Consider the following 41,938-nt stretch of genomic DNA (forward strand, 5'->3'; position numbering starts at 1 on the left):
AGCTACCAACCCCTCGGAGCGCCTTCGCCGCGATCAGCGAAGCCCTCGATTATGACACAGCTTTTAAAAACCAGTCAAACACTTTTTTCTACCCCGCCCACCAGCGCCAGACAACCCCAGCACCAGCATCAGAGCCCCCCCTCCAACACCCAAACGATTTCAAACCACACAGCGCAACCGTGCCGAACAGTCCAGGCCAAAAGAAGCGGAGCCCGCCAGTCTAGCACAACCTTTCGGCTCCTGACAATTGGGGAACGATGTGGCCAGCTCAGTTGGTGATCGCCTCATCGAGAGGGGACCATCCGGGAGTGAGCCACTCGTGCGCCATACCCGGAAGCGGACCGACAGTTACTCTTGACGCAACTTGGCCCAACGCATGAATCCCTGGCTTCAGTTGGCGCCCCTTGAGCAATCCCCATCACTAACCGGACTCATAAAGCACAGGTTCGGAACCCCGTGAATGCCTCATCTCGGTCCGGGAGTGCAAAGCGTCTAGACCGTTTGTGCTTCATACGACCTCTGGTCGAGATGGACCCGCCTCGGAGCACACGCGCCATTTCCCAATGGGGCTGCGGGTCTAAAGCGGTACCAACAGCCCAGTTGTCTCGCTCATATCCGTCCCAAGGACGCAATCGTGTAGACGTCCATTCCAAAACATCTCCCCAACGCATCGAGCGCCCTTGCCGCTGGTGTACAGCCACTTCCCACTCCATCTCCAAGGGCAAACGCCGCCCAGCCCAACGTGCCCATGCATCAGCCTCCCACCAGGTGATATGCGTCACCGGTTGGGAACCAGAAACACGCACAGAACGTCCCGACCAATTGATGACAACGCCGCCAGCGGCAGCGCGGATTTGCTCAACATGGCGAGGACCTCGCCGACCGTCTGGAATTGAAGCCTGCCGCAACCACTCCCAACCCTGTGGATGCCACCAGTCCGAGCGGTCGTAGCCGCCATCGTCGACAAACTCAACAAACTGCGACCAGTTCACAGGCTGAGCGTCAATCTCAAATGGCAGGATATTGACTTGCCATTGCGGCCTCTCGATAGCAAGAGCGAAGCCGTTTGCCGGTGCACCGAGCAGCCACCGCGTCGCCGGTAAGTTCAGGGGCTCGGCTGCCGCATATTCAGCTGCGGAACCCACGGGCAACGATAAGCCCAGTGCCCGAGCCTGCGCAACAAGCTGCTCAGCAATGAAGTCCTCGTAGTGAAGCATCGCGCGAAACAGGTACAGGCCATCGTCTGTTTCTTCGGCACGCTCAAGAATTTCCAGAGTGGACTCCAACTGCACAAGCATGTACCCACGGACTTCGCCCAGTTCCGGCCAATGCTCCGCTCCGACGTGACGGAACCAGGAGTCGGCCTGCCGGTGGAGTGACGGAAGGCGAGGGCCATCGGCAGGTGATCGAAAACCAAGGCCACGCTGCGGATTACGGCCTAGCCACCACTCAGCCAGCCAAGCAATGTGGCCAGCGACACGTTCAGGCGGATCAAAGTGATCCACGCGGGGAATCGAAAGGCCGGCGCCAACAGCCTCTTCAAAGCGGGCTAGGAGTTGCAGCGTACAGTTACGCGCGTCCATGAGGGCCAGCGAAAGAAGACTGCGCCCAGCTTGGCGGATTGCAGGCGAGTCGGTCAGGACATCAATCGATGATGGGTTGGTGGGCACGGTTCTCTGCGGGCTGATTAAGCCAACAGCATACCGGCCCCTCTCAACTGCTCACGCACCAGGACAGAGAACGCAAAGCAACAGATTCGGTCAGAGCTTTTGAGCCTGCATGAAGCGCTCATATGTCGATTCGGCAAATCGGAACCAGAGATTTTGGTCCGCCCGAAAGCGCGAATAGTCGGCGTATACCTTCCGCCAATTTTCGTTCCGGGCCGAGAGCTCCTGATAAAGCGCCATCGATTGCTTGAATGCCTCAGCCATCACGTCATTCGGGAAGGGACGCAACTTCGCACCGGCGGCAACGAGTTGCTTGAGGGCATGCGGGTTCTTGACGTCGTACTTGGCCTGCATCTCGATGTGTGCATAAGCACTGGCGGATTCCACAATGGCCTTCAGCTCCGCCGACAGGGAGTCCCACGCTTTTTGGTGGATGTAAAGATCGAGCTGCAAGCCGCCCTCCCACCAACCCGGGTAGTAGTAGAACGGTGCCACTTTATTGAAGCCCAGCTTCTGGTCGTCGTAAGGACCGATCCACTCTGCAGCATCGATGGTGCCCTTCTCGAGAGCCTGGTAGATCTCGCCTCCAGGGATGTTCTGCGGAACACCCCCCATGCGTTCGATGACCCGTCCGGCGAACCCGCCAATGCGGAACTTGAGGCCTTTCAGGTCAGCAACCGACCGGATTTCCTTGCGCATCCAGCCGCCCATCTGGGCCCCGGTATTGCCGCAGGGGAAATGAACGATGTTGTACTTCGCGTAGAACTCGCGCATGAGGGACAGGCCATTGCCCTGGAATGTCCAAGCCGTCATCTGGCGGCTGTTGAGACCAAAAGGGATGGCGCCCCCGATGGCAAAAGTCTCGTCCTTGCCGAAAAAGTAGTAGGGAGCCGTGTGGGCCGCTTCGACAGTGCCGTTTTGTACGCCGTCCACCACGCCGAAGGCGGGCATCAATTCCCCAGCGGCGTGGACGGAGACGTCGAAGCGACCGCCAGACAGTTGCTTGACCCGGTGGGCAAACGTTTCAGCACCACCGAAGATTGTGTCCAGGGACTTGGGAAAGCTGGAGGCCAATCGCCAGCGCAAAGCCGGCTGGGCGTGGACGGCGGGAGCCGTGGCAGCGACAAGCACGCCAGCAAGGCCGGTATGGCGCAAAAGGGAACGACGGTCCATGGGCAATCTCCGCTGAAGGTTCGGGAATGCCTTGGATGATTGAGTGCGGCGCGGGGATAAACTTTCAGCGCTCTGACCACGGGCGTGCCTGCAGGTCACAACTGCTCAGCGCACCAAGCGGGACCAGCAATCGCCCTGCGGGTCAAGCGTGAGCGCCTTCAGGCCGGCAAGCGGCGCGACAACGCTCGACCGACCGACGATTTGAAGACCAGCCGCGGTGGTGGCTACAGGAGCGAACCGAAACGCTCACGGACCGAGCGTTCGATACCGGCTGCGTCCAGGCCTAGCGCCGCAAGAAGGCGAGCCGGATCACCGTGTTCAATGAAGCGGTCGGGGATGCCCAGTTGGAGGAGAGGCTTGGCCAATCCGGCGGCGGCGATTGCCTCGGCCACCGCGCTGCCAGCGCCGCCCATGATGGCGCCCTCCTCCACGGTGACAAGCGCATCGTGGCGCTGCGCCACTTCGATGAGAAGGTCGACGTCAAGAGGCTTGACCCAACGCATATTGACCACGGTGGCGCCCAACCGTTCGGCCGCTTGGATAGCCGGGTGAAGAAGCGTGCCAAACGCGAGAATGGCCACCGCTCGACCCTCCCGGCGAATCTCGCCTTTGCCAAAAGGCAATGGCTCAAGCGACGTATGAGTCGGCACGCCAACACCAGAACCACGGGGGTAGCGCACTGCTACAGGATGGTCTTGCTGGAAGGCTGTGCTGAGCAACGCGCGTGTCTCTGCCTCGTCCGCGGGACAAGCCAGGCTCATGTTGGGAATGCAGCGTACGAAGGGAATGTCGTAGACGCCGGCGTGGGTTGGTCCGTCGGCGCCGACGATGCCGGCGCGATCCAATGCGAACACCACGGGTAGCCGTTGCAAAGCGACATCGTGGATCAACTGATCGTAGGCCCGCTGGAGGAAGGTCGAATAGATCGCGACGACGGGCTTGAGTCCCTCGCAGGCCATGCCAGCCGCGAACGTGACGGCGTGTTGTTCCGCGATGCCAACATCAAAATAGCGTTCAGGGAAACGCTTCTCGAATTCGACCAGGCCAGAGCCCTCGCGCATGGCAGGCGTGATTCCGACCAGCCGGCTGTCCTGCGCGCCCATGTCGCACAACCACTGACCGAAGACCTGCGTGAAGGTGGGTTTGGCCGGCGTGGCAGAGGGCGTCAAACCCACCTGGGGGTCGAACTTGCCAGGGCCATGGTAGGCCACAGGGTCGGCCTCGGCCAGCTTGTAGCCCTGCCCCTTGCGGGTGACCACGTGGAGGAATTGGGGGCCCTTAAGTTGGCGGATGTTCTCCAGCGTCGGGATGAGGGATTCGAGGTCGTGACCGTCGATCGGGCCGATGTAGTTGAAGCCGAACTTTTCGAACAGAGTGGCGGGCACCACCATACCCTTCGCGTGCTCTTCTAGCCTTTTGGCCAGTTCGAACAGCGGCGGAGCCACCTTGAGCACGTTTTTTCCAACGCTCTTGGCGGCAGCGTAAAACTGACCGGACATGAGCTGCGCCAGGTACCGATTGAGTGCGCCAACCGGCGGGCTGATCGACATGTCGTTGTCATTGAGAACGACCAGCAAGTCGCTATCAGCAACTCCTGCGTTATTGAGCGCCTCGAAGGCCATGCCGGCTGTCATGGCGCCATCACCGATGATCGCGACAGCCTTGCGATCTTCGCCCTTGCGCTTGGCCGCCAGGGCCATGCCGAGCGCCGCCGAGATGCTCGTGGAGGAGTGCGCGGTTCCGAAGGCGTCGAACTCGCTCTCGGAGCGGGTGGGAAAGCCCGAGAGCCCACCTAACTGCCGCAGAGAGGACATCCGCTCACGACGACCGGTCAGGATCTTATGGGGGTAAGTTTGGTGACCCACGTCCCACACCAACCGATCTCGAGGGGTGTTGAACACATAGTGGAGGGCAATCGTCAACTCAACCGTTCCAAGGTTGGAGCTGAGGTGACCGCCGGTACGCGAGACGCTGTCGAGGACATAAGCACGCAATTCATCTGCCACCTGCGGCAATTGCCGACGGGAAAGGCGGCGCAGGTCAGACGGCGACACGATCGATTCGAGCAAAGAGGCCATGGGATTCCTAGTTATTGCGTTCGACCACCATGCGGGCCAAAGCTTCGAGCGCACGGGTGTTGGCCAAGCCGCTCACTGCCAATGCGCCTAAAGCTTCGTCCAGCAAGGCCTGGGCATAGGCACGGGATGGGTCCAGCCCAAGCAGGGAGACGTATGTGGGCTTGTCATGGGCCGCGTCCTTCCCGGCCGTCTTCCCGAGCGTCGCTGAATCCGCAGTGACGTCCAGAATGTCATCGACGACCTGGAAGGCCAGCCCCAAGGCGGCGCCGTAGCGATCCAGCGCGGAAGCGGGCTCAGATCCCGCACTTCCGCAGGCAGCCCCCATGGCCACAGAGGCCTGCAGGAGGGCGCCAGTTTTGAGCCGATGCATTTGCCGAAGCTGCGTCTCAGAAAGGCTTCCACCAACACTGGCCAAATCGATGGCCTGGCCGCCAGCCATGCCGCCATGTCCGGCGGCACGCGCAAGGATCCTGCACAGGCGAGCCTGCACATCGCCAGAGATACCCGACTCGTGCGGATCGGGCGCGATCACCTCGAAGGCAAGGGCTTGAAGGGCGTCGCCGGCCAGCAAGGCTAAGGCCTCGCCGAACTTCACGTGTACGGTCGGTTTGCCCCGACGGAGAACATCGTTGTCCATGCAAGGCATGTCGTCATGGACCAGCGAATACGCGTGAATCAGCTCGACGCCGCAGGCGCTGCGCAAGGCCGCCTCACGATGACCATTGATCGCCTCCGCTGCAGCCAGCACCAGCAGGGGCCGGAGCCGCTTGCCACCATCGAGCACCGCATAGCGCATGGCCTCACCCAACCCACCCGGGGCGGAGCCGGGAACCCAGGCTTGGAGCGCCTGCTCCACGTCAGCCAGCTGGCCCTGTATCCAGGCAGGAAAGTCGAACGTGGTTTTCATTCCTGCGTCCAGGGCTTGAGGGTGCCCTCGTCGAGCACCTTGATCTGATTTTCAACCGCCTCGAGGCGGCTACGGCAGAAGGCAAGCAGCTGTGCGCCACGCTCGTAGCCCACGAGCATCTGCTCCAGAGGCATCTGACCCGACTCAATACGGCCAATGAGCTGCTCCAGCTCCTCGAGAGCGGCTTCGTAGCTGGCAGGTAATGCGGTGGAGGCCTTGGGCATATGCGGACAGCGCTTAAACCCTGGATTCTAGGTCCGCGGCCGGGCCTTCCCCTGGGGTACACTCGACTCTCTTTGCCCCGCGCCACTCTCGGATCGGGCGCTTACCCTGCCCCTTCATAGGGGGAGCCTCTAGGTCAGGTGAAATGTCTGATTTAAGTCTTCAACTGCAGCAGGCCGCAAGCCAACTCCCGGTTTCCAGCTATTTTGATGAGGCGCTGTTCCAACGCGAGCGGGAACTCCTTTTCGCTAGAGGCCCGCGCTATGTCGGTCATGCTCTTTCCGTCCCCGAGGTGGGGAGCTACTTTGCCCTGCCCCAAGAGGGGGAAGGCCGGGCCTTGATCCGCACGCCGCGGGGCGTAGACCTCGTGAGCAATGTGTGCCGCCACCGGCAGGCGGTGATCCTGCGTGGCCGAGGGCGTCTGGACGAAAAACCCTCCACGGGAGGCAACATCGTCTGCCCCCTGCATAGATGGACTTACAGCGGAGGCCGGGGCGAGCCGGCGGGCACACTCATTGGCGCACCCCACTTCGCTGAAGACCCCTGTCTGAGCCTGCGTAACTGGAAGCTGCGGGAGTGGAACGGACTTCTGTTCGAGGACAACGGCCGCGACGTCGAAGCCGACCTGGCCGGCATGGGACCGAGGTCCCAACTGGATTTCTCTGGCATGGTTCTAGACCATGTCGAGTTGCACGAGTGCAATTACAACTGGAAGACCTTCATCGAGGTCTACCTCGAGGACTACCACGTCGGCCCCTTCCACCCTGGCCTCGGGCAGTTTGTGACCTGTGAGGACCTGCGCTGGGAGTTCAAACCGAGCTATTCGGTGCAAACCGTGGGGATCGCCAACCGCCTGGGGCGGCCCGGGAGCCCCGTTTACGAGCGCTGGCACAAGGCATTGCTGGACTTCCGAGGTGGGCAGCCGCCTGCCCATGGGGCTATCTGGCTCACCTACTACCCGCACATCATGGTCGAGTGGTACCCGCACGTACTGACGGTTTCCACCGTCCATCCCGTCGGCCCCCAGAAGACGCTCAATACCGTCGAGTTCTACTACCCCGAGGAGATTGCTGCCTTTGAGCGCGAGTTCATCGAGGCCCAGAAGGCCGCGTACATGGAAACCTGCGCTGAAGACGACGAGATAGCCGAGCGCATGGATGCAGGCCGGCACGCACTGCTCGCCCGTGGCGACGACGAGTTCGGCCCCTACCAGAGCCCCATGGAAGACGGCATGCAGCACTTCCACGAGTGGTATCGGCAGCGCATGGGCGCCGCCGGTCCCGGCGTGCCGCGCTGATACAGCGATACGGAGACCTGAGCAAGCCAACGCATGAAAGCCCTCTGGATGGTCCTGGGGGCCTTTTTTTTCGCCACCATGGCGGTATGCATCAAGGTTGCGTCCGCCTGGTTCAATACCTCTGAAATCCTGTTCTGGCGGGGCCTGATCGGTGTCCTGATGATTAGCGTGCTGGCGCAGTATCAAGGCGTCAGCCTGGCTTCGCGCTACCCAGGCATGCACCTGCGGCGCAGCCTCGCGGGGGTGATCTCCCTGTGGGCCTGGTTCTTCGCCATTGCCTACCTCCCCGTCGCCACGGCGATGACTCTCAACTACATGAGCGGCATCTGGCTTGCTGCATTCGTGATTGGGAGCGGTTTGTTGGCCTGGAAACCGGAGCATGGGCCGCAGTTTCTGCGTCAACAGGGCCCATTGGCGCTGGCCGTTCTGACCGGCTTCGGTGGGGTGGTCCTGATCCTCCAGCCCTCGATGGCGACCGACCAATCGCTCGGCGCGATCCTCGGTCTGATATCCGGTGTGTCAGCAGCTTGGGCCTATGTGCAGGTCGGGGCCATGACAAAGCTTGGCGAACCCGAAACGCGCATCGTGCTTTATTTCGGTTTGGGGTCGACCGTGGCAGGCCTGATCGGCATGGCCATCGAGGGCGTCTCCGCGTGGCAATGGCAGCAAGCGGCCTGGCTGCTTCCCATCGGGCTGTTCGCCACTTTGGGACAACTGTGCATGACCTACGCCTATGGCAGTGGGGCCGCGCTGGTGGTGGCCTGCCTGCAGTACTTCGGCATCATTTTCGGCGCGATATTCAGCCTGATCCTGTTTGGAGACGCCATACCGACCGCGGGATGGGTCGGGATGGGGCTCATTCTGGTCAGCGGGGTCGCCGCCACAGTCCTGCGGGCACGGCCGGCGTCAGGCGCGCCAGCGGAAAAAACCTGATCTGGGCCCCGGACGCCAGTTCAGCGAACCAGATAAAGCGTGCGCAGTTGCCTGCGCTCTGCTTCGCCAACGCCAAGGCCGCGGTCAAGGAAGCGATCGATCGATCCGTGGTCGGTGTTGATCGCATCGTAGGCGGCCTGCAGGAAGTCGGACTCGACGCCACGCAGGACCTGCGCCACCACCGGATCGAGTGTGCCGCCGGAGACCGCAGGTGGGCGCAAGCGCTGGTTGGTCAGAAGGTAGTCGTCCAGGATTTGCTCACGCGACGCGCCCAGGGCGTGGAGAAACAGGGCCGCTGCCAAGCCGGTCCGGTCTTTTCCTGCGGTGCAGTGAAACACCGTGGGCTCGGCCGATTCGAGCAGATGGCCAAAAAACTCGGCAAAGCGGTAACTGGCCCCGCGGACAAAACCGCGATAGGTGTCCTGCATATGGTGCTGGACCTCAGCGGCCGTAGGGCGATGGCCGGAGGCGATCAAGTCAGACAGCACCTGCACGATGCTCGGCTCAATGGTGAGCGCATGGACCTTTGCTTCCGGAAGTGCGCAGGCGGCAGATTGACGCTCCTGCACTCCCCGAAAATCGATGACCCGTCGCAGGCCGATTGCCTGCAACGCATGAATATCGTCATGGCTGAGGTTGCCAAGGTGGTCCGAGCGAAAAACCAGGCCGGGGCGCATCGGAACCATCGGATGGACCCGCTCGGCAAGGTCACGGAAATTGCTGGCGCCGGCCAGAACAGGAATACGGGGTGCGTCGAAGGTAGACATGGCAACCCCCATTCTGGCCGAGCCGGCTGGCTCGGTCCAACTGGGGAATGCCCGCGCAGCCTGGCAGCGCCGGACAACGTCCTGCGCTGCCAAGGACCCACCAGCGCCCGCCAGAGGCAGGCGCCGGCTACCGAAGGTGATCAACGGCCGTAGGGCGCCATGGAGCCGCCGCCTGTGCCGGGATTGATCTGATTGCTCGGCTTGTCACCTTCGCCCACCCCGGCGCCCATGCGCTGCTGCTGCGTCCGTGTGGACGCGGCGGCCTCGCTACCGGCCTGCGGCAGCTTCTGAGCAGCAGCCAAATGCTGCTGGAGCATGGGTAGGGTCTTGTCGACCCACGCACGGAGCTGGGGCTCCTTCGCATCCTTGCTGGCCTTCTCGAAGCGCTTGATCTCTTGCTCGTGCTGCTTGATGCCGATTTCGCGCACAAACTCCCGGTCGAACTCCGCACCGCTGCGTTTGGCGAGTTTCTCCACCTCGTTGCGCATGCCGCGCGGCAGGGAAGAGGGCAACTCAATTCCCAGGCTGGAGGCGAGCTGGGCGAGCTCGCTGTTGGCGCTGGCTTGTTGCTCGATCAGGGTGGCGGCATAGTCCTTGACAGCCTTGTCGGCGCCCCGATTTGCAACCATCTGTGCGGCCTGCACCTGCATCTGGCCGGCGCTCGCGGCCTCCTCCATGAACTTGCGGTCCCAGCGCACAACGCGCGATTTTTCCGACGCGGCGCGGGCGCCGGACTGGGTGACAGCCGCTCCCTGACCCGAGGACGAGGTGCCTGCACCGCTACCACCGCTGGTGACGCCCTGAGACCAGGCAGTGGACATGGAGGCGGCGAGCACGCCAGCGAGTGCGAGGGCTGGCCAGCCGCCACGCAGGTGCCGAGGGGATTTCATTGATGGGGTCGAAACATTTCTAAGGTTCATGGGGCCTCCAGAGATTGCGGGTCGCAGGTTGTGCCTGCGAAACAGGAACTGACCGGCGCAGAGCGACCGGCCTTGCCGAAGCAGGCGTCACCATAGGGGCGTCTTCGGGGAGGGCGCGTCGGACAAGCACCTCCGCAGGGGGGCGAGTGACCTGAACTAGCGTAGGACTGGACCGGACCTACAGCCGCGCTAGGGCTTGGCGTCGCCCACGCGCCGGCCGGCTGCGCCTACCGCCTGGCCGGGGTCCTGGTGCCGGGATCAGTGAAGGTGCGAGAAGGCGCTTGCTGCGCCCACCAAGGCAATGCCAGCGCCCAGCCAGATGACTTGCAGCGTCGCAGCGCGGGCTCCCTGGTGCTTCTGGAGCTGGGGGATCAGGTCAGCCAGCGCGACATAGATGAAACTGCTGCTGGCGAGGGTGAGGAAGTACGGGAGGAAGCCTGCCAGGTGGGCCACCAGCCACCAGCCAACGAGTCCGCCCAGGACGGTAACCGCACCGGCCATGGACACCTTGACCAGGGCCGCACGCCGGCTGCCGCTGTTTTGGGCCAGAACCACCAAGTCTCCGATATGGTGTGGCACCTCGTGGGCCAAGACCGACACTGCGGCTACCACACCCAGGCGCATGTCAGCGGCAAAGGCAGAGGCAATGAGCACGCCGTCGCCGAAGCAGTGGATGCTGTCTCCCGTCAACAGGCTCCATCCGCCAGCGGGCTGGGCTTTGTGAACAGCTTGGCCGCCGTGAGCACCGTGCAGGTGGTGATCCGCATGCCCGTGGTGAGCCGCGTGGCCGTGATGCCCCGCAGACTCAGGGCTGGCGCCCTCTTCGGCATGCTCATGGTGGTGTTCATGCCCGTGGTGCCACAGCTCGGCTTTGTCCAGCAGAAAGAAGAACACCAGCCCCGCCAGCAAGACGAGAAAAAGAATGTGCGCATCGGCGCTCTGCTCGAAGGCCTCCGGCAGCAAGTGCATGAAGGCCGTAGCCAGCAAGGCGCCAGCCGCCAGACTCAGAAGGTGCTGGGCATCGAAGCCCGCCCGCCCTGCCCCGGCCTTGCGCACGCCCAGTTCAATGAGCGCGGCCGCGATCCAGACGCTGCCGATACCGGCGCAAAGGGTCGCAAGAAGAGTTGCGAGAAGTGTCATGCTTTTTGTTCTGGGTGCCAGCGATCACGGCGGCCCGCGAAAACAGGCCACGCCCGCGGGCGAGGCGCTAAGGCCGATGAACCCCCATTGTGCCGCGAGGCGCCGGACCGGTCTCCCGGCCCCTGGTCAGAAGCAACACCACCCCAGGAAACATAATGCGCAAACACTTTGTTACCGCAAGACCCATGCGCCCCGCGCAGAAAGGATGATCTCCCATGCCCACGCTCCGCGTCGAAATGATGGAAGGCCGCACCCCCGAGCAGAAAAAAGCTTTGGTGCAGGCCCTGACTCAAGCCGTGGTCGACACGCTCGGCAGCAATCCCGAGTCGGTCGACATCCTGCTCTACGACATCAAGCGCCAGGACTGGGCCACCGGAGGTGTGCAATGGTCCGAGAAAACATGACCCATAAAGGCCCGGCCCACGGCCGGAGTGCTTGGCTGCTGGCCTGCAGCGCGGCAATGATGCTGCCCGCCTGCAGCGCGACGCCAGCGGTGCCGAAAGAGGCTGTGGCGACAGCGCCGACGCCGGTCGAGCCAGCCGCAGGCTGCAACGCCCGTTCGGTGCAAGACCTGGTAGGTCAGCACGCCTCAGCGCTGATCGCCGAGGGAGCGCGCCAGCGGGCCGGGGCGGTTCGGGTACGAATGATCGGTCACGACCAAATGGTGACCAGGGAGTACGACCCCGGTCGTCTGAACCTGCAGCTCGACCCCCAGGGCCGGGTGGCCCGGGTTTATTGCGGCTGAAGAAAGAGGGATCAAGCGACGGGGTGAGGCGACGGGATTCGAAGACGGGGATCGGCGGCAGGAATGGGCAGCGGGGTGGAGGGCGCTCAGTGCGACCTCTCTCAGTGCTCCCTGTCTCAATAGGCTGTCTCTCAATTTGCCTTCTCTCAATGCGCCTTTTCCCAGTTTGGCCCGACCCCCAGCTCTGCGAGTAGCGGCACACGCAATTCAGCGACCCCGGCCATCAGCCGGGGCACCTCCACGCGCAGCCAGTCGACCTCGCCCTCGGGCAACTCGAACACCAGCTCGTCATGCACCTGCATGATCATGCGGGCGCCCCGGCCACTCTCGTCGAGCGCCTTTTGCACAGCCACCATGGCCAGTTTGATCAGATCGGCCGCGGTGCCCTGCATGGGGGCGTTGATCGCGGCGCGCTCGGCGGCGCTGCGGCGCGGACCATTGGGCGAGTTGATCTCGGGCAGGTACAGGCGCCGGCCGAACACGGTCTCGACATAGCCGCGGCTCTTGGCCGCCATGCGGGTCTCGTCCATATAGGTCTTCACACCCGGGTACCGCTGGAAATAGCGCTCGATGTAGTTCTTGGCCGCCGTGTTGTCGATGCCCAGCGCCTTGGCCAGGCCGTAGCTGCTCATGCCGTAGATCAGACCGAAGTTGATGACCTTGGCATAGCGACGCTGCTCCGTCGAGACCTGCTCCGGGGTGACACCAAAAACTTCGGCGGCGGTCGCGCGGTGCACGTCTTGCCCCAATTGAAAGGCCCGAATCAGGGCTTCGTCTTCACTCAGATGGGCCATGATTCGCAGCTCGATCTGGCTGTAGTCGGCGCTGGCAATGACATGCCCAGGCGCGGCCACGAAGGCCTCGCGCACCCGGCGACCCTCGACGGTGCGGACGGGAATGTTCTGAAGATTGGGATCGTTGCTCGAAAGCCGACCCGTCACCGCCACCGCCTGCGCGTAGTGGGTGTGCACCCGCCCAGTCCCCGGGTCGGCCATCTGGGCCAGCTTGTCGGTGTAAGTGCTTTTGAGTTTGGAGAGGCCGCGCCACTCCAGCAGCTTGGCCGGCAGCGGGAAATCTTCGGCCAGCTTCTCCAGCACCTCTTCGTCGGTGCTCGGCGCACCCGTGGCGGTCTTCTTGACCACCGGCAGGCCCAGCTTGCCGAAGAAGATCTCGCCGATCTGCTTCGGACTGCCCAGGTTGAAGGGTTGGCCAGCCAGCGTATGCGCCTCTTGCTCCAGCTCCAGGATGCGGCGGCCGAGTTCGGCACTCTGGCGGGCCAGTTGCTCACCGTCGATACGGACCCCGTTGCGCTCGACCCGAAACAGCACCTCGCTGGTGGCAATCTCTAGCTCGTAGATAAAGCGCAGGCGATCGTCTGCCTGCAGACGCGGCCAGAGGGTACGGTGAACATCCAGGGTCTGGTCCGAGTCCTCGCAGGAATACTCGGCCGCCCGGTCGATGGCCACCTGGGCAAAGGGAATCTGGTGCGCGCCCTTGCCGGCCAACTCCTCGTAGGAGATGCCGCTGCGCGCCAGGTGACGCTCGGCCAGGCTGGCCAGACCATGGGGCTTATGCACCTCGAGCACATAGCTTTGCAGCATGGTGTCGTGCACATAGCCACGCACCTCGATGCCGTGATTGGCGAACACATGCCGGTCGTACTTCACATGCTGACCCAGCTTGTGGCGAGAGCCGTCCTCCAGCCAGGGCTTGAGGCGGGCCAACACCTCGTCCAGAGGCAACTGCGCGGGGGCGTCCGCATAGGCATGCGCCAGGGGCACATAGGCCGCCTGGCCCGGCTCGGTGCTGAAGGACAGACCGACGATGCGGGCCTGCATCTCGTTCAGTGAGGTGGTTTCGGTATCGACAGCAACCAGGTCGGCAGCCTGGAGCCTGGCGAACCAGATGTCGAACTGCTCCCAGCAGAGGACGGTGTCGTACTGCAAGGGGCCGGTGTGGCCGTGGGCCTGCGGGCCATCGGCAGGCGGGTCGAACAAGCCGCCCTGCCCGGCGGGGCTCGAAGTTGGATGGGACGCGCCCTTGCTGCGCGACTTGCCCTCCGCAGGCGCGGAGCCCTCCTCCATCGCCCGCACCAGGCCCTTGAACCCGTAGCGGGCGTAAAAGTCTTTGAGCTTGTCGTCCTGCGGCGTGCCAATGGCGATGGCTCCCAGGGCTGGGAGACCTGGGATGTGCTCGCCCAAATCGCAGTTGCGGCGGATCGTGACCAGAGCCCGGCCGGTGGGCAGCCAGCCCAGGGATTGGCGCAGGTTCTCACCCACCGCACCCTTGACCTCGGCGGCCTTTTCAATGAGCGCATCCAGGGAACCGTACTCGGTAAGCAACTTGACCGCCGTCTTGGGGCCGACCTTGGGTACGCCGGGCACGTTGTCCACCGTGTCACCCACCAGGGCCTGGTAGTCCACCATCAGTCGTGGCGGCACGCCGAATTCGGCTTCGACACCGGCAAGGTCGCGGCGGCGGTCGTTCATGGTGTCGATGACGACCACCTGCTCGTTGACCAGTTGGCTCAGGTCCTTGTCGCCGGAGGAGATGACCGTTTGCAAACCCTGCTGTGTGGCCATATCGGACAAGGTACCGATCACATCGTCGGCCTCCACGCCGGGGACAGCCAGCACCTTCCAGCCCAGAAGCCCCACCACCTCGTGAATCGGTTCGATCTGCGCGCGCAGGTCGTCGGGCATCGGGGAGCGGTGCGCCTTGTAATCGGGGTACAGGTCGTCGCGGAAGGTCTTGCCCGGCGCATCGAACACGCAGACCGCATAGTCGGCCCGCACATCCTTGCGCAGCTTTTGCATCATGTTGATCACCCCGCGGATCGCGCCGGTGGCAGCGCTCGTCGGGTCGCCTGGCACCGCGCGCAGGTCGGGCATGGCGTGGAAGGCGCGGTACAGGTAGCTGGAGCCATCCACCAGCAGCAGCAGCGTGGGCGTGGCAGGCGGGCTGTCCGCAGGGTCTTCGGGCGTGATGTTCTCGGGGGCCTGAGGCTCGGTCATGGTCACGATTGTGCCTGCCGGGCGGCTCCCTGGCGGCCTCCTACAATCGGGTGCATCCAGCGGCTCTCCCCGCCAAGTCTCACCATAGACTGTCGGTCCTGCGTCGGCCGGCGTCCCCCGAAGCACCGAACCCCCTGCCCCATGGCTGTTTTCACCGAAGTCTCCCCTGAAGCGGCAGGCGCGCTGCTGCAGGAATTGAACCTGGGCCAGTTGGCCGAGTTGCGCGGCATCCAGGGCGGGATCGAGAACACCAACTACTTCGTCACCACCGAGCAGGACGGCGAGCAGCAGCGGTGGGTTCTGACCCTGTTCGAGCGCCTCGGCGCCGAGCAGCTGCCCTTTTACCTGTACCTGATGAAGCACCTGGCACAGCGCGGCATTCCGGTGCCCGACCCGCAAGGCAATCGGAACGGGGACATCCTGCTGTCGGTCTGCGGCAAACCCGCGGCACTGGTCAACCGCCTGGAGGGCCGCAGCGAGCTCGCACCAGGCCCTGCGCACTGCGCCGCGGTGGGCGACATGCTGGCCCGCATGCACCTGGCCGGACGCGACTACCCCCGCAGCCAGCCCAATCTGCGGGGCCTGCCCTGGTGGAACGAAACGGTGCCGGTGGTGCTGCCCTTTCTCGACCCGGACCAGGCGGCGCTGCTGCAGTCGGAGCTGGCCTACCAGAACCATGTGGCTGGCCAATCGGCCTACACCGCCCTGCCCCGCGGTCCGGTGCATGCCGACCTGTTCCGGGACAACGTCATGTTCGCCGAGCCCCAAGGCCCGGCCGATCCTCACCCAGCGCGCCTGACCGGCTTCTTCGACTTCTACTTTGCCGGCGTCGACACCTGGCTGTTCGACCTGGCGGTGTGCCTCAACGACTGGTGCATCGACCTGGCCAACGGCAGGCACGTGACGGATCGGGCCACCGCCATGCTGGCGGCCTACCAGGGCGTGCGACCGCTGCAGGCGGCCGAGCGCCAGCTTCTGCCGGCGATGCTGCGTGCCGGCGCCCTGCGCTTTTGGATCTCGCGCTTGTGGGATTTCCACCTGCCGCGCGAGGCCAGCCTGCTCAAGCCCCACGATCCGGGCCACTTCGAGCGGGTGCTGCGCCAGCGGGTAGCCCATCCGGTTCACCTCTGACAAAACAGAGAAACCGCACCAGGAGGCCCCGCCGGGGTAAATTCCGCTGATGAAGCTGAACATCGTCACGCCTCGCACTGGCTTGCTCTGGGTCCGCATCGGGTTGCGGACCTATTTCCGCCAGCCTCTGGCCCTGACCGGACTGTTTTTCATGTACACGACCGTGGTGCTGCTGCTCGCCATCGTGCCCGGCATCGGGGTCGTAGCCGGCGGGATGCTGGTGCCTGCTGCCACGCTGGGGCTGATGGCGGCCACAGCTGAGGCGGAAAAGGGGCGGTTTCCGCTGCCCTCGGTGCTGCTCAGCGCCTTCCGGGTAGGCAGACAACGGCTGCGCGCGATGCTGGTACTGGGCGCGATCTACGCCGCCGGCTCGCTGCTGGCAACCGGGCTGGCCACACTGCTCGCGGGCAGCAGCGCGCCGCCGCCTGCCGACGGCCAAGCCATGGCACTGGACGCGGCAACCGGCTTGGCGCTCTTGTTCCATCTGCCGCTTTTTGTGGTGTTCTGGCACGCACCGGCGCTGGTCCACTGGCACGGGATCTCGCCGACCAAAAGCCTGTTTTTCAGCGCGGTAGCGGTGCTGCGCAACCTGGGCGCTCACCTGCTGTTTGCAGCGGGCTGGATCACGCTGTTTCTGGTGGCGGGCAGCGTCTTCGGGGTGCTCGGCGCCGCGGTGGGCGGTGCCAGCGGCGTACAGGCCATGGTGTTGCCCCTGGCGCTGGTGCTGGCCTCGATGTTCTCCAGCTCGATCTACTTCACATTCCGCGACTGCTTCCAGGCCGACGCAGACGAAGCTGCAGGCGACGCGAATCCGACCGAACCGGCCGCGCCTGGGCAGTGACCAGACCCCCCTGCCGTTTCGGCCAAAGTACGGGCCAGCGCAGAGGCCCGGATTGCAAGCGGCCCCGCGAGCCTCAGGGCACCGGCGTGAGCTTGGCCACTGACAGCGCCAGCCACTTCACCCCGTGGCGGCCAAACTTCACCTGCGCCCGGGCATCGTCGCCCGCGCCCTCGAGCGCCAGCAAGGCCCCCTCGCCGAACTTGTTGTGAAAGACCTGCATCCCGACGCGCAGGCCGTGTGCAGGTTCGGCCTTGCGCACCGGCACCGGCGGGCTGGCAAACCGGGTGCTGTCGGCGTCGCGGGTGCCGGCCTGGGCACCGCCCTGCCAGCTGCGGCCCTGGCCGCCACCGGAGCCAGCACCGGCATAGCCCCCGCCATAGCCTCCTCCGTAGCTGCCACGCTGACCAAAGCCACCCCCGAAGCCACCGCCCTGGCCCAAGCCAGCGCCGGCAAAGCCCTGGTGCTTGGGCGTGAGCCACTTGAGGGCGTGCTCGGGCAGCTCGTCAAAAAATCGGCTGCGCACGTTGTAGCGGGTCTGCCCGTGCAAAAGCCGGGTCTGTGAGTAGCTCAGATAGAGACGCTTGCGAGCCCGGGTAATGGCCACGTACATCAGGCGCCGCTCTTCCTCCAGGCCCTCGTGGTCGGCCATCGAGCGCTCGCTCGGAAACAAGCCCTCTTCCAGCCCGGAGACAAAAACACAGTCGAACTCCAGGCCCTTGGCGGCGTGGACCGTCATCAGCTGCACCGCGTCCTGGCCAGCCTGGGCCTGGTTGTCACCGGCCTCCAGGGCCGCGTGGGTGAGGAAAGCGGCCAGAGGCGAGAGGGTCTCGCCGGTTTCGGCGTCGGGGGCGAGCGGATCGCTGCTGCCCGGCGACCCACCGGTAGATTGGCCCGCCAAAGGCAGATCCAGCAGAGGCGCCGAAGGATCGAGCCCTTGACTTACCGGTGACTGGGCCAGGCTTCCGGCAGCGCGGTGCTCGTCGAGCGGCAGCGCCACCGCGTCCCGGCCGAAGCCCTCTTGGGTGACAAAGCTCTCGGCGGCGCTGGCCAGTTCTTCCAGGTTCTCCACCCGGTCAGCGCCTTCGCGCTCGTTGCGATAGTGGTCGACCAGCCCTGAGTGCTCAAGTACCAGTTCGATGATTTCACGCAGAGCCAGACCCTGGGTCTGCTCGCGCAGCACATCGATCTTGGCGACGAAGGCGCCCAGATTGGCCCCGGCCTTGCCCGTGGTGGCGCTCACCGCATCGTGCAGAGAGCAGCCTGCACCACGGGCGGCGTCTTGCAGCTGCTCGATGCTGCGTGCGCCAATGCCGCGCGGCGGGAAGTTGACCACCCGCAGGAAGGAGGTGTCGTCGTTCGGGTTCTCCAGCAGGCGCAAATAGGCCAGGGCGTGCTTGATCTCGGCGCGTTCGAAAAATCGCAGGCCGCCGTAGACCCGGTAGGGTACGCCGGCATTGAACAGCGCGGTCTCGATCACCCGGCTCTGCGCGTTGCTGCGGTAAAGCACCGCAATCTCCTGGCGGGCGACGCCCTCACTGCGCTCAAGTTGGCGTGCCTCTTCAACGATCCACTGGGCTTCAGACAGGTCGCTGGGGGCCTCTTGAATGCGCACCGGCTCGCCGGGGCCCTGCTCGGTGCGCAGGTTCTTGCCCAGGCGGCCCTTGTTGTGGGCAATCAGTGCGTTGGCCGAATCGAGAATGTTGCTGTAGCTACGGTAGTTCTGCTCGAGCTTGATCTGGTGCTTGACCGCGAACTCGCGCACGAAGTCGGCCATATTGCCCACCCGCGCGCCGCGGAAGGCGTAGATGCTCTGGTCGTCGTCTCCCACGGCCAGCACCGCATTGCCCTGCCCGGAGAACATCTTGAGCCAGGCGTATTGCAATCGGTTGGTGTCCTGGAACTCGTCGACCAAGATGTGCCGGAAGCGCCGCTGGTAGTGCGAGCGCACCGGCTCGTTGTCCCGCATCAGTTCGTAGCTGCGAAGTATCAGCTCGCCAAAGTCAACCACGCCCTCGCGCTGACACTGGTCCTCATAGAGCTGGTAGATCTCGACCCGCCGGCGATCCTCGTCGCTGCGTACCTGCACGTCCACCGGGCGCTCGCCCTCCTCCTTGCAGCCGCTGATGAAGTACTGCACCTCCTTGGGGGGAAAGCGCTCGTCATCGACGCCATGCTGCTTCATGAGCCGCTTGATCGCCGACAGCTGGTCTTGCGTGTCCAGAATCTGGAAGGTGGCCGGCAGGTTGGCCACCTGGTAGTGAGCCCGCAGGAAGCGGTTGCACAGGCCGTGAAAGGTGCCGATCCACATCCCTCGCACATTGACCGGGAGCATGCCGCCCAGACGGGTCATCATCTCCTTGGCTGCCTTGTTGGTGAAGGTCACCGCCATCACGCCGCCGGGCGAGACCTGCCCGGTGGACAAGAGCCAGGCGATTCGGGTGGTGAGCACACGGGTCTTGCCCGAGCCGGCACCGGCGAGGATCAGGGCGTGTTCCGCCGGCAAAGCGACAGCGGCGCGCTGCTCGGGGTTGAGGGCGCGCAGCAGGGGGGATTCGCTGGCAGACGCTGGCGAAGATTCGAACTCTGGAAACATGCCGCATTGTAGGGAGCCAGGCCGGGCAGACACCGCTAAAATCGGCCACCGGGCCCAAGCATTGAGGCCCGGTTTCCATTTCTGGATGCCGGGCCGACATCCAAGCGCTCTCCCTGTTTTTCAACAGTCTTCTGGAGCCCTGGCATGGAAATCTTCGACTACGACAACATCCTTTTGCTGCCGCGCAAGTGCCGCGTGGAAAGCCGCTCGGAATGCGACGCCAGCGTTCAGCTGGGCGCGCGCAAATTCCGCATCCCAGTCGTCCCGGCCAATATGAAAACTGTGGTGGACGAAAAAATCTGCCTGTGGATGGCGCAAAACGACTACTTCTACGTGATGCACCGCTTTGACCTGGACAACCTGGCCTTCGTGCGGTCCATGAAAGCCCAGGGCGTCTATGCCTCCATCTCGCTGGGCGTGAAGCAAGCCGACTACGACACGGTAGACCAATTGGTCGCCGAGGGCCTGGTACCCGACTACATCACCATCGACATCGCGCACGGCCATGCAGACACGGTGCAGCGCATGATCGGCTACCTCAAGGACAAGCTGCCGGCCTCCTTCGTCATCGCCGGCAACGTGGGCACGCCCGAGGCGATCATCGACCTCGAGAACTGGGGCGCCGACGCCACCAAGGTTGGCATTGGCCCAGGCAAGGTCTGCATCACCCGGCTCAAGACCGGCTTTGGTACCGGCGGCTGGCAGCTCTCAGCCCTCAAATGGTGTGCACGGGTGGCCACCAAGCCGATCATTGCCGACGGCGGCATTCGCGAGCATGGCGACATCGCCAAGAGCATCCGCTTTGGCGCCACCATGGTCATGATCGGCTCCATGCTCGCCGGCCATGAGGAGTCGCCCGGCCAGACGGTGGAAGTGGATGGCAAGCTGTACAAAGAGTACTACGGCAGCGCCTCAGACTTCAACAAGGGCGAGTACAAGCACGTGGAAGGCAAGCGCATCCTCGAGCCGGTGAAGGGCAAGCTGGCCGACACCCTGCGCGAGATGCAGGAGGACGTGCAGTCGTCCATCAGCTACTCGGGCGGCAAGTCGCTGCTGGACATCCGCAAGGTCAACTACGTGATTTTGGGCGGGGACAACGCAGGCGAGCACCTGCTGATGTGAGGGGCCGGGGCCGCGCCAGAGCCTCAGAGCCCCAGCATCTCCAGCGCCAGCGCATGGAGCCGGCTTCCCGGCTGCACGAGTGACTCCAGCACGCTGAAGTGGTTGAGGCCCTCCAGGGCCTCGCACACCGGCACCCGCGCCTGCCCCCACACCTGGCGGATGGCGTTCGTCTGGCGCCGGAACTCCTCGCTCTCCAAGCCGCCCACCACGGCGTCAAGCCGGCCCAGACGCGGCGCGGGCAGGCGGGCCGGGCTGGCGCGCAGCGCATCGTCGGGAGTGAGCCGAAGGTCGGCCTGAAAGCTCGGCGCCTGGCGCAGGGGCTCGAGGTCATACAGACCCGAGATAGACAGGGCATGGGTGACCAGATCCGAAGGCAGCGAGGTGTCGACCTGTTGCCAATAGCAGGCGAGCATCATCGCCGCCAGGTGGCCACCGGCCGAGTGGCCGGCCACGCTGATGCGACGCGGGTCACCGCCATGCTCGGCGACATGGCGCCAGGTCCAGGCCAGGGCCCGCACCATCTGCAAGCTGATCTCGGGGATGGTCACCGCCGGGCACAGGTCGTAGTTCGGAATGACCACCGTCGCCCCGGACTGGTTGAAGGCCGGCGCGATAAAGCTGTGGTCTGACTTGTCCATCGACCGCCAGTACCCCCCGTGAATGAACACCAGCACGGGCGCGCGCGGCCGGTCGGCGGGAAAGATGTCCAACGTCTCGCCCGGGGCCGGCCCATAGCGCACACCCAGCCGGCCCCGCCCAGCGGCTCTTACCTGGGCTGAATCCCCTTGCCAGCGCGCCACATGCTGGGCGAACTCGGGGACCCGGGCACGGGCGTTGTACTGGGCGTCGAGCTGGGAGGGGGTGAGCAACTCAGTGGTCAAGGTCATGCGCGCTTGAAGACTTGGGCTGTGCAATCCGCCGTCATGACTCACTGTAGTAGCCGATGACATCCCCCTCAGTGGTGACGCCCAGACCATTCAGAAGCCGATTGGAGTAGTTGAAGTAGGCGCAGACCTGATTGACCTCCAGAATCTCGCCGTCGTTGCAACCGGCCGCGTGAAGGGCCTGGATATCGCCCTGGACCATACGCGCCACATCGGTGGTGAGTTTTCCCGCGTAACGCAGCAGCTCCAGTTCCTTGCCGGCGAAAACACGCTCGGGCGCACTATCCATCAGCGCCTGCCGCACGGCCTCGGCCCGGACCGGGTCGGCCATCAGGCGCCGCGCGTTAGCAAAGTGGTGGCTCAGGCTGTAGCTGCATTGGTTGAGCATGCTCACGTAAGAGGCCACGACCTCCAGGAACCAGAAGGGCAAGGTGTTGTCCGGGCTGTGCAGCACGCTGCGGTACAGCGCGACATGCCCTTCCATCGTGTGCGGTCTGAGGCTGTGCGCCTTCATGACGTTGTCGACAGTGCCGTGGGGTGTCTTGACCTTCTCGTAAGCGGCGACGAGCGGGCCCTGGGCATCCTCTAGGGCGATCATGTGAATCCATGCAGACATGGGGAGCTCCTCCAGAAAAATCAGGGCAGGTGGGGTATCCGCGGAACGCGAGCAAACAGGCGCATGACCATGGGCTCGAATTCGGACAGCGGGGCGCATTCATAGTTCGGATCGATGGCTGCCTGGTCGTAGCGATCAACGAAGGTGGCTGCCCACTCAAAATGAGGATGACCGCGCCAGCGCTCCCGGGCATCCACCTGAGCAAGCGGGTGATGGGGGCAGTGGGCGTCTTGGAACAGGGCGTGACGCTGCAGCATCCAGTGGTTGCGCTCGGAGACATAACAGCCCAGAAGGGCGGCGGCAAACTCGCCGTGGCTGTCAGGGCAGGCAATGAAGCCCACGTCATGAAGCAAGCAGACCACGATATCTTCTTCGTCCAGGCCATCACGCAAGGCCAAGGTGGCCGACTGAAGGCAGTGACGGAAGTTGTTGATCTGGTAGCCGAAGGTGGAATCGTGCTCCGATTCAGACAAGAGCCGCAAGACTTGGCGGGCCTGCTGTTCGCGGTAATACTGCGAACGCTGCGACAACATGATCTGCCAATCGGCCCGGCTGAAGTCCTCCAGGCTGTTCTTGGTCACGTACTGCCAATCGGCTTGCATCAAGGGGCTCTGCTTGTCGGTCACGTGCGAGTTCCTTTCAGGCTGGCGGCTTGCAGCCAGGATTCCGTGGCCAAACGCCACGGAGCCAAGGCCGCTTGTGCCGCTTCATCCTGTTCCAGTGCCAAGGTCCAGGGGGAGAGTGCGTCGGGCAAGGCCAAATCCTCGCCCATGGCATTGAGCAAGCGCTGGGCCAGCGGCAAGGTCACGGCAAAACCGCAGTCAGCCAAGCTCGGCTGCGCACCGGCCAGGTAGGGGCCGGCCTGCACCACCTCGCCCAGGCGCTGCAGTTTGTCCTTGAGAGCAGCCAGCAGCGCGGGCAGCTGCGTTCGCTGCTCAGGCTGCTGAATCAGCGGAAAAAGGGCCCGCACACGCGGCTCCAGATGCAAATCGTGCAGCCGCGCCAGCATACGGACCCGTGCACGTTCCTGGGCCCCCTCGGGGAGCAGGCGCCGCTGCGGGAAGACGTCTTCCAGGTACTCCAGAATCGCTTCGGACTCGGACAGGAAAAATCCGTTGTGGTCGATCGCCGGAATCGTGCCCATGGGCACCTTCAGACGCCAGGCTTGGGACCGGTAGCCGCCTTCCGGCTCACGCTCTTCATAAGCGATCCCGCGCCAGTGCAGGGCCAGACGGAGCTTGGCCGTATAGGTCGACACAGGCAGGCCATAGAGGACGATCATGCAAAAAATTCCGCGATGTCCTGGTGAGCGTCGGAGATGGCGGCCTGCAACAGAGCGTGGCCCGCCTCGGCCCGAGCCAAAGCCGAATGCGAACCCACCCTCCCGTCCGGGAAGCGGGACCGGTGAGCGTTGCTGTCCGGGTGGTTGTCGCCACCCATCAGGCGAAGGTCCTGCGAGGACAGGGCCGGGGGCGGCTGGCCGACCTGCGCCTGTGCCGCTTCGTCATAGGGGTAGTCTGGCCCGAGCACGGCCATGCTGATGGCCAGTTCACTGGGCGTGGCGTGCAGACCCTCCCACGTGCCATAAAGCGACTTTCTCATCTGGTCAGCACCGGGATAGTCCCACCAGGAGCGCAGCCGGCATCTTGGCGCGGTGGCGCTTCGCCGGCCCAGACTCCACTGGGCATAGAAGTCCTGGCAAGCGGCATTGACCGCGGCGATGTTGGCGCCATGGCCATTGAGAAAATAAAAACGCTCAAAACCCTGTACCGCCAAGGACTCGAGCACGTCGCTCACCACGGCCATCATGGTGCTGGAGCGCAGGGCGATCGTGCCTGGAAAGCCCAGGTTGAATTGGGCCGGCCCCAGGCTCAGCGTCGGCGCTACCAGCCAGCCACCCCGGCTGGCCGCTCCCAAGGCAATGGCTTCTGCAACAAGGGCATCGGTCCCTATCGGTCCGATGGGACCATGCTGCTCAGTCGAGCCGGTCGGAATAAGGATGCCCCGGCAGTGCTCAAGATATTGCACGACCTGGGGCCAGCGTGAATGGATGAGTCGCATGCGCTTCAATGATAATGTTCTGAGCCCAACCCATCCGAGGTGTTTTCCATGAGCGATCCATCCGAGCCGACAGATTTTTTGATCCGGATGCATTCCGTGAGCAAGTCATTTGGAAGCTTCAAGGCACTCGACCGGGTCGATCTGTCGGTGGCTGGTGGCGAGAAAATAGTGATCTGTGGGCCCTCGGGCTCGGGTAAGTCCACCCTGATTCGCTGCCTGAGCCAGTTGGAAGTGCACGATGAAGGAGAAATCTGGGTAGGCGGCGTGGCTGTGGGCTCCGAGGCCTCTCGCGGCGCGCAGGCGCGCAGCGAAATCGGCATGGTTTTCCAGCAGTTCAACCTGTTCCCCCATCTGTCGGTTGTCGACAACCTCATGCTGGCCCCGATGCGAGTGCGCGGCCTCGGGCGTGATGAGGCGCGGGATCTGGCCATGCAGTACCTCAAGAGGGTAGACATCGCCGAGCAGGCCGACAAATTTCCGGGCCAACTCTCGGGGGGACAACAGCAACGTGTGGCCATTGCACGGTCCCTGTGTATGCGCCCGCGCATCATGCTTTTTGACGAGCCCACCTCAGCACTCGACCCAGAGATGATCCAAGAGGTTCTCGGTGTCATGGAAGGTCTCGCCGGCGAGGGCATGACCATGCTGTGCGTGACCCATGAAATGGGCTTTGCCCGCCGAGTGGCTGATCGCGTGGTGTTCATGGACCAAGGGCGAGTCGTGGAAGAGGCGCCGCCACAGACTTTTTTCAGCGCACCCCGCAGTGAGCGCTGCCGCAGTTTTCTGGACCGTATCCTGCACCACTGAGCGGGTGGGGCGCGTTCCGGCTGTCAGCGAACCCCGGACGACATCCGCCGCTCGAGGCGCCGAACACCCCAAGAGGTCAGCAAGATGAGCAGCAGGTACTCCACCACCAGCGCGGTGTAGATTTCCAGCGGTCGGTACTCGGTCACATTGAGCTCGTTGGCCCGGCGTGTGAGTTCCTGCAGCCCGATCACTGAAACCAGAGAACTCATCTTGAGCACATAGACGAACTGATTGCCGAGGGCAGGCAAGATTGTGCGTATGGCCTGAGGGAAGATCACGAAGCGAAACGTATCGCGGCTTGACAGACCCAGTGTCTGTGCAGCCTCGCGCTGGCCTTTTGCCACCGACTGAATACCGGCACGAAAAATTTCGGACTCAAACGCGGCATCGGACAGTGCCAGAGAAAGCACGCCGGCAGCGAAGGCCCCAAACTGCAAGCCAGTCATCATGGGCAAACCGTAGTAAACCCAGAGCAGCAAGACGAGCAGCGGAATCGCCCGAAACACTTCGACGTAGGTGCGCGAGATCAGGCGCAGTGACCTAAGCCTGGACAGCCCCGAAAGCGCCAACAGGATGCCCAACACCACCGAAACCACGATGGCTGAGATGGACAGCCACAGCGTCAGACCGATACCGGCGAGCAGAAATGAAAGGTTAGACGCGCCTTTGTCGGTGAGGGGGTTCAGGGTGTACCAGCCCCATGTGTAGGCCGTCCCATCCCCCACCGTTCCACAGCCGCTCAGCAGGCCAAGCGCCCACAGCGCCAAAAGGCCTGCGACAAAACGCATCATGTCAGGTGAGGAGGCGTCTTAGCGACCCAGCCACTTGGTTTCGAGTGCGTCGAAGAAGCCTTCCGATTTCTTCAGCGCGACCCAGTTATTGACGAAAGTGCTCCAGACCGGATCGCCCTGCGGGAGGGGGTAGGCAAACGGGCGCTTGTTGCGCAGTTCGGCCTTGGAGATCGTGGTCAGGTTGGGGTAGGTCTTGAGCAGGGTGGCAGCTTCCACGTTGCTGGTGATGGTGGCCACTGCACGGCCAGCCAGCACTTCCTGGTACCCGGTGGCCGGCTTTTCAACGCCCCTCACCGTGGCTTGGGGGAAATGGGCCTTGGCTTGCTCTTCGAAAACAGTACCCAAGGAAACGGAAATCTGCGTGCCGCTGCGATTGAGGTCGGACCACCCTGTCAAACGGGCGGCGTCGGCCTTGCGAATCACAGGCACCGTGCCCGCTTCGATATAAGGGTCAGAAAAGGCCACCGTCTTGGCCCGCGCGATGCTCAGGGATGCGCCCGAAAAGATGTCGTACCGGTTGGAGGTGATGCCAGCAACCAGAGTAGCCCATTCGGCGGGAACCCATTCGACCTTGACGCCCATGTCTTTGGCCAATTGCTCCATCGCTTCGACGTCAAAGCCGCGGTAGCTGTTGGTGGCAGCATCACGCATAGACATGGGGTTGAAGTCACCCGTGGTACCGACGCGGAGGGTTCCGCGCTCCATGACGGTCTGAAGGCGGCTCTTGGCGGGAGCGCCTTGCGCGGCGGCGGGGTTATTCAGAATGGCCATGGCCAGCAGGGCCACGGACAGCAAGGACTTGAAGAACTTCATGGTGCACCTCGGGCTATACGATGTGTGAACAGCTGGTTGGACCGCACGGGGCCCTCATCAAGCGCGGTAAGCCCAATTGGACACTCACCTCAACTTGATCAGGACCACTGTAGCATCTTCTTGTTGGCCTCCGCGCGGGGCATCTGGAAACTCTTTCATGGTTGACCCTGAGTATGCCCAGGTGACATCCGGCTACAGTGACCTGACTAGACAAGGTCAGCGCAGCCCGCGCCGCCCATTGAACCTGCAGCGTGCGCTACAACTTTCTTCAGTTATTTCGCCAGGGCTTTTCTGGCCACAGAGGCTGGCCCCGAACCTGGCGCCGGGCCGAACCATCCGGGATCTACGACGCGGTGGTGGTCGGTGGTGGCGGTCATGGCCTGGCCACGGCCTGGCACCTGGTTCGCGATGAGGGCCTGAGCCGGGTTGCGGTGCTCGAACGTGGCTGGCTCGGCGGCGGCAATACCGGGCGCAACACCACCGTCATTCGGTCCAATTATTTGCGTGAGCCGGGCATTCGCTTCCAGGACGAGAACCTTCGTTTATGGGAAGACCTGAGTCAAAGGCTCGATTTCAACCTCATGGTCAGCCAGCGCGGGCAGTTGGAGATCATTCAAACTTGGGCCAAGCTGCGCGATGCCCGACGGCGCATGCATGCGATGCGCCTGGTTGGTGCCGACTACGAGTTGCTCGATGCCGACGCGGTCTACGGCCTGCTGCCGCTGCTGCGGCGTGACCCGGGGTGTCGTCTCCCCGTTCTGGCCGGCGCCTGGCAAGGGCGGGCCGGCACAGTGCGGCACGACGCGGTGGCTTGGGCCTATGCCAGGGCAGCCAGCTCGGTAGGGGTGGACATCATCGAAAACTGCGAGGTCACTGGGATCGAGGTCGCAGCAGGCCGGGTGCGATCGGTCCAAACCAATCGCGGACGAATCGCCACCGAGCGACTTGGGCTGGCCGTGGCTGGCTCGACCAGCCGGCTGGCGCGCATGGCCGGCTTGCGGCTTCCACTGGAGACCTTGACCCTGCAGGCCTTCGTGTCCGAGCCACTCAAGCCCATGCTCGATGTGATTGTTTCCTGCCCAGCGCTGGGCATTTACTTCAGCCAGTCAGACAAGGGCGAGCTGGTGATCGGCGGCGGGCCGGATGCTGGACTGTCATGGACACAGCGCGGACAGTTTCAGGTGATCGAAGACTGCGTGGCCAGCCTGGTTGAGTTGTTCCCGGCCCTGGCACGGGTCAAGCTGCTTCGCAGTTGGGGCGGTGCCATCGATTTGTCGGCCGACACCTCCCCTATTCTGTCCACCACGCCAGTAGAAGGTCTGTGCATCAGCGCAGGCTGGGGATCGGGTGGGTTCAAGTCCATTCCAGCGGGTGGCCGCAGCTTGGCAGGCCTGCTCGCTCGCGGTCAGCCCGACAAGCACTGCGCACCCTTTTCGCTCGCGCGGTTCACCACGGGGCGCCTGCTGTTCGAAACGGCCAGCGCCTCAAATCGGTTCTAGGCCCGCTGTGCTGCAAATTCCTTGTCCCTATTGCGGCCTGCGCAGCGAGCATGAGTTCATCTGCACCGGTGAGGCCGGTGCGCGTCCGGCACGGCCTGACGCACTGGACGATGCGGCCTGGGCCGATCACCTCTACCACCGGGACAACCCGGACGTACCGGTGCTGGAGCATTGGTGGCATGTGCACGGCTGCCGCGCCTGGCTGTGGGTACGACGGGACCCCCATACCCAGGAAATCGTTCAAGCCAGCGCAGGGGGGCAAGACGCATGAGCGGCTGGCGTCTGAACAGCGGCGGGCGGCTGATCGATCGCGCACGTCCTCTGGATTTCGCGTTCAATGGTCGGCCCCTCCAGGGCTGGGCCGGGGACACTTTAGCGTCAGCCCTGATGGCCCAAGGGGTAGACGTGCTGGCACGCAGCTTCAAGTACCACCGGCCCCGTGGCATCTTCGCTGCCGGCTGGGAGGAGCCCTGTGCCTTCGTTGGCCTTCAAGCCCCACGCAGCGAGCCCAATGTGCTGGCCACCACCGAACTTCTGGTGGAGGGTCTGAGAGCCTCTGGGCAGCAGGGTTGGCCCTCCTGGGGTCTGGATCCCATGGCTTGGGCCGATCTGCTGCACCGCTGGCTGCCGGCGGGTTTTTACTACAAGGCCTTCAAATCGCCTGCCTGGGCTTGGCCCTTTTTTGAACACGCCCTCCGGCAGGCTGCGGGCCTGGGCCGTATGCCGGACACTCCCACAAGGCAGATTGGCTATGAACGTCGTTTTGCCCATGCGGATGTTCTGGTCGTGGGGGCCGGCGTGGCGGGGCTGTGGGCTGCAAGAGCCCTGGCCGAGGCTGGGGCGCGGGTGATCCTTGCCGATGATGGGCCTCAACCGGGAGGCCGCTGGCTCGACCGGCCAGCCGGCAGCGCGGTGGATGACTGGATCGACGAGACGGTGCGAGCCCTCGACGCTTGCCCAAAAGTGCAGCGCTGGTCCCACACCCAGGTGGTGGCACAGCACGATCATGGCCTGTTCGTAGCAATCGACCGCAGCCGGCCGGGGCAGGAGCGCTTGTGGAAGCTGCGTGTTCCGCACATGCTGCTGGCTAGCGGCCAGATCGAACGCGGACTGCTGTTTCCCGACAACGACCGCCCGGGCATCATGCTCGCCGGAGCAGTCAGCAGCTTTTTGGGGCGCTGGGCCGTGGCACCAGGCCGACGCATGGTGCTGGCCACCAACAATGACGCAGCCTGGTCAGCGGCCTTGCAGGCACACGATGCCGGCCTGGAGGTCGCGGTGCTGGCCGATGAGCGCGCACGGGTCGACCCATGGCTGCTGCAGCAGGCCAGCGAGCGCGAGTTACGCGTCCAGTTGGGTGCGCGCGTGGCAGGTAGCCGCGGCCGAATGCGCTTGCGCGCAGTCGCCTTGCGGGATAGCGCTGGCCGCACTGAGTGGCACAACGCTGACCTGCTGGCAGTTTCGGGCGGCTGGAGCAGCGCATTGGCCGTTCACGCACAGGCGGGGGGTTCCAGCGCTTACGACCCGCACCTGCACGGCATGGTGCCGCAGGCCGGCCCGGCGGGCATTCCGATCGGGGCTGCAGCCGGGTATCAGGACAGCGCCCAGGCCCTGGCCTCCGCGAGGCAAGGCGCAGAACAAGTTGCGCAAGTGTTGGGACTCCAGCTGCCTCCGCTGCCCACACCCGAGGTGGCGAAGCAAGCTGTGGGTTGCAGCGCGATCGCGCTGTCCAAGCAGAATCAGGGCCGGATCTTTGTGGATCTGGCCAGCGACGTCACAGCCGATGACGTGGAACTGGCGCAGCGCGAAGGCTATGAGGCGCCTGAGCATCTCAAGCGTTACACCGCCCTGGGTATGGGGCCCGACCAGGGCCGGACATCGGGCTTGAACGGGGCCTTGCTGATGGGCCACTTGCGCGGCATGAATGCCGGCGAACTGGGCCCGACCCGGCTTCGTCCACCGTACACGCCGCTGCCTTTTGGCGCAGTGGCGGGCATCGAGCCGGGTGAGCTGATTCGCCCTGTCAGGCGCACGCCGATCACCGCCTGGCATGAGGGCGCGGGCGCCGTCATGTACGAATCCGGCCAAAACTGGCGAAGGCCCGGCTACTACCCGAAGCCTGGCGAATCCATGGCGCAGGCAATCGCGCGTGAGTGTCTGGCCTGCCGGGAGGCGGTAGGCCTGTACGACAGCTCGCCTCTTGGAAAATTCGAAGTCACCGGCCCGCAAAGCCTGCAGTTTCTCGAGTATGTCTACGCTTGCCGTCTGGCAGACCTCCAGGACGGCCGGGGCCGCTACGCGGTCATGCTGCGCGATGACGGACGTATTTTTGATGACGGAACCGTTTTCAGGTTGGCACAAGACCGCTGGTGGATCACCACCACCACCGGCCAGGCGCAGGCGGTACATGCCTGGCTCGAGGCGCTGCTGCAGCTGCAGTTCCAAGGTCGGCTCGAGACTTTTGTGACCTCGGTGACCGATCAGTGGGCTGCGCTGGTGGTCTGCGGCCCGCGTGCCCGCGAACTGCTGGCGGCCTGCGGCTGCAGCATTGACCTCTCCCCCGCCAGCTTCCCCTTCATGAGTCAGCGCAACGGCACGCTGGCTGGCCAGGCTGTGCGCCTGTTCCGGGTCAGCTTCACCGGAGAGCTCAGCTACGAAATTCATCTGCCCTCCAGCGACGCGCTCGCTCTTTGGCACGAGCTCGTACGAGTCGGCCAGCACCTGGGGCTGGCGGTCATGGGCTCGGAGGCCAATCATGTGCTGCGGGTCGAGAAGGGCTTCATCTCGGTCGGGCACGAGGTTGATGGTTGCATCAATCCGTTTGATCTCGGCCTGTCCTGGGCGGTCCGCATGGACAAGGAAGCATTTGTTGGCAAGCGCTCCCTGCAGCGAGACCAGGCCCAACCCGAGGGCAGGGCGCAACTGGTGGGGCTGCTCGTTCCTGCCGGCGAACCCCCGCTGGAAGAAGGGGCACAAATCCTTCGTGGCCATCAAGTCATGGATCCAGCCGCCGTACGGGCGCTCGAGCAGGCCAGCGGCGGCTTTGTCACCGCCAGTGTTTGGAGCCCCACCCTGGACCGGGCCGTGGCACTGGCGCTGATTGAAGACGGCGCGCGACGTCATGGGGAGACGGTCAGGGTCAGCGCGGCTGCCAAGGGAGGCCTCCACTGGCGGTCAGCTCAGGTGGTGGCCCCCGTATTTTTTGACCCCAAGGGAGGGCTCATGCGTGGCTGATCTCCAGCAAGCCTTGGTAGTGCCCCAACCGGGTCGACTGGTCAGCGTGCGTCTGCGCCCTGGCGACACCGCATGCCTGGAGCGACTCGCGCCGGGCTTGTCGCAGCTGGGTGTTTGCCGACAATTTCAGATGGCCTGGGACGCTACGAATCTGCTCTGGATGCGTCTCGGACCTGATGAATGGTGGTGCTGGTGGCCTCAAGCCGAGCCCGCGCAGGCCCCCACCTTGATGCAGGCCGTGTCCCAAGCAACCGACGGCATTCACAGCAGCTGCGTGGACTTGAGCGCCGGGCAGTCGAGCTTGATGCTCAGCACATCGGCTCGGCAGCTGCTGTCTCTGGGCTGCGACCTTGATTTTGAACGGCTGCCCGGGGACATGGCCACGCGCACACGACTGGGCTCCTTTTCTGTGGTGATCGCCCCTTCGCAGGGCCAAGCCATGTCACTTTGGGTGGAGACCAGCCTGTGCTTGAGTCTGCAGCAATGGCTGGAACTGGCGGCACGCCAATTGGGTAAGGGCTAGGTTGGCCTCTCGCTAAAAAACTCGCTCAAGGCCCGCACGGCTAGCGCACCCGCCTCACGCGGCGACGGTGCAGGCCAAGCGGGCGAAGGTGCTGCGAAGCTCCTCCATGTTGTCGGCCAGCGCCGTGCCCAGGAGGTCGGGACTGCGAAGCCAGACCTGCACTACTTCGATGTCTGCCGCCAAGCTACGGTCTTGCACCAGAGCCGGGCTCAGTCGGCGTAACTGCGCATGAACGCGCTCGAGCGCCGGCGTACTGCACAGAGGTCGGTGACATTCCAGCCCCTGGGCGGCAGCCAGCGCCTCGATGGCCAAAATCCAGACGGTGTTGTCAACCATCGAGGACAGCCTGCGTGCTGCAAAGGTGGCCATGCTCACATGGTCCTCCTGATTGGCCGAGGTTGGCAGACTGTCGACACTGGCTGGATGGGCCAGCGACTTGTTCTCCGAGGCCAGCGCGGCAGCCGTCACATGCGCGATCATGAAGCCCGAATTCAAGCCCGGCTCAGGGGTCAAAAATGCCGGTAGGCCAGAGATGGCGTTGTCCACCAGCATGGCAATGCGTCGTTCGGACAGAGCGCCCATCTCGGCAATCGCCAGCGCCAAACCATCGGCCACCAGGGCAACCGGCTCGGCGTGGAAATTACCGCCGGAGAGCAACTTGGGCTGCCCACCATCGCGGAAGACCAAGGGGTTATCGGTCACCGCGTTGGCCTCGCGCAAAAGCACCTCTGCTGCGTGGCGCAGCTGGTCGAGGCACGCACCCATGACCTGGGGCTGGCACCGCAGGCAATAGGGGTCCTGCACCCGCTCGTCGTCCACCAGGTGCGAGCGACGGATCTCACTGCCAGCGAGCAAGGCCCGATAGGCTGCTGCCGTATCGATCTGTCCTGGATGACCGCGCAATTCGTGGATGCGCGCATCAAAGGGCGAATCGCTTCCACGGGCAGCGTCGAGGGTGAGAGCACCGATGACCACCGCCGCTTGCATCAATTGATCGGCGGCAAACAGCGCGTCAATGGCCAGGGCCGTCGAGGCCTGCGTGCCATTGATCAGCGCGAGGCCTTCCTTGGCGCCCAGCGTGATCGGCGCCAGTTCGCACGCCTGCAGGGCCTGCGCGGCGGGCATCAACTGGCCGCGGAGCGAAACCATGCCCTCACCCATGAGCGGTAAGGACAGGTGAGCGAGCGGGGCCAAGTCGCCACTGGCACCCACCGAACCTTTGACTGGAATCACCGGCAGCAGGTCCAGCGCCAGGAATTTCAGCAGAAGGGCAATGATCTCCGCCTTCACCCCGGAGTGGCCCCGCCCCAGACTGGCGGCTTTGAGCAACAGCATCAAGCGCACCACAGGCGGCCTCATCGGCTCTCCCACGCCGACGGCATGCGAGCGCAGCAAGTTCACTTGCAGTTGGGCGTGATCGCCAGAGGCAATGCGGGTATTGGCCAATTTGCCAAAGCCGGTGTTGAGGCCGTAGACCACTTGGCCGCTGGCCAGCACCTGGGCAACCGCCTCCGCACTGGCGTGGACTGTCCGCCAGGCGGAGGGCTCCAGATCGAGCGCCAGCGCGCCAGCGCGTGCGTCGCCAAGCAGGCGCCAGTCCAGCTGGCCTGGATGTATGGTTCTCATTGTGAATGCCCGATGGTGGCCGCCTCGGCCTCCAGCCGTGCTGCCAGCGCCTTTCGAAAACGGGATGCGCCGGTATCCAGCAGCAAACCGATATGCGGCGTGCGCTTGTTCTTCATGCCCTGGTGCACGGCCTCCAGAATCTGCCGGTCCTCCTCGAAGGCCGCTTTGGCCCCGGCGGCGATGCGCTCGGTCAGCGCCTGATCGTGGGGGTCGGTATTGCGGTGCTGCAGCCAGAAATACAGGGTGCGGTCGGAATCGATCGGGGTGAGAAAGTTGTAGGAGACCATCCGGTAAATCCGCGGATCGTCTTTTGCCTGAGGACCGCCCAGACCTGCCGGCGCAAAAGTGCTCCGATTGATGGCCATTGACGGCAACCTCACCTCATAGTGCTGCAAGCGATCGGCCAGCCCCTCAAACTTGACCAGAGGCGCATAAAAAGGCGGCGGTGGCTGCCCGAACATCCAGCGGCTGCACACCACGCCATGCTCATCGGCATGAACCTGCAAAGGTGTGTCTTCGGTGCCCGAAGCGGCAAAAGTGCTGCGGTGGACCCAGGCCACATGGGAGGGGTCCAGCAGGTTGTCGACCAGCCACAGGTAGTGACAGTGGCACAGCAAGCTGTCGCCGGCTGTCATGTGCCAATTCGGGTTGTCGTGGTCGTCAATGTGGAGGATGGGGGTACGCTCGGCCTCATCGGCTGCCCCCATCCAGATCCACAGCAGCCCGTAGCGGTCTTGCACCGGGTAGCTGCGCACCTTGGCCATGGCCGGTATGCGCTGCTGGGTCGGCGCTTGAATGCAGTGCCCGCCGCCGTCAAAGGTCAAGCCGTGATAGCCGCATTCGATGGCGTCCCCGACGACGCGCCCCATCGACAACGGTAACTTACGGTGCGGGCAAGCGTCTTCCAGGGCAACCGGCGAACCGTCCTCGCGCCGATAGAGCACGATGGGCTCATCGAGCAGCCGTACCGCCAGCGGCTGGCGGGTCACTGCACGCGAGACGCTGGCGACATACCAACAGTTACGCAGAAACACATGGGGTTCAGTCAGTTCGAGGGTTGACATGGTGTGCCTTGATCGGTTGATGAAGGGGTGAATCGTGGGCGGGGCTCGGGGGCGGGAGGCGCGCCCTGCCAGAGCTGGCTCATGACCTCGCGCCAGCTTGCACCGAGCGGCGGCAGCTCAGTTTGCACCCGCCGACCAGCCACCCAGACTTGGCGCGCGCGGGGGCCAGGTTCGGAGAACACGCTGGCATCGAGCAAGCTGTCTACGGGCAGGCCCAGCAAGGCGGGATCGTCGGTATCGAGCTCTTGCAGATCAGCGCGTTGACCCAAGGCAATGCCGTGGAGCGCCAGCCCACTGGCTCGACTTCCGCCACTGAGCGCCTGTTCAAAGAGCGCGGTCGCACTGCTGGCTTGGGAAGCATGGCGCGCCGCGATGTTGCGCGATTGCGTACGCAGGCGCTGACCGTATTCGAGGCAGCGCAGTTCGGCGCTCCAGGTGCGTCCGACATGGCTATCCGTACCGATAGACCAGTGGATTTCTCCCTTGAATGCGCTGGTCAGCGGGCCAAACCCATCGCCCAGATTGGCCTCGGTACTCGGACACAGCACCACGCCAGCCTCGCACTGGGACAGGCCAGATTCTTCGGCGCCATCACAATGCGTGGCATGCACCAGATGCCACGTGGGCCCGAGGGGCGCATGGTCCAGCAACCATTGCACAGGACGCTGGCCGAGATGCTGCAGGCATTGCTGAACTTCGCGTTGCTGCTCCGCGGCATGGATATGAATAGGCCCGTCTTGTGCAGCGAGGGCCATTTCAAGCAGGGCGGCCGTGTCAACCGCACGCAGCGAATGCACCGCCACTCCGGCATGCAGGACAGACTGCCGCTGGTGTTGCTGCGCATAAGCCAGGAGCTGCCGGCGGGTCTCTAGAACGAAATCCGGCGTGCTTGCGAACCTCAGCTGGGCCGGCAAAAGCGGCGCCCTGTCAAAGCCACTGTGCATGTAAAGCGTGGGCAGCAGCGTGAGCCCGATGCCGGTTCGCTCAGCTGCGCGCACCAACGCCCAACTCATGGTCTGCGGGTCGGCGTAGTGGGCTCCGCCGGGTGCGTGGTGCAGGTAGTGGAACTCGCAGACATGGGTGTAACCCTGGCTGAGCAGCTCGGTGTAGAGCCAGGTGGCGATGGTCTCCATCGCCTGCGGACCGATCCGCAGGGCCACTTGGTACATGCGCTCACGCCATGACCAGAAGTCGTCCCCTGGCTGCTGCTGATCGATCCGCTCGCCGAGGCCTGCCATGGCCCGCTGAAAGGCATGGCTGTGGGCATTGACCAGCCCAGGCAACGTTGGACCCAAGCGGCTTGCATCAGGGGCCTGCTCGGGCGGCACACCGATTTCGATCCGGCGCCAAAAACCAGCTGCATCGCACTCCAGCAGCACTTGCGCCTGCCAGCTACCAGCGATCCAAGCATGGCTGCACCAGAATTTCATCGGCTCAAACCTTCAAGCGCGACAAAAGCTGCACGCACCATGCGCTCGAGCGTCGGTTGGAGCAACTCCGCCTGCTCGGGCAGATAGGCATAGGGCGCCATCTCCTGCATGTAATGGCGCTGACACAACTCGAGCTGAACTGCGTGAACGCCCTGCGCAGGCTGCCCATAGTGGCGCGTGATGTAACCGCCCTTGAAGCGGCCATTGAGGACATGGCTGTAGCGCTTGTCTTGCAAGCAAGCCTGCATCACGGCCCGCTCAATCGCGGGGTCGGCCGACTGGCCGCCGGCAGTGCCCACGTTGAGATCGGGCAGGAGCCCCTCAAACAACCAGGGTAGTTGCGAACGGATGCTGTGCGCGTCCCAGAGCAAGACCCGACCATGCAGGGCGACCAGCCGCTTGAGCTCCTGCCCCAATGCATCGTGGTAGGGCTGCCAATAGGCTTGGCGCCGTGCCAACCTGGCCTCCACCGAAGGCTCCTGGCCCGATTGATAAAGCGGCTCTCCGGTGAAAAAACGCGTGGGGCACAACTCTGTGTTGGCTGCGCCGGGGTACATCGGCGCATCGTCAGGCGGGCGATTCAGGTCCACGACATAGCGCGATACCCGGGGCCGTAGAACGCTGGCGCCCATGTCCAGCGCAAAGTCGTAAAGGCGATCCATGTGCCAGTCGGCATCTTCGCTCTGGCGCGCGCGCGGAACCAGCGTTTGGGCAATGTCGGCCGGTATGTAACTGCCCATATGGGGCATGCTCACCAACAGGGGGATTCGGCCAGGGTCAAGATCGAAACCCGCGCGGCAGAAGGCGGGCGTTGTGTCAAAGGTCATGGCGGTCCTCCGTTGGCTGTAGCGGCCCACCGCCCCGCCTGCAACACCTGCACAGGGGGGCGCTGACCAAACGAATAGCACAGGTCTACTGGATGCGTGATCTGCCACAGCGCCAGGTCGGCGCGCAGGCCCGAGGCCAGTGCGCCGCGGTCGGTCAGGCCCAGGGCAGTCGCTGCATGGTGGGTGACGCCCAGCAAGGCTTCTTCAGGCGTGAGTTGAAAAAGCGTGCAAGCCATGCTCAGCATCAGCAGCAAGGAGGTGCACGGCGAGCTGCCAGGGTTGGAGTCTGTGGCCAGCGCGATGGGAACGCCCATCTCGCGCAGCAAGGCAATCGGAGGTACCCGGGTCTCACGCAGGAAGTAAAAGGCGCCCGGCAGCAAAACCGCGACCGTACCCGCCTGCGCCATAGCCCGGGCTCCCTCGGGGGACAGCCACTCCAGGTGGTCGCAACTGAGCGCGCGGTAGCGGGCGGCCAACGCCGCACCGCCCATATCGCTCAATTGCTCAGCATGCAGCTTGACTGGCAGGCCGCAGGCGACGGCAGCTTCGAAGACCCGCTGCGTCTGCGCCAGGCTGAAGCCGATCCGCTCGCAAAACACGTCGACCGCGTCTACCAACCCTTCTTCATGCAGCGAGACCAACATGGCCAGCACATCGTCGATATAACCATCGGCCTGCCCGACCCGCTCCGGCGGTAGAGCGTGGGCCCCCAAAAATGTGGTGCAAACCTGGATGGGACGCAGCTGAGCCAAACGGCGAGCCACGCTCAGGCATTTGCGCTCGTGTTCAAGTTGCAGCCCATACCCAGACTTGATTTCGATCGTGGTCACGCCCTCGGCGCGGAGCTGATCGACCCGCGCAAGCGCTTGCACCAGCAGATCATCTGCCGAAGCTTGTCGGGTCGCGCGGACCGTCGAAACGATACCTCCGCCAGCTCGGGCGATTTCCTCGTAGCTCGCGCCATGCAGGCGTTGCCGGAACTCTTGGCTGCGCTGGCCGCCGTAGACCAGATGGGTATGGCAGTCGATCAGTCCCGGAGTGACCCAGCCGCCCCGTCCCTGATGCTGCAGGGGCACGCGCCGCCAAGGCGCGGGCAGCTCAGCGACCGGACCCACCCACAGCAACTGGCCCGACTCATCGTCCCAGACCACGGCTGCCTGCTCGATCAGGCCCAACGGATCATCCGGCCGCGCGCGCATGGTGGCGACATGGCAGTCGGTCAGAAGGTTCAAGCCCATTGCGCCGGGACCTCCACACCAAAGACCCATGCTTGGCTGGCCTCAAGCCCCCAGAGGCCCGGGCGCAGATCTGCCGACCAAAGCAACTCGTCCTCCTGAAGTTGCCAGAGTTCTCCGCTGTCGTGACGCACGCTGGCGGGCGCACAAGCGTAAACACCGGCGATATGTCCTGCAGTCCAGGGCAGGCTGTCGTGCGTGCGCCATCGTTGCAGGCGAGCCTGACCGCCGCGCGTCATCAAGTTGAAATCGAGCGTGGGACCATCGATCAGCTCGCAGCGACAGGGCTGATCGCCGTCAAAAGCCACTGCGGGCGAGCCGGGTGTCAGCACATGGTCTTGTCCATCGATCACCAGATGAACGCCGGCACCGCGCAAAACAGCAAATTGGCGCCGGACGCCGGGGTAGCTGGAAAAAGGTCCGTTGCGGTCAATGCGGGCGACCGACACCCGCCAGAACCATTCTTCGGCAGGCTGAGACACGAGTTCATGCGTCAAGCCGCCGCCGTTACGCCACGGACTGGCAGCGCAATCTTGCAGGCGCACATGGTTCCATGTTCCAGCAAGTGGCATCACGGCTGAAACTCGCCGCTCAGTTGATAGCGGTCGCCCGGGTAGACCAGCCTGGCCAGTGTGATGACCTGGCTGTAACTCATGGTGCGCCGCACCATGATCAGGCAAGCCGCGTTGTCATTGATTTGCAGCAAGCGTGCTTCCTCCTGCGTGGGGGGACCCGCCTGCACGCTGTATTGGGCGCTGCGCAGGGCCGTGTGCTGAAACAGGTAACGGGTGGGCGTGATCCGGCCGAAATCCTGCGCCAGGTAATCCGGGGCGGCCAGAGGATTGACATAGCGGTCCTCGCACTGCAGCGGCTGCTGGTCCTGCAAGTGCAGGATGCGGGTGTGAAACACGGTTTGACCCGCGGCCAACCCCAACTGGACCCCCAGCTCCGGCCCCGCCACTTCCGCTCTGTGCAGTTGAACCGCGGCTGTGTGCTCAAGCCCACGTGACTCAATTTCTTCCTGTAGGTCATGAATGGACAGCGTGCTGGCGACCCGATGCAGCGCCGCGGCAAACGTGCCAGAACCCTTCACCCGGTCAATGAGGCGTTCTGACTGAAGCTCCCGAAGCGCCCGGGTGACCGTCATGCGGCTCACTTCGAATTGCCGCATCAGATCGCTTTCTGAGGGCATGCGCTGGCCCGGCAACCAGGTACCCAAAGCAAGCTCTCTGAGCAGGTGGTCTTTGACCCGCTGAAAAGGCGCCGCCCGATGACGTGGTGCGGGCGGATTGGGGGTGCGAGCCATGGCTCAATGGTACTTGCCCAAACTTGACTAGACAAGTAGAGTCAACGGCACGCGCGATGCGTCTTTCAACGCAGCCCTTGCGCTCTGACACCCTTGAGGACTACGGCCATGAATGCTCGTCTGCCTGCTACCACTTCGTTCGCGCCGCACCCGGTGCGCGCACCGCGAGGCCAGGAAATCAGCTGCGCCAACTGGCTCATCGAGGCGGCCTACCGAATGCTTCAGAACAATCTGGATCCGGAAGTCGCCGAGGACCCCGACCAACTGGTGGTCTACGGCGGCATCGGTCGGGCGGCTCGTAACTGGGAATGCTTTGAGGCCATCCTGGTGGCCCTGCGCCGGCTCAAACCCGACCAGACCCTGCTGATTCAAAGCGGCAAGCCTGTCGGCGTTTTTCCAAGCCATGAGGATGCGCCTCGGGTTCTCATCGCCAACTCGAACCTCGTACCGCGCTGGGCCACTTGGGAGCACTTCGACGAACTCGATCGCAAGGGCCTCATGATGTACGGCCAGATGACAGCCGGCTCGTGGATCTACATCGGCAGCCAAGGGATTGTCCAAGGCACCTACGAGACCTTCGCTCAGGCCGGTCGCGAGCACTATGGCGGCAGCTGGAAGGGGCGCTGGATCCTCACTGCCGGACTCGGCGGTATGGGTGCTGCGCAACCCCTCGCAGCGAGCTTTGCAGGCGCAAGTTCGCTGAGTATCGAGTGCCAGCAAAGCCGTATCGACTTTCGCATCAAGACCCGTTATGTCGACGAGCAGGCCAGTGACATCGACGATGCCCTGGGCCGGATGGCCCGTTACTGCGCTGCAGGTGAGGCCCGCTCGGTCGCCTTGCTTGGCAATGCGGCCGAACTGCTGCCCGCCTTGGCCGAGAGGGCGCGCGCTGGCGGCCTCAAGCCCGACCTGGTGACCGACCAAACCTCGGCGCATGACCTGGTCAATGGCTATTTGCCTGCGGGCTGGACACTTTCGCAGTGGCAGGCGGCTCGTGCCGACAGTGCCATGCACGCAGCGTTGCGTCAGGCCGCCGCCCGCAGTTGCGCGGTTCATGTACAGGCCATGCTCGATTTCCAGGACCTGGGTATTCCCGTCGTGGACTATGGCAACAACATCCGGCAAGTGGCCTTCGATGCGGGCGTGAAAAACGCGTTTGCTTACCCCGGCTTTGTTCCAGCCTATGTCAGGCCACTCTTTTGTGAAGGGCGGGGCCCGTTCAGATGGGTGGCCCTCTCGGGAGATCCTCAGGACATCTACAAGACCGATGCAAAAATGAAAGAGCTGTTCCCCCACGATCTGGCCCTGCACCGCTGGCTGGACATGGCCGGCGAGCGCATTGCGTTCCAGGGCCTGCCAGCGCGTATTTGCTGGATCGGTCTGGGCGAGCGGCACCGGGCCGCATTGGCCTTCAATGCCATGGTGCGCAGCGGCGAACTCAAGGCGCCGATCGTGATCGGTCGCGATCATCTGGACAGCGGCTCGGTGGCCAGCCCCAACCGGGAGACAGAGGCCATGAAGGACGGTAGCGACGCCGTCTCCGACTGGCCCTTGCTCAATGCCATGCTCAATACTGCCAGCGGTGCCACCTGGGTCAGCCTGCACCATGGCGGCGGGGTTGGCATGGGTTATTCGCAGCACTCGGGCATGGTCATCGTGTGCGATGGCACGCCGCAAGCTGATGCAAGGCTGCAGCGCGTGCTGTGGAACGACCCCGGTACAGGCGTCATGCGCCATGCAGATGCCGGCTACGACACCGCCATCGCCTGTGCTCACACGCAGGGCCTGGATTTGCCAATGCTCATGGGGCGCTGATCCGCTTCAGGCCTGTGGGGGCCTTGCCCCCTCTCCTCTCTCCCCTGTCCTTCCGCCCCCTCCTCCCGCGCATTCTCCCGACCCCAAATTTGAGCGTATTGAGGTGCCACCCAGCGCGGGCAGCAGTCTTTGGAGCCACTGACCGAGTCTTGCTAGAAATTTGCTGCACGTGGGGGGGTAGCTCAGCTGGGAAAGCGTCGCGTTCGCAAGCATCAAAGGTGCTTTTCACGATAGCTAGTCCTGCTCCACAAACTCTCCTTCACTCTCAAACAAACCTGCCGCTGTGGTGCGCGCCACTGTTGTACTGAAGGTGGGGCCTGACCAGCGGCTGCTTTTTGGCTGGGTCAGAGCTATTTCGCAGTGACCGGCAACTGATAGAGGTAATCGCCGCTGGGAATGGCAGTGCCCGCGACATATTGGACGCTTTAGTCGGCGTGGGCTAGAACAGCCACGCAGGACATCACAATCTCCGCCGAAGCGCAGCTTCGTTTTCCACGACATCACGGCAGCCCGCCTTGCGCGGGCTTTTTTGACTCATAAAGACGAGTCAAACGGCATTACTTTTTCGCACTAAGAATCAGCGTCCTGCCGAGCAAAATATCCCATGTATTCATCTTCTTTACCCAGAATCGATTGCTTTCATCGATGGTTTTATACTTTTTTTCCTCTTTTTTGTCTGCCAAAGCCGCGATGAGGCGAATTGGGAGATAGAGAAAAGCCCCAAAAAAAGCAGAAGTCGATTGACGCTTATCGATTTCAACCTCAATTTCGGAAAATCCAGCATCGACCAACGCGTGGACAATATAAAATAGGCCGATAGGAGTTATATGGCCACCTGTACTGTAACGCTTGCTTTC

Annotated in this window: 37 protein-coding genes and 1 pseudogene; 13 read left to right on the forward strand and 25 right to left on the reverse strand. The window is 63.8% G+C overall.

Annotation, left to right across the window (positions count from 1 at the left end):
- Positions 1–431 precede the first annotated feature (431 nt).
- From QE494_RS04465 to QE494_RS04485, 5 genes are all read right to left on the reverse strand, one after another.
- Entirely contained in the window at positions 432–1,670 is a 1,239-nt protein-coding gene (locus tag QE494_RS04465) for an SUMF1/EgtB/PvdO family nonheme iron enzyme (protein WP_300041706.1), read from the reverse strand.
- 90 nt (positions 1,671–1,760) lie between these two features.
- On the reverse strand, positions 1,761–2,840 hold the full coding sequence (locus QE494_RS04470; RefSeq protein ID WP_300041741.1) for a TRAP transporter substrate-binding protein: 1,080 nt from the start codon (positions 2,838–2,840) through the stop codon (positions 1,761–1,763).
- A gap of 224 nt (positions 2,841–3,064) precedes the next feature.
- Positions 3,065–4,918 (reverse strand): 1-deoxy-D-xylulose-5-phosphate synthase, encoded by a 1,854-nt coding sequence (gene dxs, locus QE494_RS04475; RefSeq protein WP_300041707.1) that lies wholly within the window; start codon positions 4,916–4,918, stop codon positions 3,065–3,067.
- A 7-nt stretch (positions 4,919–4,925) separates the two neighbouring features.
- On the reverse strand, positions 4,926–5,825 hold the full coding sequence (locus QE494_RS04480) for a polyprenyl synthetase family protein (RefSeq protein WP_300041708.1): 900 nt from the start codon (positions 5,823–5,825) through the stop codon (positions 4,926–4,928).
- Entirely contained in the window at positions 5,822–6,049 is a 228-nt protein-coding gene (locus tag QE494_RS04485; protein ID WP_300041710.1) for an exodeoxyribonuclease VII small subunit, read from the reverse strand. Before QE494_RS04485 ends, QE494_RS04480 begins: the two co-directional genes overlap by 4 nt.
- A 143-nt stretch (positions 6,050–6,192) precedes the next feature.
- Here QE494_RS04485 and QE494_RS04490 point away from each other — a divergent pair, with 143 nt between their 5' ends.
- Positions 6,193–7,344 (forward strand): aromatic ring-hydroxylating dioxygenase subunit alpha, encoded by a 1,152-nt coding sequence (locus QE494_RS04490; protein WP_300041711.1) that lies wholly within the window; start codon positions 6,193–6,195, stop codon positions 7,342–7,344.
- A gap of 33 nt (positions 7,345–7,377) precedes the next feature.
- A complete protein-coding gene (locus QE494_RS04495; RefSeq protein ID WP_300041712.1) occupies positions 7,378–8,277 on the forward strand; it encodes a DMT family transporter in 900 nt (299 codons plus the stop codon).
- 20 nt (positions 8,278–8,297) lie between these two features.
- On the opposite strand, the gene QE494_RS04500 is transcribed toward QE494_RS04495, so the two are convergent.
- The 3 genes from QE494_RS04500 to QE494_RS04510 all read right to left on the reverse strand — a co-directional run bounded on the left by QE494_RS04500 (position 8,298) and on the right by QE494_RS04510 (position 11,104).
- Positions 8,298–9,044: a tyrosine-protein phosphatase gene (locus QE494_RS04500; RefSeq protein WP_300041713.1), complete on the reverse strand. Its 747-nt coding sequence runs from the start codon at positions 9,042–9,044 to the stop codon at positions 8,298–8,300.
- A gap of 140 nt (positions 9,045–9,184) precedes the next feature.
- Positions 9,185–9,934, reverse strand: coding sequence for a DUF4142 domain-containing protein (locus QE494_RS04505; RefSeq protein ID WP_300041714.1), 750 nt, complete (start codon positions 9,932–9,934; stop codon positions 9,185–9,187).
- Between the two features lie 288 nt (positions 9,935–10,222).
- Positions 10,223–11,104 carry a ZIP family metal transporter gene (locus QE494_RS04510; protein WP_300041715.1) on the reverse strand — a complete coding sequence of 294 codons (882 nt, stop codon included), beginning with the start codon at positions 11,102–11,104 and terminating at the stop codon, positions 10,223–10,225.
- 215 nt (positions 11,105–11,319) lie between these two features.
- On the opposite strand from QE494_RS04510, the gene QE494_RS04515 reads away from it, so the two are divergent.
- Positions 11,320–11,508 (forward strand): 4-oxalocrotonate tautomerase, encoded by a 189-nt coding sequence (locus tag QE494_RS04515; RefSeq protein ID WP_300041717.1) that lies wholly within the window; start codon positions 11,320–11,322, stop codon positions 11,506–11,508.
- Positions 11,505–11,849, forward strand: coding sequence for an I78 family peptidase inhibitor (locus tag QE494_RS04520; protein WP_300041718.1), 345 nt, complete (start codon positions 11,505–11,507; stop codon positions 11,847–11,849). Before QE494_RS04515 ends, QE494_RS04520 begins: the two co-directional genes overlap by 4 nt.
- 146 nt (positions 11,850–11,995) lie before the next feature.
- Here the strand turns inward: QE494_RS04520 and polA are convergent, their stop codons facing one another.
- A complete protein-coding gene (polA, locus tag QE494_RS04525; RefSeq protein ID WP_300041719.1) occupies positions 11,996–14,863 on the reverse strand; it encodes a DNA polymerase I in 2,868 nt (955 codons plus the stop codon).
- Between the two features lie 141 nt (positions 14,864–15,004).
- On the opposite strand from polA, the gene QE494_RS04530 reads away from it, so the two are divergent.
- Positions 15,005–15,994 (forward strand): homoserine kinase, encoded by a 990-nt coding sequence (locus QE494_RS04530; protein ID WP_300041720.1) that lies wholly within the window; start codon positions 15,005–15,007, stop codon positions 15,992–15,994.
- 49 nt (positions 15,995–16,043) lie between these two features.
- The gene (locus QE494_RS04535; protein WP_300041721.1) at positions 16,044–16,835 is read left to right on the forward strand and encodes a BPSS1780 family membrane protein; all 792 of its coding nucleotides are present in this window, start codon (positions 16,044–16,046) and stop codon (positions 16,833–16,835) included.
- Positions 16,836–16,908: 73 nt separating this feature from the next.
- Here QE494_RS04535 and QE494_RS04540 read toward each other — a convergent pair whose 3' ends face one another.
- A complete protein-coding gene (locus QE494_RS04540; RefSeq protein WP_300041722.1) occupies positions 16,909–19,428 on the reverse strand; it encodes a UvrD-helicase domain-containing protein in 2,520 nt (839 codons plus the stop codon).
- A gap of 144 nt (positions 19,429–19,572) precedes the next feature.
- Between QE494_RS04540 and QE494_RS04545 the strand changes: the two genes are divergently transcribed.
- Entirely contained in the window at positions 19,573–20,550 is a 978-nt protein-coding gene (locus QE494_RS04545; RefSeq protein WP_300041723.1) for a GMP reductase, read from the forward strand.
- A gap of 23 nt (positions 20,551–20,573) precedes the next feature.
- Here QE494_RS04545 and QE494_RS04550 read toward each other — a convergent pair whose 3' ends face one another.
- From QE494_RS04550 to QE494_RS04570, 5 genes are read right to left on the reverse strand one after another with little or no spacing between them, the layout of a single operon-like run.
- Positions 20,574–21,437 carry an alpha/beta hydrolase gene (locus QE494_RS04550; RefSeq protein WP_300041724.1) on the reverse strand — a complete coding sequence of 288 codons (864 nt, stop codon included), beginning with the start codon at positions 21,435–21,437 and terminating at the stop codon, positions 20,574–20,576.
- Positions 21,438–21,471: 34 nt separating this feature from the next.
- Positions 21,472–22,050: a peroxidase-related enzyme gene (locus QE494_RS04555; protein ID WP_300041725.1), complete on the reverse strand. Its 579-nt coding sequence runs from the start codon at positions 22,048–22,050 to the stop codon at positions 21,472–21,474.
- 20 nt (positions 22,051–22,070) lie between these two features.
- The gene (locus QE494_RS04560) at positions 22,071–22,676 is read right to left on the reverse strand and encodes a phosphohydrolase (protein ID WP_300041726.1); all 606 of its coding nucleotides are present in this window, start codon (positions 22,674–22,676) and stop codon (positions 22,071–22,073) included.
- Positions 22,673–23,332 (reverse strand): glutathione S-transferase family protein, encoded by a 660-nt coding sequence (locus QE494_RS04565; RefSeq protein ID WP_300041727.1) that lies wholly within the window; start codon positions 23,330–23,332, stop codon positions 22,673–22,675. Before QE494_RS04565 ends, QE494_RS04560 begins: the two co-directional genes overlap by 4 nt.
- Positions 23,329–24,111 (reverse strand): creatininase family protein, encoded by a 783-nt coding sequence (locus tag QE494_RS04570; RefSeq protein WP_300041728.1) that lies wholly within the window; start codon positions 24,109–24,111, stop codon positions 23,329–23,331. The genes QE494_RS04565 and QE494_RS04570 overlap by 4 nt, the downstream gene beginning before the upstream one ends.
- An 87-nt stretch (positions 24,112–24,198) precedes the next feature.
- On the opposite strand from QE494_RS04570, the gene QE494_RS04575 reads away from it, so the two are divergent.
- Complete coding sequence (locus QE494_RS04575) at positions 24,199–24,918, forward strand: amino acid ABC transporter ATP-binding protein (protein ID WP_300041742.1); 720 nt, start codon at positions 24,199–24,201, stop codon at positions 24,916–24,918.
- 23 nt (positions 24,919–24,941) lie between these two features.
- Here the strand turns inward: QE494_RS04575 and QE494_RS04580 are convergent, their stop codons facing one another.
- On the reverse strand, positions 24,942–25,685 hold the full coding sequence (locus QE494_RS04580) for an amino acid ABC transporter permease (protein ID WP_300041729.1): 744 nt from the start codon (positions 25,683–25,685) through the stop codon (positions 24,942–24,944).
- A gap of 42 nt (positions 25,686–25,727) precedes the next feature.
- Complete coding sequence (locus tag QE494_RS04585) at positions 25,728–26,522, reverse strand: transporter substrate-binding domain-containing protein (protein ID WP_300041730.1); 795 nt, start codon at positions 26,520–26,522, stop codon at positions 25,728–25,730.
- A 251-nt stretch (positions 26,523–26,773) separates the two neighbouring features.
- Between QE494_RS04585 and QE494_RS04590 the strand changes: the two genes are divergently transcribed.
- From QE494_RS04590 to QE494_RS04605, 4 genes are read left to right on the forward strand one after another with little or no spacing between them, the layout of a single operon-like run.
- Positions 26,774–28,021: a sarcosine oxidase subunit beta family protein gene (locus QE494_RS04590; RefSeq protein WP_300041731.1), complete on the forward strand. Its 1,248-nt coding sequence runs from the start codon at positions 26,774–26,776 to the stop codon at positions 28,019–28,021.
- A gap of 7 nt (positions 28,022–28,028) precedes the next feature.
- Positions 28,029–28,292, forward strand: a complete 264-nt coding sequence (locus QE494_RS04595; protein WP_300041732.1) for a sarcosine oxidase subunit delta — start codon at positions 28,029–28,031, stop codon at positions 28,290–28,292.
- Positions 28,289–31,255, forward strand: coding sequence for a 2Fe-2S iron-sulfur cluster-binding protein (locus QE494_RS04600; protein WP_300041733.1), 2,967 nt, complete (start codon positions 28,289–28,291; stop codon positions 31,253–31,255). The genes QE494_RS04595 and QE494_RS04600 overlap by 4 nt, the downstream gene beginning before the upstream one ends.
- Entirely contained in the window at positions 31,248–31,778 is a 531-nt protein-coding gene (locus QE494_RS04605; protein WP_300041734.1) for a hypothetical protein, read from the forward strand. The genes QE494_RS04600 and QE494_RS04605 overlap by 8 nt, the downstream gene beginning before the upstream one ends.
- 54 nt (positions 31,779–31,832) lie before the next feature.
- Here QE494_RS04605 and hutH read toward each other — a convergent pair whose 3' ends face one another.
- From hutH to hutC, 7 genes are read right to left on the reverse strand one after another with little or no spacing between them, the layout of a single operon-like run.
- On the reverse strand, positions 31,833–33,404 hold the full coding sequence (hutH, locus tag QE494_RS04610; protein WP_300041735.1) for a histidine ammonia-lyase: 1,572 nt from the start codon (positions 33,402–33,404) through the stop codon (positions 31,833–31,835).
- Entirely contained in the window at positions 33,401–34,468 is a 1,068-nt protein-coding gene (locus tag QE494_RS04615) for an aromatic ring-hydroxylating dioxygenase subunit alpha (protein ID WP_300041736.1), read from the reverse strand. Before QE494_RS04615 ends, hutH begins: the two co-directional genes overlap by 4 nt.
- Positions 34,450–35,898 carry a formimidoylglutamate deiminase gene (gene hutF / locus QE494_RS04620; RefSeq protein ID WP_300041737.1) on the reverse strand — a complete coding sequence of 483 codons (1,449 nt, stop codon included), beginning with the start codon at positions 35,896–35,898 and terminating at the stop codon, positions 34,450–34,452. Before hutF ends, QE494_RS04615 begins: the two co-directional genes overlap by 19 nt.
- Complete coding sequence (gene hutG / locus QE494_RS04625) at positions 35,895–36,725, reverse strand: N-formylglutamate deformylase (RefSeq protein WP_300041738.1); 831 nt, start codon at positions 36,723–36,725, stop codon at positions 35,895–35,897. Before hutG ends, hutF begins: the two co-directional genes overlap by 4 nt.
- On the reverse strand, positions 36,722–37,924 hold the full coding sequence (gene hutI, locus QE494_RS04630; RefSeq protein ID WP_300041743.1) for an imidazolonepropionase: 1,203 nt from the start codon (positions 37,922–37,924) through the stop codon (positions 36,722–36,724). Before hutI ends, hutG begins: the two co-directional genes overlap by 4 nt.
- A gap of 29 nt (positions 37,925–37,953) precedes the next feature.
- On the reverse strand, positions 37,954–38,532 hold the full coding sequence (locus QE494_RS04635; RefSeq protein WP_300041744.1) for a HutD family protein: 579 nt from the start codon (positions 38,530–38,532) through the stop codon (positions 37,954–37,956).
- Positions 38,532–39,266 (reverse strand): histidine utilization repressor, encoded by a 735-nt coding sequence (gene hutC, locus QE494_RS04640; RefSeq protein WP_300041739.1) that lies wholly within the window; start codon positions 39,264–39,266, stop codon positions 38,532–38,534. Before hutC ends, QE494_RS04635 begins: the two co-directional genes overlap by 1 nt.
- A gap of 108 nt (positions 39,267–39,374) precedes the next feature.
- On the opposite strand from hutC, the gene hutU reads away from it, so the two are divergent.
- On the forward strand, positions 39,375–41,081 hold the full coding sequence (hutU, locus tag QE494_RS04645) for a urocanate hydratase (protein WP_300041740.1): 1,707 nt from the start codon (positions 39,375–39,377) through the stop codon (positions 41,079–41,081).
- A gap of 557 nt (positions 41,082–41,638) precedes the next feature.
- Here the strand turns inward: hutU and QE494_RS04650 are convergent.
- Positions 41,639–41,938 (reverse strand): annotated as a pseudogene (locus tag QE494_RS04650) (class I SAM-dependent methyltransferase); the annotation flags it as partial.

The sequence above is a fragment of the Ramlibacter sp. genome (assembly GCF_029866045.1).
Classification (GTDB): domain Bacteria; phylum Pseudomonadota; class Gammaproteobacteria; order Burkholderiales; family Burkholderiaceae_C; genus Ramlibacter.

Bases quoted from the DNA above. Each gene is read 5' to 3' on its own strand.
- QE494_RS04510 (WP_300041715.1), bottom strand. From the start codon at position 11,104: ATGACACTTCTCGCAACTCTTCTTGCGACCCTTTGCGCCGGTATCGGC.
- QE494_RS04515 (WP_300041717.1), top strand. From the start codon at position 11,320: ATGCCCACGCTCCGCGTCGAAATGATGGAAGGCCGCACCCCCGAGCAG.
- QE494_RS04585 (WP_300041730.1), bottom strand. From the start codon at position 26,522: ATGAAGTTCTTCAAGTCCTTGCTGTCCGTGGCCCTGCTGGCCATGGCC.
- QE494_RS04530 (WP_300041720.1), top strand. From the start codon at position 15,005: ATGGCTGTTTTCACCGAAGTCTCCCCTGAAGCGGCAGGCGCGCTGCTG.
- QE494_RS04545 (WP_300041723.1), top strand. From the start codon at position 19,573: ATGGAAATCTTCGACTACGACAACATCCTTTTGCTGCCGCGCAAGTGC.
- QE494_RS04520 (WP_300041718.1), top strand. From the start codon at position 11,505: ATGACCCATAAAGGCCCGGCCCACGGCCGGAGTGCTTGGCTGCTGGCC.
- QE494_RS04550 (WP_300041724.1), bottom strand. From the start codon at position 21,437: ATGACCTTGACCACTGAGTTGCTCACCCCCTCCCAGCTCGACGCCCAG.
- QE494_RS04540 (WP_300041722.1), bottom strand. From the start codon at position 19,428: ATGTTTCCAGAGTTCGAATCTTCGCCAGCGTCTGCCAGCGAATCCCCC.
- QE494_RS04495 (WP_300041712.1), top strand. From the start codon at position 7,378: ATGAAAGCCCTCTGGATGGTCCTGGGGGCCTTTTTTTTCGCCACCATG.
- QE494_RS04485 (WP_300041710.1), bottom strand. From the start codon at position 6,049: ATGCCCAAGGCCTCCACCGCATTACCTGCCAGCTACGAAGCCGCTCTC.
- QE494_RS04555 (WP_300041725.1), bottom strand. From the start codon at position 22,050: ATGTCTGCATGGATTCACATGATCGCCCTAGAGGATGCCCAGGGCCCG.
- dxs (WP_300041707.1), bottom strand. From the start codon at position 4,918: ATGGCCTCTTTGCTCGAATCGATCGTGTCGCCGTCTGACCTGCGCCGC.
- hutC (WP_300041739.1), bottom strand. From the start codon at position 39,266: ATGGCTCGCACCCCCAATCCGCCCGCACCACGTCATCGGGCGGCGCCT.
- hutH (WP_300041735.1), bottom strand. From the start codon at position 33,404: ATGAGAACCATACATCCAGGCCAGCTGGACTGGCGCCTGCTTGGCGAC.
- QE494_RS04575 (WP_300041742.1), top strand. From the start codon at position 24,199: ATGCATTCCGTGAGCAAGTCATTTGGAAGCTTCAAGGCACTCGACCGG.
- QE494_RS04570 (WP_300041728.1), bottom strand. From the start codon at position 24,111: ATGCGACTCATCCATTCACGCTGGCCCCAGGTCGTGCAATATCTTGAG.
- QE494_RS04535 (WP_300041721.1), top strand. From the start codon at position 16,044: ATGAAGCTGAACATCGTCACGCCTCGCACTGGCTTGCTCTGGGTCCGC.
- QE494_RS04480 (WP_300041708.1), bottom strand. From the start codon at position 5,825: ATGAAAACCACGTTCGACTTTCCTGCCTGGATACAGGGCCAGCTGGCT.
- QE494_RS04615 (WP_300041736.1), bottom strand. From the start codon at position 34,468: ATGTCAACCCTCGAACTGACTGAACCCCATGTGTTTCTGCGTAACTGT.
- QE494_RS04565 (WP_300041727.1), bottom strand. From the start codon at position 23,332: ATGATCGTCCTCTATGGCCTGCCTGTGTCGACCTATACGGCCAAGCTC.
- hutI (WP_300041743.1), bottom strand. From the start codon at position 37,924: ATGCGCGCGCGGCCGGATGATCCGTTGGGCCTGATCGAGCAGGCAGCC.
- QE494_RS04470 (WP_300041741.1), bottom strand. From the start codon at position 2,840: ATGGACCGTCGTTCCCTTTTGCGCCATACCGGCCTTGCTGGCGTGCTT.
- hutF (WP_300041737.1), bottom strand. From the start codon at position 35,898: ATGAAATTCTGGTGCAGCCATGCTTGGATCGCTGGTAGCTGGCAGGCG.
- polA (WP_300041719.1), bottom strand. From the start codon at position 14,863: ATGACCGAGCCTCAGGCCCCCGAGAACATCACGCCCGAAGACCCTGCG.
- QE494_RS04635 (WP_300041744.1), bottom strand. From the start codon at position 38,532: ATGCCACTTGCTGGAACATGGAACCATGTGCGCCTGCAAGATTGCGCT.
- QE494_RS04505 (WP_300041714.1), bottom strand. From the start codon at position 9,934: ATGAAATCCCCTCGGCACCTGCGTGGCGGCTGGCCAGCCCTCGCACTC.
- hutG (WP_300041738.1), bottom strand. From the start codon at position 36,725: ATGACCTTTGACACAACGCCCGCCTTCTGCCGCGCGGGTTTCGATCTT.
- QE494_RS04490 (WP_300041711.1), top strand. From the start codon at position 6,193: ATGTCTGATTTAAGTCTTCAACTGCAGCAGGCCGCAAGCCAACTCCCG.
- hutU (WP_300041740.1), top strand. From the start codon at position 39,375: ATGAATGCTCGTCTGCCTGCTACCACTTCGTTCGCGCCGCACCCGGTG.
- QE494_RS04500 (WP_300041713.1), bottom strand. From the start codon at position 9,044: ATGTCTACCTTCGACGCACCCCGTATTCCTGTTCTGGCCGGCGCCAGC.
- QE494_RS04600 (WP_300041733.1), top strand. From the start codon at position 28,289: ATGAGCGGCTGGCGTCTGAACAGCGGCGGGCGGCTGATCGATCGCGCA.